Source organism: Thermosyntropha sp. (genome assembly GCF_017656155.1).
GTDB lineage: Bacteria > Bacillota > Syntrophomonadia > Syntrophomonadales > Syntrophomonadaceae > Thermosyntropha.
Genome location: NZ_JACDOH010000004.1, coordinates 173,015 through 215,050, shown reverse-complemented (window position 1 = coordinate 215,050; position 42,036 = coordinate 173,015). Strand labels below are relative to the sequence as shown.

The following is a 42,036-nucleotide window of genomic DNA, read 5'->3' as shown; positions in this document are numbered from 1 at the left end:
AGTATTTAGGCTTTAACTACCGAATGACTGACATACAGGCAGCCCTGGGCATATCCCAGCTTGACAAGCTGGACTGGTTTGTAAAAAGGCGTAGAGAGATAGCTAAAAAATATAACCAGGAATTCAAAGAACTGCCTTTAGATTTGCCCTTTACTCAAGAAGGTTACTACAGTTCATATCACCTGTATACAATCAAAATAAAAAATGAAGCCAAAATTGACCGCCGAGAGCTTTACGAAAAATTGAGACAAAAAAACATATATACCCAGGTGCACTATATACCTGTTCATACATTTCCGTATTACAGAGAAAAATTTGGATACAGCTGGGGAGATTATCCGGCAGCTGAAGACTGGTATAAAAAAATATTATCACTGCCAATCTTTCCGGGAATGAGTGATGAAGAAATTAATAGAGTCATAAAGGCAGTAAGAGAGGTAATCAAATGAGAATAGTAATAATAAGCCAGGCGCGGATGACATCCACCCGCCTGCCGGGCAAAGTTTTAAAAGAAGTAATGGGAAAACCACTGCTTGAATACCAGATAGAAAGATTGAAAAAAGTAAAAAATGCTGATGAAATAATAATTGCTACTACAATAAACAACAGTGACCAACCGATAGTAGAATTATGCAGAAAGCTTGAAATTCCTTACTATCGCGGTTCAGAAGAAGATGTTCTATCAAGGTATTACGAGTCAGCCAAAGAATACCGGGCAGATGCAGTAGTAAGAGTAACATCAGATTGCCCTTTAATCGACCCGGCAGTTGTAGATCTAATAATAGATACTTACATAAAAAATTCCGGAAAATATGACTATATTTCAAATACCATAGAAAGGACTTATCCGCGGGGAATGGATACCGAAATACTTTCCTTTGCAGCTCTTGAAGAAGCTCATAAAAAAGCAGTTTTAAAGCCGGAGAGGGAACATGTAACCCTTTATATCTATTCCCATCCGGAAAAATTTAAAATCTTTTCTGTTAAATACAAAAAAGATGAAAGCAAACATCGCTGGACAGTAGATACAAAGGAAGATTTTAAACTGGTAAAAACGATCCTGGAAAGGCTTTATCCTTACAAGAAAGATTTTACCATGGAAGACTGTTTAGAACTTATCGAACAAAATCCGGAGATTTTCAATATAAATCAGCATATAAAACAGAAGGCGATAGAGTAGATGAAGAAGATAATTTTTAGAACTGATTCCGCTTTCATAATAGGGTCAGGACATCTTATGCGGTGTTTGACCCTTGCCGATGAGCTGCGGAATAAAGGAGCAGAAGTAAAGTTTATATGCCGCAATTTGCCGGGGAATATCATTGAAGTGGCTGAACAAAGAGGATACCAGATATATATGCTTCCTTACGAGAACAAAAGCCAGATTATACCGGATGATTATTCAACCTGGCTGGGAGCAGATTTTAGAAGAGATGCCGAAGAAACTGTCCGGATACTTAAGCAAGAATCGCCCGACTGGATAATAATTGACCATTATGCAATAGACATAAAATGGGAACAAATAGTAAGGCCATATGTAAAAAAAATCATGGTGATAGATGACCTGGCTAACAGGCAGCATGACTGCGATTTATTATTAGACCAAAATCTTGTTGAAAATATGGAAAAACGATATGAGGGTTTAGTTCCTCCCCACTGTGTAAAGCTTTTAGGTCCTTCCTACGCTTTGCTGAGACCTGAGTTCAGAGAAGCCAGGAAAAAGTTGAAAAAAAGAGACGGAACCGTTCGAAGGATATTAATCTTTTTTGGCGGTTCTGATCCTACCAATGAAACCGAAAAAGCGTTAAAAGCCGTGTTAATGCTTAATCGTCCGGATATAACCGTTGATGTAGTGGTAGGGAAGGCAAATCCGCACAAGGAAAAGATAAAAAAACTGTGTGATGTTTACCCTAATGTCAATTATTACTGCCAGGTAAACAACATGGCAGAGCTGATGGCAGAGGCGGATTTGGCTATCGGGGCGGGAGGGGCAACGACATGGGAAAGGTGTTATATGGGGTTGCCTTCTTTAGTCATTACGGTAGCTAAAAATCAGGAAGATACAGCAAGATATCTAGAAAAATTAGGTATAGTTAGATATGCAGGCATAGCAGAAGAGGTTAGTGAAGATTTTTTATATGACGAAATAAGAAAAATGTTAAGCAATCGGATAATATTAAATTTTCTGAAACAGATGAAGATTGGGAATAATAATGTTTATGAGTTTCTGCAATTCTAAAAGAAAGCTCAAGTTAAAAGGAATAAACAAAGGGGAATCTTAAAGTTGGATATACATTTCAGATTGGTTCAAGAAGAAGACTGTGATTTACTATACAAATGGGCGAATGATCCGGTGGTAAGGGAAAATTCTTTTAACAAACATTTTATAAGTTATGATGAGCATAAAAAGTGGTTTTATGAAAAAATCAATTCTCCTAAATGCTTATTCTTTATAGTGATTAGTTTTGATCAACCTGTTGGACAAATTAGATTGGATATAGAAGAGGATACAGCTATTATAAATTATAGTGTAGATAAAAATTACAGAGGAAGAGGATATGGAACTCAGATATTGATTAATATAGTTCAGGTAATAAAAGAGTATAATATACCTGTAAATAGGATAGTAGGAAAAGTTAAGTTGTCTAACATTGCTTCACAAAAGGCTTTTAAAAAAGCAGGATACAGTGAAAAAAGATTTAAAGACTACATTGAGTATAGTAAAGATATTTAGGCTGAGATTAGCTTTTATTATTTAAATAAGGAGATGAAGGGGTTTATGCCCATTGAGATTGCTAATAAGCAGATAGGAGAGAATTGTCCTCCCTTCATAGTTGCCGAAATGTCAGGCAACCATAATCAATCTTTAAAGCGGGCGTTAGAAATAGTTGAGGCGGCTGCTAAAGCGGGTGTAGATGCGATAAAACTTCAGACCTATACTCCAGATACGATGACTTTAGATGTTAACACACCAGATTTTTTTATAGAAGATAAAGAAAGCCTCTGGAAGGACAGAACCCTCTACGATTTATACCAGGAAGCATATACCCCCTGGGAATGGCATAAACCGATATTTGAAAAATGCAGGGAGTTAGGTCTCATTGTTTTCAGCACTCCTTTTGACGAAACGGCGGTTGATTTCTTGGAAGAATTGGATGTTCCGTGTTATAAAATTGCTTCTTTTGAGAATACAGATTTGCCGCTTATTAAGAAAGTTGCTTCAACCGGCAAACCGATGATAATTTCTACCGGAATGGCAACAGTGGCAGAACTAGACGAGACTGTGAGAACGGCCAGAGAAGCTGGGTGTAAGGATATAATACTTTTGAAATGTACAAGCACATATCCGGCAAGTCCTGAAGATACAAACTTGCTGACTATACCTCACATGAGAGAACTGTTTAACTGTGAAGTAGGTTTGTCAGATCATACTTTAGGAATAGGAGCAGCAGTAGCCAGTGTCGCTTTGGGGGCCACCTTTATAGAGAAACATTTTACATTATCCCGGGCGGAAGGCGGAGTAGATGCTGCTTTTTCCATGGAACCGCATGAGATGAGGATGCTGGTTGAAGAGACCAAGCGTGCCTGGCAGGCCTTAGGCAAAATAAACTATGGAACTACCTATAATGAGAAAAAATTGCTTAAATTCAGGCGTTCATTATATGTAGCTAAAGATATGAAAGCAGGAGAGGTTTTCACTGAAGAAAACTTAAGGATTATACGGCCGGGTTATGGTCTAGAACCGAAATATTATGATATAGTTCTAGGAAAAAGAGTAAACAGAGATGTGAAGAAAGGAACTCCGGTTAGTTGGGATATGATTTGATTTTAAGTGTTGTAGTGATTTTATGAAGAAAACAACAAATTCTTACCTTGAGGTGCCTTCCGTGAAAAAAACCATCTTAGCATTAATGATAATAACTTTGCTTTCCAAATTCCTGGGTTTTGCCCGGGAATTAGTTTTGGCATATTTTTATGGGGCGTCGGCAGTGAGCGATGCCTATTTGATTTCTATTACCATTCCTACGGTTATTTTTGCGTTTATCGGAACAGGACTGGCTACCAGCTATATTCCCCTTTATACGGAGATTACAGCGCAAAAGGGAGTCAAAGAAGCAGACCGGTTTTCTAACAATCTTATAAATTTCCTTATTATTTTTTGCACGCTGGTTATTTTTGCAGGTTTAGTTTTCGCTGAGCCAGTTGTGAAACTGTTTGCGTTTGGTTTTAAGGGAGATACTTTAAGGCTTGCAGTTGATTTTACCCGTATAAGTATATTAGGGATATATTTTATGGCATTAGCCTATGTTTTCATAAGCTATCTGCAGATAAAGAACAATTTTATTATTCCTGCTCTAATCGGTTTTCCTTATAATTTTTTTATAATTACTTCATTTTTTTTGAGTGCGGACGGCAGTTATATTTTTTTGCCCTGGGGGCTTGTTTTGGCTATTGCTTCCCAGTTTTTTTTACTGTTGCCTTTTGCCTTTAAAAATGGATACAGGTACAGGCTGCTTATTGACAGAAAAGACCCCTACCTGAGAAGGGTTATATATTTGGCATTACCGGTTATATTAGGTTCTTCGATAAGTCAAATAAATACTTTGGTGGACAGGACTTTAGCCTCCGGAATAGCAGTAGGCGGAATATCGGCCTTGAATTATGCCAACCGGCTAAATGGTTTTGTGCAGGGGATTTTTGTTTTAACTGTTGCTACTGTTATTTATCCGGCAATTTCAAGGATGGCAGCAGATAATAATATTGAAGGATTGAAGAAGTCAATTGCTCAAGCGGTTAATACGGTTAATCTGATGTTGATTCCCGTAACCGTAGGAGCCATGCTGCTTACTGAACCGATAGTGAGGCTGCTTTTTGGCAGGGGTGCGTTTGATGCCAGGGCAGTGGAAATGACCGCTTATGCTTTGTTTTTTTATGCGATAGGCATGACTGGATTTGGACTGCGGGAAATTTTAGCCAGGGCTTTTTATTCTCTGCAGGACACTAAAACACCTATGATAAATGCAGCAGTTGGGTTTACGATGAATATTATTTTAAACCTTATTTTATCAAGGTATTTGGGTATCGGCGGGCTGGCTTTAGCTACGAGCATAGCGGCTGTTTTCACCGCCGGGCTTTTGATGTTTAATCTGCGGAAGAAAATAGGGGCTTTGGGAGGAAAAAATATTTTGTTAACTTTTATAAAAATATCGGCTGCTTCAGCAATTATGGGAGCAGCGGTTTTTGCGCTTTATAATACTCTGCCTTTATATATTAACGCCAATCTGGCTTTGGTGACTTCGATTGCGCTGGGCGCGGTTGTTTATTTTATAATTGTAAGCTTTATGAAGATAGAAGAGGTGGATGTTTTATTGAGAGCGGCAAGGGCAAGGATAGCTCAGATATAAAAGGTTGACGGAGGGATTTGCATGTCTGTTTTGGTGACCGGCGGAGCGGGGTATATAGGCAGCCACACTTGTGTGGAGTTTTTAGAAGCAGGCTATGAAATTGTAATTTTAGATAATTTTTCTAACAGTAAACCGGAGGTTTTGGATCGGATAAAGAAGATTGCCAGAAGGGATTTCAGGTTTTATGAGGCAGATATTTTAGACAGAGAAGGACTTAAAAGAATTTTTAAGGAAAATGAGGTAGAGGCTGTAGTTCATTTTGCCGGGCTTAAGGCGGTAGGTGAGTCGGTAAGTTTTCCCCTCAGGTATTACCATAATAATGTGACAGGAACAATAGTTCTCTGCCAGGTTATGCAGGAATTTGGGGTAAAGAGGATGGTGTTCAGTTCTTCGGCAACGGTTTACGGAAATCCTGATTCTGTCCCTATAAAAGAAGATTTCCCGCTTAAACCGGTAAACCCTTACGGGCGGACTAAGCTTATGATAGAAGAGATTCTGCGGGATATTTATATATCCGATAATGAATGGGGGATAAGCCTGCTTCGCTACTTTAATCCGATAGGTGCTCACGAAAGCGGGCTTATAGGCGAAGATCCGGAAGGTATTCCCAACAATCTCATGCCTTATATTACCCAGGTGGCGGTAGGCAAGAGAGAAAGGCTGAACGTTTTCGGGGGAGATTATGATACCCCTGACGGAACCGGGGTAAGGGATTATATCCACGTAGTTGACCTGGCGAAAGGGCATTTACAAGCATTGAAAAAGCTGGAGTGGGATAGAGGGGTTATGGTATACAATTTGGGGACCGGAAGAGGCTATAGTGTTTTGGAGGTTGTTCGTGCTTTTGAGAAGGTTTCGGGGGTAAAAATTCCATATGTCATAACTGACCGCAGGCCAGGGGATATAGCGAGATGTTACGCCGACCCGACTAAGGCTTTTAAGGAGCTGGGTTGGAAGGCGGAGAGAGATTTAGAGGATATGTGCCGTGATGCGTGGAATTGGCAGAGGAAGAATCCGGAGGGGTATGTTTAGTGCATTATTTATGGAAAATGAGGGGCTGAATATGCAAGAAAAATCTCGTATTTATCTATCTCCTCCCCATCTAAGCGGATATGAAGAAGAATATATAAAGGAAGCCTTTGCTTTGAATTGGATAGGTGCAATGGCCCTAATGTAGATGCCTTTGAGAAGGAACTGGCTGAATATGTGGGAGCAAAAGGAGCGGTAGCTTTAAGATCGGGAACAGCCGGGATTCACCTGGCATTAAGGCTTATAGGGGTAGAGAGGGGAGATATGGTTTTCTGTTCTACCCTTACTTTTATAGCCAGCGTAAATCCGGTTTTGTATCAGGGGGGAATCCCCGTTTTTGTAGATTCGGAACCGGAGAGCTGGAATATGTCTCCTTTAGCACTTCTTAAGGCTTTTAAATGGGCAGAAAGGAAGGGGAAGCTTCCGAAAGCAGTAGTGGTGGTTGACCTCTACGGGCAGAGTGCGGATATGGAGCCTATACTTGAGATATGCCGGGGGTATGGTGTGCCGGTTATTGAAGATGCGGCAGAAGCCCTGGGAGCCACCTATAAAGGGAAGAAGTGCGGGACCTGGGGGGATTTTGGCGTATTTTCCTTTAACGGCAATAAGATAATAACTACTTCCGGCGGGGGAATGCTAGTATCTGATGATGAAAAAGCGCTTTCTAAGGCCAGGTTCTGGGCAACGCAGGCGCGGGATAAGGCGGTATGGTACCAGCACAGCGAAATGGGCTATAACTACCGCATGAGCAATGTTTTAGCCGGCATAGGCCGGGGGCAGCTCAAGGTTATTGAAGAAAGGGTAGAGGCAAGAAGAAGAGTTTTTGCCAGGTATAAGAAGGCATTAGGGGATATAGAAGGCATAGATTTTATGCCGGAAGCTCCTTTCGGCCGTTCTAACCGCTGGCTTACAGTAATGACTCTGGAGCCTGAGAAACTGGGCATAACTCCTTTAGATATTATAAATGCCCTAGCAGAAGAAAATATCGAATCCCGTCCGGTGTGGAAGCCGATGCACCTGCAGCCGCTTTTTGCCGGGTGTGAGTATTTTACCCACGAGGACGGGATAAGCATAGCTGACAAGCTTTTTAAAAAAGGCGTCTGCCTTCCTTCCGGCTCTAATCTTAGCTGTGAAGAGCAGGATAGGGTGGTGAAAGTGGTAAGGAGGGTGTTGGAGAGGGAATAAGGGAGCAGCGGTTGCTGTTCTCGTTTTTTATATCAGATTTTTAATTACTTTGCAGTTATTGTTCTTAGGGAAATATGAAAGAAATGCAGTAAGAAAGTATTCTAATCTTATTGCACGGTGTATTTTTATCCCATATACTGTAAAATAGAAGTATGAGAAAGGAACTAATACAGGTGAAAGAAATAACCAATATCCATGACAAATACTTCAAAGAATTTATGGAAAACCCTGAGATAGCCAGAGAACTTTTGGAGGTTATTTTGCCTTCTGAAATAAAAGAGATTATAGACCTTGAGCGTCTCCTTCCCCAGAAGGCGAGCTTCATAAGCCAGGAATTAGAGGGAGCTTACTCCGACCTTCTTTTCAAATCCCGGCTAAAAGAAGGGGGAGAGATATATGTATATTTTCTCATCGAACATAAAAGCTATTATTATGAATACACTTCCCTGCAGCTTTTAAAATACATGTTGAACATCTGGGAGAGGGAGATAGACAAAGAAAACCGGAGAGAGCTTACCCCTATAATTCCGGTAGTATTTTATCATGGAGAGGAAAAATGGAAAATACCGTTTGCTTTTAAAAAACTCATAAAAGATATAGAAAAATATCCAGCCCTTGAGAGATATATTCCGGTTTTTGAGCATATATTATTTGAACTGAAACCGGAAATAGATTTAGATAATGATAGAAGATCTAGCAGTAAAACTGTTTTTGAGAACATTGCTTTTGAGAAGGAAGATAGAGAAAGAAGGATTTGCAGTATTTTTTGAGCAGGTTTTTTGGGAGATAAAGGGACTGCCGGAAGAAGAGGGGTATTTATTTAGTGCGGTAATGCTTTACATATTGAAGACAGTAGAAGGTATAGACATGAAAAAAGTGATGGATTATGCAGAACGGATTATACCGGAAAGGAGAGGTGATATAATGACGATTGCGGAGAAGCTGATAAAAGAAGGAATGAAAGAAGGAATGAGAGAAGGAATAGCGAAGGCAGCCAAAGCACTTAATGCTTTGAAAAAAGGGCATAGTGTGGAGGAAGTGGCGAAGCTTACCGGACTTGCAGTTGAGCAGGTGGAGGAGATTAAGAAGAGTCTGGAGGAATAAGTGGAAAGTTTTGGATGAAGAGGTGCGTGTACAATTTGCACCTCTTTTAATTTTAATATACCTGTTTTTAGCTACATTTGCGGGTTTTGTTTTGGTGGGATGGTTAAAGGCGCGAAGGCTATGTAATACAGGCAAAACTCAGGAAATTGAAACTGAAGGACCGTGTTATAGCATTTTAAGAAAAAGTCATAATTACGACTTTAATGGCTTTCCTGACCTGGAAGATATAAGAAGGAAGATAATAAAAGGCTCAAATAAAATTTAATTTAGGTTGATTAAGAAGGAAAGAATGTAATGAACGAAATAATCAGCATACTTGGGAGGATTATTCCGGAGAGGAGGGAAGATATTATGACTATTGCAGAGCAGTTGAAAAGAGAAGGGAAAATGGAAGGGATAAAGGAATCATTTTCCTGCTTTTTTATATTTTTAAAGAAATCCCGGAAGCCCTCCCATGATTCCTGGGGAAAAATAAAAACCGCAGAGGGAAAAGGTTAAATCTCTGCGGATTTTTAGTATACTGTTTTAGCAAGGGCTAAACTGCCGGAAAGTTATCTTTCTCCCGGGGGAGAAGGATGATGGCTTCCCTGAGCTGGATTATAGCTTCGGTAAGGGAATTTAACTTGTTTTCAATGCGCACCAGAAGATAAACGGCAACCGCGATGGGAAAGCCGACATTGCCTATTATTCCGAGCATTTCTTCCATGTTGTTTCCCTCCTTATTTACAAGTTTTAAGCTGGCTTGTTTTCCAAGCGATTTTGAAAACCGCATTTGCTGCCGGCAGCTCGCTTTTGAATCGGCAGATAGGTTAAAGCTGTTTCCTTTGGGCAGAATATTTGGATCCTCAAACCGGCGGGCAGAAGCTTTTGCTTGAGCAAGGTTTAACTGTAAAGCAAAATGCAGAAACAGGAACTGGTGTTGCTGAAACTATTTAAAACTTTGACTGCTGATATAGATGAATATGTTACGAATCGAAATAGATTTAAAATTAAGAACCGTCCCCATTTTAAAAAGTATTTCGATGATGAAGTAGTTTTAAAATCGAGAACCGTCCCCAATTTAAAAGAGGAGGAAGGCGGGAAGCCTTCGCTCCTTTTGCTGTGTTCAGACTGAGATCAGCCGAGTTGAATTTCAGTTACTTCGCGGGAGATTATCTGGGCGGAAGACTTGCTGGTTATATCCCCGCTTGCGGTAGCAAATATATTGGAGGATACGATGCTGTCCATGACGCTGTTTACCTCGGCAGGAGTAAGGTCTTCACGGGCTCCGCTTATTCTCATTCGGTGGGTTTTGTCCCCTTCGGTTTTGAATTCCAGGACAAGGGTTCTTTCAACTGCCATATATGTTTCACCTCCTCTCCGGTTATGTTAAAAAACAGGCTATTCGGTTATTTCCACCATGTCTGCCTTGTAAACGGCCAGGTTTTCTTTTTCCTGCAGGCTTATAAGGCCCTGGGCTACATTGTAGATGTCATCGGCGACAGCATTTACCTTCAGGCTTTTGAAGGTGAGCTTTTTGGTTAAAGTCCTGCCGGTGGAAGATGTTCCGTTTTCCATCACTAAGACCAGGCTGCTGGATACGGGGACTGCGTTTGCCATCGGTTTCACCTCCTTTTGATGATTTAAGAGAGCTCTCCTGTGCCTTTTATTTTAAAACCGGGCAGGGAAAAAGGAAAAAGACGGAAAACAGATTTTTCCTTTAATTTTAGAACAAATGTTCTATTTTTATAAAGCTTATGCTAGAATGAAAAGGAATTAAATGTTAATTTGAGGAGGGAAACAAGATATGGCAGCAGTAAGGCTGGAGAAGATAAGGGATTATGTAATTGCCTTAAGACCAGTTTATACGGATAAAGGAGATGCGACTGAAATTTACCTTGCAAATGGGGAGGTTAAGGTTTTTTACAGCGGAATAAAAGCGGTGAGGAGAGCATTTTTAAAGAATTATGCTGTGGACTTTTTTGAACAGCAAAGGCTCTTATCCCAGGAATTTGGGAAATCCAGGCTGCTTCCTTTTTACATAGATGAAAGGGTTTTTATTCCGCTCAAGATGAGAAAAACGGTGAGCAAGAATGACATGGTAAACGGGTATGTGGAGGTGGGAGCCGTCCGGGACTTTAAGAGGGAAGGCAGATTATCCTGTCTGATTTGCCTTGCAACTGGTGCGGAAATCCCCCTTACCTGCGGGGAGGAAACGCTTATAAAGAGTTTTCATATGGGTAAACGCTTGCAGGAAAGGCTTGTAAGGGAGCGGGAAGATAAAGGTTTGGAATATAAGTATAAGGCGGCTGATTCCCTGCTGACTCTGGTGGCAGAACTGGGAGCGGTGATGGGGAAAAAGCAGGGATAGGAGAGATTTTTACCTTCTGTTAAGCAGGAAAATATGGTATGGTTAGGGTGTTTAGCGGCAGGGGAATACCCTGTTTGATCTGCTAGTGGCGATAGAAGCGGGCGGAGGAAGTAGAAGGAGGAAAAAGGTTCACATCCTGTGAAACAGAGAACCGTCCCCTGTTTCAAAAAAAATTAAAAAAATTTTTTAAAAAAGTGGAACCTGAAGTGGGATTATGGCGTCATAATTAACAGCCGGTGAAAAGCATGGTGGAAGTCTTAGATGGCTTAAAAGGCTCCACTGATGACCTTAAAATTTTCAAGGAAAGGGGGAATAGGGGAGCTGTCTAAGGGTTTTTGACCACCTGGATCACCTGAAATTACTTAGAAAATAAAAAAAACAAAAATAAAAGGAGGAGACGGACTTGATAAAAGCAAGAAGCAAAAAATTATCCATACTGCTCGTTCTTGCCATGCTCATGACCATGTTTGTGGGTCTGGGAACTGCAAGTGCAGGAACAACTTATGAAACATTGACAGCACCAACGGTTTCTACTGATACTGTAAATGAACAAACACTTGGAACAGTTAAGGTAAACATTCCTGATAAGAGAGTTTTTGATACTGTATATGCGGAATATTTAACAATAAGCCTTCCTTCCGGCGTGGAATTTACAAGTAATAGCAATGTCGCTGTTACTTCAAGTCAAGAAGGTGGTGTAGACGAACTTACTACAGTATTGAGCGCTAAGAGTAGTGCAACTACTTGGGAATTAGCTTTTGTACGCAATGCTGCCGCAGCGGGAGATAATGAAGCTGACTTGTTGATTAAATTTGAAAATATTTTAGTAAAAAGTGGATCTGGAAATGTTGATGTAACCTTTATGTCTTCAGGAAGTGTTTTCCCGACAGGAACGGCTACCATAGCAAAGATTGGCAGCGGTGCTACCCAGACTATAGCTAAAAGTGTTAAGACGATTGGAGAAGACGGTGGAGAAATTGATACCATAATTATTCGTGAAACCATTCCGGGAGTTTTGAAAGCAGGCGACGAAATTGAATTAAGATTGCCGAGCGGATTGTCTTGGGACTATAGCAATGCAGTTGTTGCAGGTGCATGGGGCTTCTCTGGGCAAAGTAGCTCGACTGGAGAATTTAGTCTTTCAGGAACAGATAATGTTTTAATATTAAAATTAGAAAGCGGTTTTACCAAATCCACTGTTGATACCACTGCTGGTAGGATCAATATAGGTATTTCCGGAAATTATCTGAAAATAAAAGCTGATGATGATATAAACTATGATGAAATCGAAGTAAGCGTTTCCAGCAATACTAATGATGATGTAACCGAAGAGGATGTAGTAGTTGCAAAATATGGTAGTTATGGTGTTGAGGTAGAACAAAGTGAAGTTGAAGAAGTTATAGCTGGGCAAACTGGGCAGGATATTGGAGAGTTTTATATAAAAGAAAATATTGCTGGCAGTTTAATTGCCAACAGAAGTATAGTTTTAGAATTACCTGCTGGGGTTAAATGGTCTAAGTTACCTCAGGTAAGTATTGAAGATGGTAGTGATGTATTTGGAAGCAATGGATTCGATTATGTAGGCAGCAGCGAAAGAAAAATTTCTATTGATGTTGCAAGTCTCAGTACTGAAGCTGCCACAATTAAGGTAGAAAAAGGAGAAGTTTATGTTGAACCTGGTTTTGAAGGGGATATTGAGATCGAAGTAAGCGGCAGTGCAGGTGCTGAGGGAACCGTAAAGGTGGCTGAAGCTGTTAAGGCTGTGGAAATTAGCGTTGATGAAGTTCCTGATATAGTTGTTGGGGAACAGGGAGTAAAGGTAGCCGATATTACAATTAAAGAAAATAAAGCTGGTGCTATATTAGCAGGCACTGATAATAATCAAATTGTTATAGCTTTAGATGGTGGTTACAAGTTTTATAAAGAACCTACAGTAGGAGTTGTTGCAGGCAATCTCGAAATTGACGATGTGGATATAAACTCCAATGATGAACTGGTTATAACCATTGACACAGATAGCACCAAAGCAAGCACCATTAAAATTAGCGATGTATACATTACCGGATACCGTTATGCTCCGACTGGACCTGTAGTAGCTACCTTAGTAGAAGCTGAAGGTACTGTTGGTAATGGTACTGGCAGCACTGCTTTAGATGAAGGCTATATAAAAGATGGCGCAACTGGCACTGCAGAATTCAGCGAAGTATCTGCTGGTGAAGTTGTCATTGCCAACTGCGTAACCCCTGCTGAAGGTGCTGGAACTGGCACATTCAAGATTGGTTCTTCCATCTACTATGTTGGTGGAGTTGCTAAGGTTATGGATGTAGCTCCTTACATTAAGGATGCTAGAACTTATGTTCCGATGCGCTACCTCGGCGAAATGCTGGGTGCAGAAGTTGCTTGGGATGATGCTGCAAGAACCGTAACCTTAACTAAAGGTGACGATGTTGTAGTATTCACCATCGGCAGCACCACCTACACCGTAAACGGTGAAGCTAAGACTGCTGATGTAGCTCCTGAAATCGTAAACAGCAGAACCATGCTGCCGGCTCGCTTCGTAGCTGAAGCATTCGGTGCAGTTGTTGGCTGGGATGCAGGAACTCAGACTGTTCTCATTCAGCAGTAAGCTTATAAAAGTTAAAAAAACCGGGCTTTATGCCCGGTTTTTTTATTGCTTTATTTTAAGGTCTAAATTATAATAAAAATAAACAGTCTGACCAGCGGGTCGGAAAATGTCAGGAGGAGGGGTTATGGAGAATTTAAAGCGGATAGTTGTATTTTTTATGCTGGTTTTTTTTATGGCAGCTTTAGTGCCTTTACCTGCTGAAGCGGAAGAAGTGTTGACTATTGAGGAGGCTTTGGCTAAAGCTCATAAAAGTAATCCTGATTTGCGCCGCGTAGACCTCGAGGTTGAAAAGGCGCAGATTATGCGTGATGATGCGGCAGAAGCCGTGTATTATATTCCAACCGGCGGGCTGGTTTATCCGGAGGTCCAACAGGTAGTTAACATGTACCAGCAGGCTGAGATTCAGCTTAACGCTCTTAAAAAACAGCAAAAGGCTGAAAAAGCCCGAATAACTAAGGAAGTTATAACTGCTTATGCTGATGCGGTAAAAAAGTATAATGAGGCGGAAAATCTTCGCGTCGCCCTTAAAAATGCGGAAGAAAAGCTGCGTATAAGTGCTATCATGCGGGAAGTGGGATATATTTCCTCTTTTGATTATGAACAGACTGAAACAGGTATAAAACAGCTCAAGGAATCATATAAGGCAGCTTTGAGAGCATATGAAGGCTCAGTTGCTAATCTCGCAGCTTTATTAGGCGAAAGTCAGGGCTGGAAGCCTAGGCTCGCAAGCCGGGCAGTGCTTGCAGAGTATCCCCGTCATGAGCTTAGTGTGGAAATAAGCCGGGGATTGGAAGAGTCGGTTATGGTTTGGAGCAAGAAAGCTTTGTATGATATTGAGGAAAGCAAGCAGAACTGGATTTTGCCTAATGAAAAATCGGAAATTACCCGGATTAAGTATGAAGTGGCCGGCATAGACTATGAAAAGGCTAAGCGTGATACCAGGGCTGTGATTGAAAATCTTTATTATACTATTGATACCCTGGAAGGACAGATTAAAGCAGCTGAAACTGCTTATGTCCAGGCAGAAAAAGCTTATAACATGGCTAAAATCAAGTATGAAGCTGGAATTATTCCGCGCATAGGCACAGCAAATGATGACCTTATAACTGCAGAGGCTAATATGACCAAGGCAAAGCTTGATTTAGAGAATCTAAGGTTGGATTTGGCCAAAGTTAAAGCGGAGTATGCCTATTTAACAGGAAAGGAAGTATATAATTCGGGAGATTGGAATTAGCATTTTATTTATGACTGAAAATGCAGGAAGGCATGGCATGAGCTTTTCTGCTTTTCTTTTGTTTGCCTGCAAGAAAGGAAAAAATTTAAACCTGGGAGGGAAAAGAGATAGTGGGAAATAAGAGCTACAGGTCTGTTGTTTGTGTAGTTCTGGCAGTTTTTTTGTTTGCCGGAATGGTTGGCTGTAAAAAGAAGGAGGAGGTTCAAAAGGAAACACCTTTGACGGTTACGGTATCTGAGGCCGCGGTTCGGGATATTGCGGAAACGGCTGTTTATTCTGGATTTGTTAAAGGAAAAAGTGAAGTTTCGGTTTATCCGAAAATCCCCGGAAGGGTAATAGATGTTCTGGTTAAGGAAGGGGATTATGTCCGGGAAAACCAGCCCATTATAATTCTGGACAGCAGCGATTATGAGGTTTCTTTGAAACAGGCGGAAGCAGCCAAAGCTCAGGCTGAAGTGCAGCTTAAGACAGCAGAAAGTAATTTGGAGCGCACAAGAAAGCTTTATGAAGCAGGGGCTGCTTCAGCCCAGCAGCTGGAATCGGCGGAGACGGCAGCGGAATCGGCCCGTATTGCTGTTGAACAGGCACAGGCGGGGATAGAGGCAGCTCTTCTTCAGATAGAAAACTGCACCATAAAGGCTCCTATCAATGGGGTAGTTGGAAGTGTCGGCATAACTGAGGGAACTATGGTTTCTTCCCAGATGCCGGTTGCGGTGATTTTTGATCCTGCTGATCTGGAGGTAGAGGTTATGGCAGGAGAGGCTGACATTAACTATATAAGCTCAGGCGGGGAAGTTGATGTTTATGTGAAAGCGGCAAGGGAAGAAGTGTATAAAGGAGTTGTAACATCGGTTGCCCGGGTGGCAGATGCGACCCGGAAAGGCTACCCGGTTAAGATAAAAATTGTGGATAAAGATGATAAACTTAAATCCGGGATGTTTGCGGAGGTTAAACTGGCAGCCCGCAGCAAGGGAGATGTCCTTTCTGTTCCCCGCAATGCGGTAGTCCCGAAAGGAGCAAAAACGGTAGTTTATGTTATAGACAAGGAAAACCGTGCCCGCATGAGGGAAGTTAAAACCGGTATAGAAGGCGGTAGGTATATTGAAATAAAGGAAGGGCTGAAAGCAGGGGAAAAGGTTATTGTGAAGGGGAATACCCTGGTTGATGACGGGACTCTGGTCAAGGTTGCCGGGGGTGATAAGTAAATGAAGCTGGTTGAATTTTCGGTAAAACGCCCGGTAACTATGACGATTGCCATAGCAGTTCTTCTCATTTTAGGATTTTTCACCTATTCTAAGCTACCGGTTGACCTGTATCCTGATATGCAGTTTCCGGTAGCCGTGATTATGACCTCTTATCCGGGGGCAGGGCCGGAAGAGGTGGAAGAAAGAGTAACCAAGCTGATTGAGGGAAGTATTGCCACTTTGAATAATGTGAAGCAAATCCAGTCTACTTCCAGCTCAGGCAACTCTATGGTAATGGTAAGTTTTGAATGGGGCACCGATATGGATGGTGCCACCCAGGATATAAGGGAAAAGATAGGACTTTCGGAAACCTGGCTTCCTAAGGATGCGGAAAAGCCTTTTGTTTTAAAGATGGATCCCAGCCTTATGCCTATAATTCAGATGGGGGTAAGCGGTGAACGGAGTCCTGAGGAGATGCAAACTTTAGCGGAAGATGTGATTGTTCCCCGACTGGAGAGAATCCCTGAGGTTGCCACGGTTTATACGACCGGGGGGGAAACCCGGGAGATTAAGGTGGAGGTTGACCCGGTAAAGCTTCAGAACTACGGACTTACCCTTTCGCAGGTAGCCCAGGTTTTACAGATGGAAAATTTTAATATGTCAGGAGGGAAGGCAGAAAGCGGAGATAGGGCTTATTTTATCCGCACCCTGCAGGAATTTGAAAAGGTAAGCGAAATAGGGGAAACAGCCATAACAACCCCGACCGGGGCCACGGTATATTTGAAAGATATTGCGGTTATTACAGATGGATACAAGGATAAGGAACAGCTTACCCGCATAAACGGGAAGCCGGCGGTTGGCATCCATGTGATGAAGCAGACCGGAGCCAACACGGTAGCGGCCAGTGAGGCAGTGCATAAAGAAATCGAGAAGATATCAAAAGAGCTGGGAAAAGATATTGAAGTTCAGTTTATCTTTGATCAGGCAGATTTTATAAAAGATTCGATAAACAACACTATCCGCATGATTTTGGAAGGCGCGCTTCTTGCCATGCTGGTTCTGTTCCTTTTCCTGCGCAATATGCGCAGCACTGTGATTATTTTTACTTCCATACCTTTATCTATAATTGCCACCTTTATTCTTATGTATTTCACCGATTATTCGGTAAACCTGCTTACCATGGGAGGATTAGCCCTGGGGGTAGGACGGATTGTTGATGACTCGATAGTTGTTTTTGAAAATATTTATCGCCACAGGTCTTTAGGAACTCCTCCTATGGAAGCAGCAATAAAAGGGGCTACTGAGGTTGGAGGAGCAGTTATTGCCGCTACTATGACTATAATTGCGGTGTTTTTCCCCATCGTTTTTGTGGAAGGGATAGCATCCGTCATCTTTAAGCCTTTGGCAGTTACTATTTCATTTGCTATATTATGTTCTTTCCTGGTAGCTTTAACGGTTATTCCACTTTTGTCGTCCCGAATTCTTACCGATAAATCAATGCAGCGGGCGGCGGAGCCGAAAGGGAAAATTGGGCGAGCTGTTAACAGATTTGGCGTTTTTATGGATAATTTGGGAGAACGCTACCGCAATTTCCTGGCTAAAGCCTTGAAGAGGCGAAAGCTGGTGGCCCTGGTGGTAACTGTTCTTATGGTTTTGTCCGTTGCCGCAATTCCATTAGTAGGAGCGGAATTTATGCCTAAGATGGATTCTGGAGAGATTTCAGTCAGGATAAAGGCTGACCGGGGAAGCACTTTGGCCTCTACCGACCGTATAACGGCGGAAGCCGAAGAAAAAATAAAAGAGGTAAGCGAAGTAGAACTGATTTTTAGCAGTATAGGACAATCCAGCTTTATGTCGATGGGTGGAGGTCAGACCGACAGCTCTCTCCTGTATGTAAAGCTGGTTCCAAAAGATAAGCGTTCGCGCAGTGTAGATCTGGTGGCTGAAGATATAAGAAAAAGGCTTATGGAAGTTCCGGGTGCCAAATTTGAGGTAAGCGTGATGGATCAGACATCGGCTATGGGCTCGGGAACCGGAGGCCCCGTGAATGTTCAGGTTCGTGGGGATGATATGGATACCCTGAAGGAAATTTCGGTTCAGGTTGAAGAGATAGTCAAGAAGGTTCCCGGCACCAGGGAAGTTACCTGTTCTCTTACCGACGGCAGCCCTGAGGTTCAAATCAGGATTGACCGCAAGAGAGCTGCTGCATTTGGGCTTACTCCGATGCAGATATCAAATGAGATAAAAAATGCCATGGAAGGGACAGTTGTTACCCGCTACAAGGCGGAGGGCGAAGAGATAGATGTCCGTCTTAAATATATAAGCAAGGGCTATAAAGATATTGACTATCTTAAAGACCTTACCATTATGTCTCCGAGGGGCCCAGTTAAGCTTTCGTCGTTGGTTGTTTTTGAAATAGGGCAGGGGCCGACTGAGATTGAACGGGTAGATCAGGTAAGACAGGCAGATATAAATGGTTATCTTTTGAACCGGGATTTGAGGAGTGTAATGAATGATATAAAGAAAGAGACGGATAAATTAAATCTCCCAGCCGGCTATACCATCGAATTCGGCGGTGAGAGTGAAGATATGATGGAAAGCTTTTCTAGCCTTGCTGTTGCTCTGCTTTTGGCAATAATCCTGGTCTATGCGGTTATGGCCGTCCAGTATGAATCTTTCTTTAACCCGTTTGTTATCATGTTCTCAGTGCCGACTGCCATAATCGGGGTGGTGTTTGGCCTCCTCATAACAGGCAGAACCTTTAATGTGCCGGCATTTATAGGGCTTATAATGCTGGTCGGGATAGTAGTTTCCAATGCCATAGTATTTGTGGACTATCTGAAACAGCTGAGAGAGAGAGGCATGGAAAGGGATGAAGCCATTTTGGAAGCCGGGAGGGTTCGCTTAAGGCCGATACTTATGACTGCTTTTTCAACGATTTTGGCCATGATTCCCCTTGCCTTAGGCTTGGGAGAAGGCGGCGAATCCCAGGCGCCTTTGGCTACCGTAGTTATCGGAGGGCTTCTGGTTTCAACCCTTATAACCCTGGTTTTAGTCCCTGTAGTCTATTCTGTATTTGATGACTGGGGACAGCGGATAAGCCGCCGCTTCAAACGTGCTTAAAACCGGGAACGGTTCCCGGTTTTAATTTGGGGACGGTTCTCAAGTTAAAAACCATTTCGATTCGGAATGATTTAGGAAAGGGTCTAAAGCGGCAAGGAAGTTTTAAAGTCGGGAGTTTGCCTAAGTGGGCGACTTAAAAGGAGGATGAAGGGTGGCACGGGGTTACGAAGGTGAGGAAAAAAGAGATAAAAGGCAGATGATATTGGACGCGGCGGTGAAGGTTTTTTCCCGCCACGGCTATCATGAAGCCAGGATGGAGGAGATTGCCGCAGAAGCCGGGATAGGTAAAGGAACTATATATGAATATTTCACGAGCAAGCTGGAACTTTTTCAGGAAATGCTTAATAAAAGCCGGGAGGTTTATTATGACAGCCTGGAAATAGATGATAAAAAGAAGCTTTCACTGAGGGAAAAGATATACTTTCTTTTTTTAAGCCATATCCAGTTTTGCCGGGAAAACAAAGAATTGACAAGAATTGTATTTTGGGATACAAAAATTATGGATGAAGAACTGAAAGTATGGTCATATGATAAGCGTAAAGAAAAAGAGAAAATGTTTAGAGAAGAAGTCCGGGAAGCGATAGAACGGAGAGAAATCCGCAAGGTAGATCCGGAGCTGGTAAGCCTTAATGTTTCAGGATTATTGAGTGCTTTATGGGCGCCTATAACTTTGGATGGATGGGATGTAGATCCTGAAGAACTGGCAGAAAAGCTGACGGATTTGATTTTTGCAGGGTTGAAACCTGAGTAGTGAAAGGAGGATAGGGAATCGGAGAATGGTTTTCCGGTTCCCTGTGTGGGGAGAGATGAAGAAAAAGTTGTTCTTTTCATTCATGGTAGTAATCGCGGTCTTGCTGTCCGCTCCTCATGCTGCCTTTGCTTTTTCTGATATTCGGGGACACTGGGCTGCGCCCCGGATTGACCATTTAAAACTCAGGGAATATATAAATGGATATCCGGACGGCACTTTTGCTCCGGATAAGTTTATTACCCGCGCTGAGTTTGTCACTATCCTTATAAATGTTACCGACAAAAGGGATGAAGCAGAAAAGCTGAAAAGGGTAAAGTCTTCCTTCAAGGATGTACCGGATGGCTACTGGGGCAAAGGGTATATAGAACTGGCGCGTGAACTCGGCTATGCCTACGGTGATGGCATTTATTTTTATCCGGAGCGCTTGATAAGCCGGGAGGAAGCAGTAACCATGCTGGTAAATGTTCTTAGGACTGGAAAAGGAGAAGAGGGGGAGATTCCTTTCAGCGATGCAGATGAGATTTCCCCCTGGGCTAGAAAGGCAGCTCTTTATGCCGCAGAATATGAGCTTATCAAGGGGTATCCGGACGGAACTTTTAAGCCGGCAAGAAGCCTTTCCAGGGCGGAGGTTGCAGTTATTATTGAGCAGTTTCTGGACTTGACTGGGCAGAAGTTTCATTTTTACGGTGAATTAGTGGATATAAACCTTCCTTTGCGCCAGATGAAAATCAGGTTTGACGAGATGGAAGAAACCTTTGAATTTGCAGATGAGGTAAAATTTTACCGGGCGGGGAAAACCGAGCCGGAAAGCGAGGTTGTTCTTCCTGTAAAGGGCTATTTTGATCTTAACTCCAAAGGAAAACTTACCTATTTTTATGTAAGTGAAAAGGTATACGGAGGAGAAACCTTTAAGGTAGACATAAAAACCCTTTACGGCCGGGAAAAGAAGGTTGAAGGAAATAATACGGCGGTAAAGCTGGTGAATATGGAAGAAGAGAATATAGAAAAGATGCCGGAAAATAAGGATTATGATCCGAAAAGGAGCTTAGAGCTTACCCGCAGGGCTATGCGGGTTGATGATTTTATTAGGGAAACCGGAGTAAATGGGCGGGGACAGCTTATTGCGGTCATCGACAGCGGGATTGATCCGGGGCATCCTGATTTGCAGAGAACAGCGGATGGAGATATTAAAATACTTGATTTTATTGATTTAACTGATGAAGGGAAAGTGTGGCTTACCCGCAAGGTGCAAGCGGTAGACGGGTTTTTGGATATAGATGGGAAAAAAGTGGATGTAAGGGGGATAGATAGTAAGAGTGAAAAATTTATCTGGGGCTATCTGAATGCCGACATTCTTCCCAAGGCTATGCAGGCAGAATTTTTGGATGACAAATTTTTGGTAGTGGCGGCGGCAGTGCAGTATGCGGAGTATTATGATGTTGTATATATTGATACCGATATGGACGGGCAGATTAAGGATGAGGTTCCTTTAAGGAAGTTTGCCCAAGAGCGCCAGATTGCGACAATCGAGGCAGGAAAAAGGAAATTTAACCTGGTAGTTGCTGAGATTTCGGGGACTGATGGGTATGTTAAATTCGGTTTCGACGCTTTGGGACACGGGACTGCAGTTGCCGGTATAGCGGCAGCGAGTGGTAATGTTGCCGGGGTGGCGCCGGGAGCCCACCTTCTTGCAATAAAAGTCATGGATAAAATGGGAAATGCCTATTTAAGCAACCTGGAGGAAGCCCTTAAACGGGCGGCTGATGCGGGTTCCCGCATTGCGGTTATAAGCATGGGGCAGTATAATCTTACGCGGGAACAAAAAGCTATGGTTGAACAGATAGCTTATCGCATGTATCTCAATTATGGCATGATTATATGTATTGCGGCTGGCAACAACGGGCCCGGGCTGGGAACGGCAGCCGATACGGCATCAGTTCCGAATGTTATAAGTGTAGGGGCTTATGCTACACCTCAGATGTGGATAAATGATTACGGGATAAGCATATCTGAACCTGTTATCTGGTATTTTAGCTCGGCCGGGCCGGGATTGGACGGAATGGCGGCACCTGCGGTAGTGGCACCGGGAAGTGCGGTATCGACTTATCCTATGTGGAATGGAGAGCCCTATAAGCTGTTGGAAGGAACCAGCATGGCAGCCCCTCATGTAGGAGGAGCTTGTGCCCTGCTTACTAGTGCCATGATAAGCAAACTGGCTAAAGATGATACGAGTCTGGTATTTCACAGTATTTTGGCGGGGGCAGTAAGGCTTCCCGGATATACAGCGGCTGAACAGGGATTTGGCGCGGTAAACCTGATGAATTCCTGGCGCGAACTTAAAAATAATCCTGAGAAACCGGGTGATTATGAGATAGTTCAGCATACTCCGGGATATGGCACAGGCAAAGGATTTTACAGCCGGGAGTATATACCAGGCAGGCTTCAGCTCAGCATAAGAAGTCGGTCGGAGGAAGAAAGGGAATTGGTAGTTGGGGGCTTATCGGAATTTATGCGTCCTGAGCAGTATACTTTAAAAATAGCCTCTGATGGGGAAAGAAGCTTTGTCATGAATTATAATATACCGGATAAGCCCGGACTTTACAGCGATTTTGTGGTGGCTGACGACTACAGGACGGTGGGATGGGATGCCTTTGTCCTGCAGACAGTTGCAGTTCCATATGATCTGGCAAATATGGAAGGAAAGAAGATGTCGGAAAAGGCAGTTTTACAGGCTGGCAGATTTAAAAGGTATTTTATAAAGGTGCCGAAAGGGATGGATGAACTTGTTTTAAGGCTTTCAGCAGGAGATAGAGGAAGGGTCAGAATGCATATAATATCTCCGGCCGGAGTGCAGAAAGTAAGCAGTTATGCAGGGGTAGGCGAGATTATGCCGACAGACGAAGTGGTTATAAGCTACCGAGACCCTGCAGCGGGAACCTGGGAAGTGGTAGTATACAGCTCGGTTACTTTAAGTCTTTTCGGACTTAACGAGTCGATTTATACATTTGAAGCAGAGCTTAAAGGAGAGGTAAAACCGGATGAAAATGTGCCTTATCAGTATTTGGTGTCCTTTTGCCGTTCTCCTCTGGCGGAAAAGGCGGGGACCCCTGCAACACTTTTCTTCTGGCATTACAACACCAAAATGCCGGGAGACGGCATGACTCTGATTGAAAACCGCCTTTATGAGCTTATAAACGGAAAAGCTTCCGTTTTGAAACAGGGGTGAAACAGGGGGACGGTTTTCTGTTTCACGCTGGCTGAAGAAAGTGAGGGGGGGGTAAGGGAGGTTTCGGCAGATAAAAGAACTTGCGGAATCTTCCTTAAACCCTGGTTTGATTTTAAATCAGCCTGTGGTAAAATTATGCACAAATATTGATTTTCAGTTTTTTAAAATTTGGGAGGCCTTATGGATACCCAGTTCAAGATAAATGAAAGGATTGAAAAGGAAATTGAAAAGATAAAAAGCCAGATGGTAGATAAATATAATCCTCTGGATATAATTCTTTTTGGTTCCTGTGCCAAGGGGTTGGCCGGGAAGAGTAGTGATATAGATTTATGTGTGATCCTGGAAACTGACAACAAGCGAAGGACTTTGGCGGAAATGCTGGTTGATATTGGTTGCGAAATGGATTTGGATATTGTTATATATACACCTGAGGAATGGAGTACCCACAAAGATGACAGGGCCACTTTGGCAGGAGTTATCAATCGAACGGGGGTAAGCTTGCTTGGTAGATTCCAAAAAATATGAAGAATGGTTTAAAATGGCCCAGAAAGACATGAAAGGAGCCAAAATTTTGTATGAACATAAGGGTGATAATGGGATAATCTGTTTTCACTGCCAGCAGGCTATAGAAAAGCATTTGAAAGGTTTTCTTATAAAGGTTACCGGTGAACTGTTGGAAGGACATAATTTGGTTAAGCTTTGCCGTAAAGCAGCAGTTTATGAAAAAAGTTTGGACAGGTTTTTAAGAGATGTAGCTTTTGTAAATGCATTTTATATCGAAACTAGATATCCGGCTGATGATCCTTTGGAAATAAGCAGACAAGATGCAGAAGATTGCATAAAGATTGCAGAAGAGATTATTAAAAAGATAGAAGGTTTAGTTAAATAAGATAATAGGTGCACCTGAAGTGTAGAAGCTGAGGTGAAGACAGATGCCCAAAGTTATAAGTATCATTAATCTGAAGGGAGGGGTGGGGAAAACCACCCTTGCGGTAGCTTTGGGGGAATTTTTAAGCCTGCTGCATGGCCTTAAGGTTTTGATAATAGACACTGACCCCCAGACTAATGCTACAGTTGCCCTGATGGATGAAAAGGAATGGAAGCGGCGCAATGTTAAAGGGCAGACCCTGCTGGGCATTTTTAAGGATGTGGTGGATAAGTATCAGGTTTTTTCACCGGCAGAAGCAATTGTAAAGGGTGTTTCCAATATTGCTGGCGGGATTGAAAATCTGCATCTGCTTCCTTCCAGCCTGGATCTGATTGAGTTTCAGGAAGAGTTTTTGTATAAGGCACATAATCATGAAGAGATTTTTAAACCTTCCCTCTTGCAGGAGAGACTGCAGGAAGTCCTGCCTTCCTATGATATAGTCCTTATCGACTGTCCTCCGGATTTGGGGTTTATCACCCGCAATGGGCTTTATATGAGCGATTATTACCTGATACCGGTGATTCCAGATATCCTTTCTACCTATGGCATTCCCCAGATTATAAGCCGGGTGGAAAAGCTTAAAAAGAGAACCGGCACAGTAATTGAGCCTTTGGGGATAGTGGTGAGCAAATTTCGGGTCCAGTCCAGTGTTCATAAAAGCCAGCTTAGTTTGCTTAGGGCCAGGGCCAGAGAGGTTGGGTATCAAAGGGTTTTTGAAACAGTGATTTCGGAAAATAACCGTTCAGCAGCGGTGATGGATTTTCACCATTCGTTTAACAGGCTGGAGGAAAAGTATGGATATCCTTATCAGAAGCCTTATGCCGAATATAAGTCGCTTGCTGAGGAGGTTTTAGCTTATGTCTAAGGATCTGGCTTTAGCCATGGCTGAATTTTTGCGGATTTTGGCTAATGAAGTGGAAAATAACAAGAGGCTCGCCAAAAGGATTTCAGTTCCATTCGAGGAGTTATTGAAGGCGGAAAAGGAAGCGGCAGGAGAAAGAAAAAAGAAAAGCCGCACTAAAAAAGAAAAAGCATCGGTGCCAGAGGGCTTTGATCCTTTTAAGGTATATTCTGATAAAGGAAGTGTTGGGCTTTATGAAGAGCTTTCCAAATTTGATGCTCCGGTTCTTAAAGCGATTATAGCCCATTTTGCATTAGATCCTTCCCGTAGCTATGCGCGCCTGCGCAAACCGGAAAAGTTAATGGGGATTATTGTTGAAAAGGTTAAGAATATGAGTGAGCGGGGAGAGGCCTTTCGGCTTTGAATACGGTCAGCTTGAGATAAAATTTATTTCGGATATGAAATACTTTTAAATTTCAGAACCGTCCCGAATTTTAAATCTATTTCGATTCGTAATAGTTTTAAACTTGGGGACGGTTCTCGATTTTAAATCTGCTTCGAAACGAAATGATTTTTAAATCGTAGATTGTTCTAAAGTTAAAAGAGGAAAATATTTGTTTACAAAAAGAGGAATTTATATAAAATTGAAGAATTTTGGATATAATAGGAAAATTAAACTTGATGGGGGTAGAGCAGAAGATGCTAGAGGGGGGAAAAATTTCCTGTTTGCAGGCTTATGGATTTTGAGCCGGTTAGGGTGAAAATGGGAAGGTTTTGGCTGGTATGGTTTTTTTGTCTTACAGTGGTATTTTTTGTTCTTACAGCCGCTGAAAGCATCAGGGCAGAAGAGGGAAGAGTTGAATATGTTAAAGCAGGCAGCGGATATAGGTTTTCAGCTTCAGACGTGTCGGGAGAAGTTCTGGTCTGGAGCGAGAGTGTAAACGGAAAGCAACGGGCCTGCTTTTTTATTTTGGGGAGCAAGAATGAAGCGAAGGTTTTGGATGGGGAAACTGTTTTGCCCAATAAGGAAGCGGTGAAGGTTGATGACGGGATTGTTGTTTATCGGGACAGATCCAGGAATAAGCTTTATTATAAGGATTTGCTCTCAGGGGAAAAGGGAGTAGTTTCTGAAGGATATATAGGGTCTTTTTACCAGATAAGCGGCGGAAAGGCTGTTTATCTGAAGAATGATTCTCTGGTAAAAGATTGTTATGTGCAGGATATCAGGGGTAGAACCGAGGTTTTTTTATTTAGCGGAAATGTGCGAGATTTGAGGTTTTATAATAAGGACGGTTTTAGTTTTTTGGCCTGGCTTAATAATGATGATGGGATTTTGTATTTTATGGATTTGTCTGATAAGGTTGTGCGAAAGGTTCCGGGGGCTTTTCCTGAGATGGCAGGGATAAGTCTTTTTAAGGGGACAGCAGTTTATATTGAAAAGGGGACAAATAAGCTTTTTAGGGTAAAACTGGGAGAAACGCCGGAGGTTAAGGATTTGGGGATAAAAGGGGCAGATCCTTTGTTTCTTTATGAGGATTGGGTTTATTACAGAAACGGTGACGACTTAGACAGGTTTAATGTGCTTAATGGTGAGGCACCTGAGCAGGTGTTGACTGACATCAGTCCGATTTATTTTGCAACTAATGGGGAAGATTTTTTCTGGGTAGATGAAGGTGGTTTAGCCTGGTATGCAGGGATGGAAAGGCTGGAGGTTTTTCCGGAAGAGGTAAGGTTGGAGGTTGATGGGGAATTTGAAATCGGGGCAAATGCAATTTATAAGAATGGCTGGATAGAGGATGTGAAAGGAAAGGCGGTCTGGACAACCAACGGTGCGGAGGTTGTCGAGGTAGAGAATGGTTTTTTAAGGGCTCTGGGAATAGGAGAAGCAGTAGTTGAGGTGGAATATGAGGGGATGAAGGGTTATACTTCGGTTTTGGTTGATGGGATGACCGGACTTAGCATGGAGCCGGGAGGAGAAATTTTGACCAAAAAGGGAGAGTCCTGGCCGGTAAAGGTAAAAGCTTTTTATTATGCGGGGAGAGAGGCTGAGGTGACAGATGATGTGGAATGGAGGAGCATTTTGGGGAATAAGGTGAAAAATAAGATTTACTGTGCCGAATTCAGCGGAAAGGATGTTCTGACTGCAGTTTACGGAGGGTTTTCTGTCTCAACAGTTATCAAGATAGAAGAAGTGGCAGAAGGGACAGATGGAGAAGAAGATGCCGAAGATACGGAAAATGAAGACCCTGGAGATAATGAAAACCCGGGAGATGAGCAAAATGGGGATGTTGGGAAGATAGGAGATGAAGCTGATGGAAATAATAAGGATGAAAATGATGAAGATGTTGTAAGCGATGAGGATTCAGGTAATGAAAATAGTGGGAAAGAAGAGGAAGATGATGAGGGCTTAAATAGCGGAGGAGTTGGAAGTGAGAGCGGAGGATGGGAAATAAACCGGAATAATAGGAGGGAAAATGTTGTCGATGTTTTTAAGGAAGGGGGGGATGGAAGTAAGGGAGAGTATGTTTTGCCATTTGGAGAAAAGGTTTATTTGGTTTGGGGTGAAACCGATTTAAAGAAAATGAAGTGCAGGGCTTTAAAGCTGAAAAGTGATTTGTTTTGTGTGGAAATAGCTGGGGTTGATAAGGTTTCAGAGATTATAAAAAGCCTTAAAATAGCAGCAGAGATGGCTAAGCTGGGTGATGAGTTTTGTTCTCCTTATTATAAATTGCAGCCAGTATCGGATTTTTGGAAGATAGAAATAGCAGGAGAAGGAATAGATGAGGCATTTAAGAAGGGGCTGAAGATTTTGGTTAAAGTCCCAAAAGGAGAAACAGGGGAGAAGAAAGCAGAGGCAGGATTTTATATAAAGAGGGATAAAGTTTGGGAATATGCGGGAAGAGCAGGAAATGAGAAGGATTTTTGGAGTTTTAATTATAAAAGTGTCGGTGTTTACGGGGTTTTTGTGCCAGAGGTTAATTTTGTTGATATTAGGAATCATTGGGCTAGAGATGATATTATTTTCCTGGGGATGCGACATATTATAGTGGGGAAGACTAGAGGGTTTTTTATGCCGGATGAAGAGATAAGCCGGGCTGAGATGGCAGCTTTGCTGGTTAGGCTGGCCGATAATTGTAATAATAAAGTTAAATACGGCAAGAGCCGGGAAAAGGTGTTTCCTGAGAATAAATTTGCTGATGTGGAAAAAGATGCTTGGTATTATCCATATGTTATGGAAGCAAAGGCAAATGGATGGATTAAGGGAAAAGGGGATGGAGGCTTTTATCCTGGAGATAAAATTACCCGGGAAGAGATGGCAGTAATTATAAACAATTTTCTGGGGATGAAGAAAGATAAACAAATGGGGAATGAAATGGCTTTAGGAGAGATTAGGGAAAATATTTCTCCATGGGCTAAGGAGGCTGTATCAAATATGGAACATCTTGGAATAATGCAGGGAAGAAGCGATGGGGAGTTCGCTCCTAAGGATTTTGTTACTAGGGCGGAAGCTGCTTCAGCTTTGAAAAGGCTTTATGATCTTGTAGGTCAGGAGGACTAAAACTTCTTTCGAATCGAAACAGTTTTCAATTTGGGGACGGTTCTAAAATTTAAAAGTATTTCGGATCGAAACAGATTTAAAATCGAGAACCGTCCCCAAATTACACAAATTACAAATTACAGGAGAATTGGAAAAGCAAGGAGATATAAACATAATTCTTGACAATATTTCCTTCGTATAGAAAAATATACACAAAAGCTGGGGAGTTTAAGCTTTTAAGAGTATTGGTTTTTAAATGCAGATGAGATGCAGCATGCGGTAGAGGGGTTTAGGCTGTTGCATTTGGGAGGGGATGAGGTGCCCAGGAGCAGAAGGGTTAAGAGTCGAAGTGGTTGTTATCATGTTATTTTGCGCGGTAATGAGAAGAAGCCGATTTTTTACGATGATGAGGATAGACTGCGCTTTATTTCAACCCTGCAGGCTAAGAAGAAAGCGACCGGATTTTATCTTTATGCATTTTGTTTGATGAGCAATCACATACATATGATGATAGGCGAAAACGGAAGAGATTTATCAGATGTAATGAAGCGGATAGCAGTAAGTTATGTATCTTATTTTAACCATAAACATGAAAGGATAGGACATCTTTTTCAGGATAGATTTAAAAGTGAAAATGTGGAAAGTGACAGGTATTTTTTAGCTTTAGCCCGCTATATTCATCAGAATCCGGTAAAAGCAGGATTAGTCCAACGACCTGCTGACTACATGTGGAGCAGCTACGGCTGTTATCTTGACGAAAAGCATCCTTTTTTCTCCTTGGTTGATACCGATATGCTTTTAAGCTTACTGGGGGCAGGAAAAGAAGAGGCTAGGGAAGAATATATTAGGTTTATGAATCAGTCGGTCGAAGGGGATTTTTTCGATATAAATGAGCCGATGAACAGGGAAGAGGCGGTTCTTTTATGGGAGCAGTTGATAAATGAAAAGGGCTTGGTTGATAATGGCGATATTTTTCTTTACGAGCAAAAGCTTTTAGCATTGAAGGAATTTAAGGAGAAAACGAAGCTTCCCGACAAGGTTATCATGGAAATTACCGGCGTTAGCCGTTATATATTGAAGAAAGCACAGAAGTTTTGATTTTGGACGGGATTTGAGTTAAAATTTTTAAATCTTGAAACCGTTCTGTAAAAAAAAGGAGGAATGTGTGATGGACAGGGGGTTAATAGAAAAAGCAAGAGAGCTTATTAATGCCAATTATATTTCTACTACTTTGAGCACGGTTGACAGGGATTATAATGTTAATATTGCGGTGATTTCAGTTCTAGAAATGATAGATGATGAGACTATTATATGTGCACGCTTTGGAGCAGATAAAACATATGCTAATCTTAAGGAAACCGGCAAAGGGGTTTTTATGGTATTATTAACTGATGGAGAAAAAAGCAAAGATGGGATAAGGGTTTATGTTGAATTGGTTGGCGATTATACGGAAGGGGAATATTATGAGCGTATTAAAGCGCGGCTTTTGCGAACTAAGTATGCTAATTTTCCCCTTAAAAACTGTCTGGTTTTTAAAATTACCAACATACTACCGGTATCAATGTTGAAAAAGCCGAATATTTAATTATGGTTGTTATGGTTTTAAGAATATTGAAGTATATATGTTTTGTGGGGATTATATGCTGCCGGCTGATGGGTGGCGGCGGTGTTGAATTTTAAACTTTGTCAATGTTAAGTAGGTAAGGGTTAGAAAATTATTTCGATACTGAAATAGTTTTAAACTTTAGAACCGTCCCCAAATTACACAAATTACAAATTAAAAAGTGTTTCGATTCGAAGTAGTTTTTTAATTAAAGGGTGCTCCAGATTGAAACAGGAGGAAGGATAGGTTGATTCATTTAGGCAAGGTTATGGTAGTGTTTGGTACCAGGCCAGAGGCTATTAAGATGGCTCCGGTTGTTAAGGAACTTAAGTCGTCAGAGGATTTGGATACGGTTGTGGTAGTTACGGCTCAGCATCGGGAGATGCTGGACCAGGTGCTTAATCTTTTTGGGATTAGGCCAGACTACGACCTTGATCTTATGAGGGAAAAACAGGATCTTTACAGCATAACCAGCGGGGTATTAAACGGAATTAAGGATATTTTGGAGAAGGAAAAGCCAGACCTGGTTTTGGTACATGGTGATACTACTACTACTTTTGCGGCTGCTTTAGCAGCTTTTTATGCTAAGATTCCAGTGGGGCATGTAGAAGCAGGGCTTAGAACCCGCAATAAGTATTCCCCTTTTCCGGAAGAGATGAATCGCACTTTAACAGGTCGTTTGGCTGAACTTCATTTTGCTCCTACCGATACGGCGCGAGAGAATCTTTTATCTGAATCTACGGCTTCTTTTAAAATTTGGGTAACGGGAAATACTGTTATTGACGCCCTTTTAGCAACGGTAAAACCGGATTATAAGTTTGGCTCTGAATTTAAGGATATTAATTTTAATAACCGTCTGCTTCTGGTGACTACCCACCGCCGGGAAAACTGGGGAGATAAGATGCGCGGGATTTATCAGGCTTTAATTGACTTGGTAGAAGAATTCCCAGATGTAGAAGTAGTTTTTCCGGTGCATATGAATCCGATAGTGCGGAACTTAGCCATGGATATGCTGGGCAATAAGAAGAGGATACATCTTTTAGAACCACTTGATTATGAACCTTTTGCCAATCTTATGAATGTTTGTTATATGGTCTTGACTGATTCGGGAGGATTGCAGGAGGAAGCACCTTCTCTCGGCAAACCGGTTCTGGTTCTGAGGGATACTACGGAAAGACCGGAAGCAGTAAAGGCAGGGACGGTTAAACTGGTGGGAACAGTTCGGGATAATATTTATCGGGAAGCTAAACTTTTGCTTACTGATAAGATGGAATATGATAGGATGGCAAAGGCTATAAATCCTTATGGGGACGGAAGAGCTTCAAAGCGAATTGTTAAGATTGTTAGAGAATTTTTGTATGTAAGGATAGGGGCCAGTTGAGGCAGGAGTTTCTTTTTTTTGAGCGAATTTGACAAATGTAAAAATATTTTATTTTATAAAATTAAAGGCGTGAAATAAAATAGCATAATTATTTTTATTAGCATTGAGGAGGAATATGAAATTGGCACATATTAAGTTTGGTACTGACGGCTGGAGGGCAATTATTGCAGAAAATTTTACTTTTGCCAGTTGCCGTATAGTATCGCAGGGGATTGCTGCCTATATAAACAGTCGTAATCTGGCGAAAAAAGGGGTTGTCATAGGTTATGACAACCGTTTTATGTCGGAAAATTTTGCGCGTGAATGTGCCAAGGTTTTAACCGGAAATGGTATAAAAGTGTATTTACCGAAAAAAGCTATGCCTACCCCGGTTACGGCTTTTGCTATCCGGGTTTTAGATGCGGCAGGTGCGGTCATGATTACTGCCAGCCATAATCCCCCAGAATATAATGGAATAAAGTTTATTCCTGAGTATGCGGGACCGGCAATGCCTGAAGTTACTGACGTTATCGAACAGCAGGTGAATAAAACCTTGGAAACTGGAAAAGTTTATGAGCTGGGGATGGATGAGGCAGTAAGGCTTGAGCTTTTGCAGGAGATTGACATAGAAAGCGATTATATAAATCATGTTAAAGGACTTATTAATCAAGATTATTTTAGTGGCCGCGGGCTTAAGGTAGTGGTTGATCCTATGTATGGGGCAGGGATTGGCTATTTAGACAGGATTTTAACCGACTTGGGATGTGAAGTGCGCACGATAAATAATTATCGTGATCCGCTTTTTGGCGGTTCTATGCCAGAACCGGTAGATCGTATTTTGGGAACCCTTAAGCGTACGGTTACTACCTACAATGCTGATATTGGTTTGGCTTTGGATGGAGATGCTGATCGTTTTGGCATTGTTGATGAAAAGGGAAGTTTCATTCCTGCCAATCAGTTTATGTATCTTTTGCTTATGCATCTTTTAAAAACCCGTGCTTATAAAGGGCCAGTAGCAAGAACAGTCGCTACTACCCATATGTTGGATCGAATTGCCCAAAAACATGGATTGGCAGTTATTGAAACTCCGGTAGGATTCAAATATATCGGGGAATGCTTGCGGGAAAAGGGATGTTTAATGGGAGGAGAGGAAAGCGGAGGTTTGAGCATTTCCGGGCATATACCAGAAAAAGATGGAATACTGGCTTGCCTTTTGGCAGTTGAAATGTTGGCTTATTCCGGAAAGACCATAGCTGAACTTAAGGCAGAGGTTGAAAATGAATACGGCAGCATGGTAAGTCAGAGACTTGATATAAAGGTTAGGGAGCAGGAAAAAGCGCGGATTATGCAGGAAATTGATGATTATATACCGAAATCAGTGGCAGGAGTAAAGGTTGAAGATGTAAACACTGTTGATGGCAAAAAGGTTTGTCTGGAAGATGGAAGCTGGTTTTTAATTCGCCCTTCAGGCACCGAACCGCTTTTCCGGGTTTATGTTGAGGCAACAGAGTGGGAAAGGCTTAAGATGATTCAAGACGAAGTTTTGAAGGACTTAGACTTGAAACAATTTTGATTTTGTCTGGATTTTTGAGGAGGCAAAGGAGTTGAAAAAGGTGAGGGTAGTTATAGCGGATGATAATGCAGTGATGCGCGAAAAAATGAAAGATATTGTAGCAATGGATTCTGCGTTGGAACTAATTACCGTGGTGGGAGACGGGCAGGGGGCAATTAATATCGCCCGTCGGGAAAAACCGGATATTTTTCTTATGGATACTAATATGCCGGGGACTGATGGGATCTGGGCAACCCGGGTGATAAGGCGTGAGCTTCCTCAAATAAAAGTCATCGCTTTAGCTGTTCTTGAGGATGAAGCGAATATGGCAGTAGAAGCCGGGGCTTCTGGCTGTTTTTTTAAAAACAGACCGGAAGAGGAGCTTTTGGAGTTGATACATACGGTCTTGGTTGATGAGGAAGAGGTAGAAAGTTCAAACCGGGAATCAAAACAGGCTGTTGGAATTGAATCTGTCAACGAAGTAAAGCTCACCAAGCGGGAAAAAGATATCCTGCGGCTTGTTGCCGAAGGGAAAAATAACAAGCAGATTGCTGAAATACTTATGATAAGCGAGAAAACGGTAAAAAACCATTTAACATCTATTTTCCGCAAATTAAATGTGCGAGATCGAACCCAGGCGGCACTATATGTTTTGAAAAACGGTATTGTATAAGAAAATAATTTACTTATGCAAAATTATCCCAGTAATCGGTATATCTCCTTTTCGCATATTTATTTATATATAAGGAGGCGGAGAGGAGGTATTTTTTTATGCTTACTTTACTGAAACTGCTCTGCCTTGCTATATGGATGTTTATAATGATTGCTGTTATTATAGGAAGCCATATAGTGGAGAAAGAGGAAAAAGTAAGGGTTAAGTCTTTTATAAGAAGAGAAATATAATAACATGGAGTTTTAAGTAGCAGATTTGATGTTTTGCTGTTTGTTTTTATTTATGAATTGTTTCGGAATTATTTCGAATCGAAAAAGATTTAAAATCGAGAACCGTCCCCAAGTTAAAAAGTATTTCGAAAGTGAAATAGTTTTTAATTTCAGAACCGTCCCCAATTTAACGGACGATTTTAGCAGGAGGTTATCTGGATTGAGAAAATTTATGTTATAATAAGATATTAAGTTAAATTTAGAAATGACAGCTGTTATGATTTGTGAATAGTATATACTAAGCGATTTAGGGTGGGGTAAGGAAAGTGTTTGATTTTATTTTAGATATTATTTTCCCTATGCATAAATGCAGTTTGTGCCGCAAACCTGGAAGATATACAACTTCAAGGCCGTGGTGTGACGAATGTGAAAAGGCTATTCGCAGTATGAGACAGGATATGCATATATGCGACAGATGCGGCAAGGTTATTCCCGCTGATAAGTTTTTATGTCAGGATTGTTCTGTTAAGGAGCCGCCGTTTGCTATTGCCAGGGCAGTTGGACCTTATGAAGATTCATGCCGAATAGCTATTAAGGTATTGAAGTTTTTAGGCAAGAGAAATTTGTCGGTAGCTATGGGGAAGATGATGGCAGAGGTGGTAAAAGGGGAGCCGCGCTATTTCCCGATAGATTTAATAGTTCCGGTGCCTGCTTCTAAAGGCCATTTGGAACAGCGGGGTTTTAATCAAACAGCAGAAATGGCAAAATCAATAAGCCGCCAGCTTAAGATAAAGATGGATGACAAGGTTTTGATAAGGGTTAAGGAAACTCCGCCTCAAAGGGAACTGTCTAAAGAAGAAAGGGAAAAAAATCTCTTATGTGCTTTTGAGGTAAAGGATAAGAAAAAGATTTATCGAAAGAATATATTACTGGTAGATGATGTATATACTACCGGTTCAACCAGCCGGGAATGTGCCCGCACCCTTCTTGGTGCCGGTGCAGAAAGAGTGGCGGTTATTACCTGGGCAACCGGACATGGATTTTAAATTTGATTGATGAAGGTATTAGACTGGACAAGCTTTTTAGTTAAAAGGAGGGTTTTTTATGGTTAATGATCTCAGAAACTGCCCCAAGTGTGGACGTCTTTTTGCCTATCAGGGACGGAATCTGTGCAAGAAGTGCCAGGAAGAAGAGGAGAATGAATATCTGCTTGTCAGAAAATATGTGCGGGATAATCCCGGCGCGACTATTTTTGAGGTATCAGAGGCAACCGGAGTTGAAGAAGAAAAGATTCTGCAATTTTTGCGTGAAGGAAGACTGCAGTCTAAAGGGCTGGCTGCTGCACTGGAATGTGAGAGATGCGGCAAAAAGATTTCTGCGGGAAGATTTTGTCCGGAGTGTATTAAAGAAATGGATGCCCAGATAAAAGGAATTATTGGAAGTCAAGGTTCTGAAGGCAAAAAGGATGCCAATATTGGGAGAACCATAAAGGATCGAATGTATACCAGGGAAACAGATAGGAAGTAGTGGCTGGAGACGTTGTATTTTAAGCAAAAATATGTGTTAGAAAGAGTATTAAAGAGAAAAATAAAGATATGTGGATTGTTTTTAAGATTATGGCTTTAATAATCTTTTTTTTTTTTTTCGAAAATATAACCAAGACCTGAAAGAGAGGAAGAAATGTGTATGATTATTTCTAAAAATCAGGTACAAAATATACTGCGTATTTACGGAAGCCACTTGGAGACTAATAAGGTAAATAAGAAGGAATCCACTAATAAGGCGGAAAAAGACAGCATTGTGATATCAGATGAAAGCCGGATAAAGCAGCAGCTTTTAAAAGTGGTTAAACAAGCGCCGGATATGAGGATGGATAAGGTGGAAGAGTTGAAAGAGAAGGTATCCTCCGGAACTTATATGATATCAGATGGCGAAGTGGCAGAAAAGATGATTGAAAGGGCTATTGTAGATAAGCTTGTTTAAGTATGGGGGTTATAGCTTGGAAAAGGTGTTAAGGGAATTAATTGAGGTCCTGAAAAAGGAAAATGAGATTTTAGAAAGCCTTATTGAATGCGGAAACTTAAAGCAGCAGTATATTATCGCAGATAATGTTAAGGAGTTGGATAAACTTTTGCCCAAAGAGCATGTCTTGCTGGCAAATTTAAATACGTGGGAAGATAAACGGTTAATGCTTCAGGAAAAAATGGCAGATTACTGGCAGGTTAAAAGGGAAGAGCTTACAGCCGACAAAATGCTAGAGCAGGTAAAGGCTTCTTTTCCTTTTTTTTATCCGGAATTTGCGGAGATAATGGATGCTTTGACAGCCAACTTGAGTTTTTTACAGAGATTAAACCGGCATAATAATGAGCTTATTGAACAGGCCTTGCAGTATATAGAAACGGTGCAGGTTCTTTTAGAAGGAGATGAAGCCGGGGTTTACGGTCAGAAAAATAATCCGGCCGGGGGAAAGGTTTCTAAGCCGGGAATAAACCTGATAGACAAAAAGGTATAGTTCTTTTTTGGAGGTAGGGAAGAATGTCTTTTTTTGGAATAGAAATAGGCAAAAGATCGATTATGAGTCATCAGACGGCTCTAGAGGTTGCCGGCCATAATATTTCCAATACCAATACGCCGGGATATACCAGGCAGGTGGCAAATCTGCAGACAACGAGGCCTTATCATACCCCTGTTATGGTGAACAGTGGCAAGGCAGGGCAGATGGGAACCGGGGTTACGGTTAAGGATATTCAGCGGATAAGGGATGCTTTTATTGATGAACAGATAAGAAATGAAAATAAAACAGCAGGTTATTGGAATGCACTGCAGGATGCTTTATCCAAGATAGAAGTCATTCTTAATGAGCCTTCTGAGGATGGGTTGCGTTCGGTTATGGATCTTTACTGGAAGTCGTGGCAGGATTTAGTTGCCAATCCGGAAAGTGAAGCGGTAAGAGCAACCGTGGTTCAGCGGGCTATGGCTATGGCAGACACCTTTAACCATACTTACAAACAGCTTAAGGAGCTGCGGGAAGATGTAAATGCCTCCGTTGCTATAAAGGTGGTGGAAATCAACTCGATTATTCAGCAGGTAGCTGATTTAAACCAGCAGATTTTAGCCATAAATATTGCCGGCAAACAGCCCAATGACCTTTTAGATAAAAGAGATTATTTGTTGGATCAGTTAAGCCATTTAACATCGGTTAAGATAGTCCAGGAACAAAACGGCATGGTGGCAGTGCAGATGGGCGGACGCACCCTGGTGCAGGGAGTAGAGTATTATGAGCTGGGGACGGTGCAGGATACTCAGGGTATGCATATGGTAATCTGGAAAGACACCGGGGTAAGAGCTAATGTCGAAGGAGGAGAGCTTAGAGGCCTTTTAGATGTCCGCGGCAAGACAGAAAGAGCAGAAGAACCTTCCCCTTCGCCTTATAAGGAGATTGTTCCGGAAATGATGGAGCAGCTCAATACCTTGGCTAAAACTATTGTGCTCAGGACCAATGAACTGCATAGAGGAGGTTTCAGCCTCAATAACCAGACTACTTTTCCAGATGGCATCAACTTTTTTGATCAGCCTGATACGCTAGCAGATATAAATGCCATTGAAGACTGGGCAGAATATATAAAGGTCGCTCAGAATATTGCAGTTGATCCCAAAAATATTGCAGCAGCTGCTTACCGCACATGGGATGACAGCACCGGCGTTTTGCAAAAATATAATTTCGGGGATGGGGCTAATGCTCTAAAGATTGCCCAGCTCAAGCACAGTTTGAATGACAGGTATGTATGGGCTGAAAGCCCTTCGTTGGGGAGTCTTTCTTTCCCGTATGATAATATATCAGGTGACATAGTGATTACTTATGTTGATGATCCGGCAGCAGGGACTACGGTTACTAAGACCATAAATATCAGCGCTTTAACCCCTCCTGCCAATTACCGGGATTTAGCTGAATTAGCCTACGCCCTGCAGAAATATCTGCAGGAAGATGCGGATTTGAAGGCTAATGATGTTTTGATAGAAGTCAGATTGAGTGGAGATAAGCTGATATTTGTCGGGGGAGAGAGGTTTAAGGAAATTGATGCGACAGGTCTCAATCTTTTAAAGGGGAATCCGCCGATTTCAACCCCGCTTATGACAGCAAGCCTTGTGGCAGACAAATCTTACAGCGGAGTAATAAATTATGTTACATGTGATGATTACTGGCGGGCTATTACTGCCAACAAAGGGGTGCAGGCATCAGAAGCCAAACGCATGGTGGACAGCCAGGAAATCCTTTTAAACCAGTTAGAAAGCAAAAGGCAGTCGGTCTCCGGAGTTTCTTTGGATGAAGAGATGGCGAATATAATAAAATTCCAACACGCCTACAATGCAGCTGCCCGCTATATTACTGTTATGGATGAATCATTGGAAGTCATTGTCAATCGCATTGGCATTGTTGGAAGATAGGAGGGTTAAGCTGTGATTCGCATAACCAACAATATGCTGGTAAATGACCTTATGCGCAACCTAAACAACAATTACCGTATGATGGATAAATATCAGCGTCAGCTTTCTACCGGCAAAAAGATAAATATGCCTTCTGACAGTCCGGCAGGACTGGTAAAATCCCTTCGTTTGAGGACCAATATCGTAGAAGGGGAACAGTATTTAGCCAATATAAATGAGGCTATAAATTTTATGGAGACTACTGATTCCGCACTGGATAATATCACCCAGATACTGCAGCGGGTACGGGAACTTACGGTAAAGGCAGCCAATGGGACTAATGATCCGGGGGCTCACAAGGCAATTGCTGATGAAGTAAAAGAACTTAACGAACAGATAAAGCTCATAGCCAATACTACCTATGGGACAAAACATGTTTTTGGAGGACGCAACGTGAGTGAGCCGCCTTATAGCAAGGGGGCAAACCCGGATAACTGGGTGGGAAATGACGAGCATCTGGAGCTGGAGATAGGAACAGGCATTGTTATTTCGATGAATATAACCAATAGAGATATGAATTATTTTTTTACTGATTTTAATGATGGAACGAATACCAGGGAAGGGATTTTTACCCTGCTTGATAATCTGGCAGGCGACATTGAAAACGGCAACTTAGATAAGATAAGTGCTGCTTTGAGCAAGATTGACGATAAGATGAGCGATATGCTGACAGCCCGTTCGGTTGTTGGGGCTAAAACCAACCGATTGGAACTGCAGAAAAGCAGGCTCGAATCTACCCAGATATCTTTTACCAGCCTTTTGGCCGAAAATGAAGATGCTGATTTGGCTGAAGTTATTATGAACCTCAAGATGCAGGAGAATGTTTACCGGGCATCTCTCTCTGCCGGAGCCCGTATTATTCAGCCCAGCCTGGTCGACTTCCTCCGCTAATTTAAATCTGGAGGAGGCTGGGGGACTAGAAATTTCGGATCGAAATAGATTTTAATTTGGGGACGGTTCTCATTTTTAAAAGTATTTCCATTCGAAATAATTTTACCCCTTTGAAAGGTTATCGAACCCCAATTGTTGCTATTTAAAAGAGGGGGGAGGAATTTGTGCAGCTCAGAATTGAACAGCAGTTTGTCCAAATCGGGCTTAACATAAAGGAGCCTTTTTTACCGCTTAAAACTACTCTTCCCAAGATTAATTTGGAAATAAAAGAGCCGAAGCTTAATATGCATATTTCCCATCCTAAGGTTTATATTGACCAGCGCCGCTGTTTTGCGGATGTGGAGAGAAGAAGTTTGCCTGATTTTATAAGCTATTATGCGCAGCTAGGAAGGGAACAGGTTTTAAGGGCTATAGGAGATATAGCTGAAGAAGGAGACAGCCTGGCTGCAATCGAAAAAGGAGTAACAATAGAAGAGCTGGCGGAAAAGGGATTTGGCGAGCCGGCTGATTTTAATGTTACTGCTGTCCCTAAACAGCCTCCGGAAATAACCTGGGATGTTCGCCCGGTGGAAATAGAATTTATTCCGGGACAGGTTGACCTGGAACTTGTTAGGGGAAAAGTGGAAAATTATTTTGAACCGGGGAAGGTTGAAGTTTATATTGCCCAGCAAAATTATATTAAGATTGATTGGGTAGGAGATAAAATAGACATTAAAGCTTGAGGATAGGTGCAATTTTTGGAGGGATAATTATGAAGATTGCAAGCCTGATTTTGGGCGAGATGGAGATAGAAGAAAACATGATTATTAATTTTCCGGAAGGGTTGCCGGCTTTTGAGGAAGAGAAGAAATTTGTCATTGTTCCGGTAGAAAGCGGAGCCCCTTTTTATTATATGCAATCTCTTAAGACACCTGAGCTTTGTTTTATGCTGGCTGACCCTTTTGTTTTTTTTCCCGACTATGAAATAAAGATGGGAGAAGAAGAAAGTAGAAAGATTAAGGCGGAGGAAAATGCCGGCGATATTCAGGTTTTTGTGATTTTAACAGTTCCTGAAGATTACAGGAAAACTACAGCTAATCTTCTCGCTCCTCTTATTATAAATGTAAAAGATAAAATTGGACTTCAGTTTGTTGCTGCAGATTCCGATTATAATACTAAGCACTTTATTTTTCCTTATGCTTTTGAAGGGGAAAAATCAGGTGTGGCGGGGGAGGCGAAGTAGAGCTTGCTGGTTTTAGGGCGCAAAAAAGGAGAAAGCATAATTATAGGTGAGGATATTGAAATAAGCATTATAGATGTCCAGAAAGATCTGGTAAAGATAGGAATTAAAGCCCCCCGCTCTGTAAGCATTGTCCGCAAGGAAATATATGAAAATATAAAGGAAGCCAATATCGAAGCAAGCAAATATCTGCTAAACGCAGAGAGTTTGAGCAGTTTGAAACAGCTTTTAGACAGCAGGGAAATGAAAAAAGAAGGTTCAGGCGAAGATTAATGCAGGTTTGATTGCCGAAGGGAGGAAAGCCGGATGTCTTATGGAGTGAATAATATCCGTTTTGGTGGTATAGCGAGTGGCCTTGATACTGAAAAGATTGTAAAAGACCTGATGCGCCTGGAGCAGATTAAAGTTGACCGCGTAGTTCAGGAAAAACAGCTTTTAGAATGGAAGCGCAGCGATTATCGTGAGATTAATACTAAGCTTTTAGCTTTGCGAAATTCTGTTTTTGATCTTAAGCTTCAGAGCTCTTTCCTTGCACGCGAGGTGGTTTCCTCTGATGAGTCAGTTGTTCAGGGAGTAAGTGTTAATGCCGGGGCAACACTTGGTAATTATGAAATTGAAGTTGTCCAGCTTGCTAAAGGAGCAAGTTATCAAAGCACTCCAGCTGATGGCTTTTCTGCTGTGGACGGAAGTTTTACAATTGCGGGGAGCAAAGGAAGCGCAGAGATAACTTTAGGTGCAGGAGAAACGGTTCAGAATGTTGTTGACAAGATAAATGATGCTGCCGATACTACTGGGGTTAAGGCAGTTTATGATGAGGACTTGAACCGGCTTTTTCTAATGTCGGCTGATACTGGAGATGCAGCAGCAATCAAGTTTACTGCAAGTGATGCTGGCGGCAAAACTAATCTGGAAAATCTTTTAGGAGGGACTTTTAACGAAGGCAGTGAAGTTACTTTAAGTCAGGGGCAAAATGCTTTAATTCGCATAAACGGTGGGGATGATATAAGTTTTGCCTCCAATCAGGTAAAGGTTATAGGCTTAACCCTTAATCTTAAAAGTAAGGGGACTGCAACGGTAAGCGTAAACCAGGATATAGATGCAGCGGTAGATAAGATTAAGGCATTTGTTGAAAACTACAATGCGGTTATGGAAAAAATTGACACTAAATTGACCGAAAAAAGATACCGCGATTATCCTCCTTTGACTGATGAGCAGAAAAAAGAGATGAAGGAAAATGAAATTGAGCTCTGGGAGGAAAAGGCAAGAAGTGGACTTTTAAATTCCGATCCTATGCTCCGCTCTATATACAGCCAGATCCGCATGACGGCGATGGATGCTGTTTCCGGAATTGAAAGTAATTACAAGACCTTAAATTCTATAGGTATAAATACACTTTCCTGGAATGACCATGGCAAGCTCTATGTTGATGAAGAAAAACTCAGGGAAGCTTTGAGTGAAGATATAGAAGGGGTTATGGCCCTTTTTACAAATGAAGCGGAAAATGGAATAGCCCAGAAGCT

General features: G+C 41.8%; 43 protein-coding genes and 1 pseudogene (1 of these 44 running past the window's edge). 41 read left to right on the top strand and 3 right to left on the bottom strand.

Annotation, left to right across the window (positions count from 1 at the left end):
- The 12 genes and pseudogenes from H0Z36_RS05935 to H0Z36_RS05880 all read left to right on the top strand — a co-directional run.
- Positions 1-449: DegT/DnrJ/EryC1/StrS family aminotransferase (locus H0Z36_RS05935; RefSeq protein WP_296864376.1), on the top strand; the 449-nt coding region annotated here is incomplete at its 5' end.
- Complete coding sequence (locus tag H0Z36_RS05930) at positions 446-1,180, top strand: glycosyltransferase family protein (protein WP_296864375.1); 735 nt, start codon at positions 446-448, stop codon at positions 1,178-1,180. The genes H0Z36_RS05935 and H0Z36_RS05930, both read left to right, overlap by 4 nt.
- Positions 1,181-2,239: a UDP-2,4-diacetamido-2,4,6-trideoxy-beta-L-altropyranose hydrolase gene (gene pseG, locus H0Z36_RS05925; protein ID WP_296864373.1), complete on the top strand. Its 1,059-nt coding sequence runs from the start codon at positions 1,181-1,183 to the stop codon at positions 2,237-2,239. It abuts the gene before it with no gap.
- Positions 2,240-2,284: 45 nt separating this feature from the next.
- Positions 2,285-2,734: a GNAT family N-acetyltransferase gene (locus tag H0Z36_RS05920; protein ID WP_296864371.1), complete on the top strand. Its 450-nt coding sequence runs from the start codon at positions 2,285-2,287 to the stop codon at positions 2,732-2,734.
- Positions 2,735-2,779: 45 nt separating this feature from the next.
- Positions 2,780-3,826 (top strand): pseudaminic acid synthase, encoded by a 1,047-nt coding sequence (gene pseI / locus H0Z36_RS05915; RefSeq protein ID WP_296864369.1) that lies wholly within the window; start codon positions 2,780-2,782, stop codon positions 3,824-3,826.
- A gap of 61 nt (positions 3,827-3,887) precedes the next feature.
- Positions 3,888-5,405 carry a murein biosynthesis integral membrane protein MurJ gene (gene murJ / locus H0Z36_RS05910; RefSeq protein WP_296864367.1) on the top strand — a complete coding sequence of 506 codons (1,518 nt, stop codon included), beginning with the start codon at positions 3,888-3,890 and terminating at the stop codon, positions 5,403-5,405.
- Positions 5,406-5,426: 21 nt separating this feature from the next.
- Positions 5,427-6,437, top strand: coding sequence for a UDP-glucose 4-epimerase GalE (gene galE, locus H0Z36_RS05905; RefSeq protein WP_296864365.1), 1,011 nt, complete (start codon positions 5,427-5,429; stop codon positions 6,435-6,437).
- Between the two features lie 31 nt (positions 6,438-6,468).
- Positions 6,469-7,619 (top strand): annotated as a pseudogene (locus H0Z36_RS05900) (DegT/DnrJ/EryC1/StrS family aminotransferase).
- A 152-nt stretch (positions 7,620-7,771) separates the two neighbouring features.
- Complete coding sequence (locus H0Z36_RS05895; RefSeq protein WP_296864363.1) at positions 7,772-8,389, top strand: Rpn family recombination-promoting nuclease/putative transposase; 618 nt, start codon at positions 7,772-7,774, stop codon at positions 8,387-8,389.
- Positions 8,346-8,723, top strand: coding sequence for a hypothetical protein (locus H0Z36_RS05890; RefSeq protein WP_296864361.1), 378 nt, complete (start codon positions 8,346-8,348; stop codon positions 8,721-8,723). Before H0Z36_RS05895 ends, H0Z36_RS05890 begins: the two co-directional genes overlap by 44 nt.
- 22 nt (positions 8,724-8,745) lie before the next feature.
- A complete protein-coding gene (locus H0Z36_RS05885; protein WP_296864359.1) occupies positions 8,746-8,988 on the top strand; it encodes a hypothetical protein in 243 nt (80 codons plus the stop codon).
- 29 nt (positions 8,989-9,017) lie between these two features.
- Positions 9,018-9,221, top strand: a complete 204-nt coding sequence (locus tag H0Z36_RS05880; protein ID WP_296864357.1) for a hypothetical protein — start codon at positions 9,018-9,020, stop codon at positions 9,219-9,221.
- A 37-nt stretch (positions 9,222-9,258) separates the two neighbouring features.
- Here H0Z36_RS05880 and H0Z36_RS05875 read toward each other — a convergent pair whose 3' ends face one another.
- Entirely contained in the window at positions 9,259-9,429 is a 171-nt protein-coding gene (locus H0Z36_RS05875; protein ID WP_296864355.1) for a YvrJ family protein, read from the bottom strand.
- Between the two features lie 210 nt (positions 9,430-9,639).
- On the opposite strand from H0Z36_RS05875, the gene H0Z36_RS05870 reads away from it, so the two are divergent.
- The gene (locus H0Z36_RS05870; RefSeq protein WP_296864354.1) at positions 9,640-9,837 is read left to right on the top strand and encodes a hypothetical protein; all 198 of its coding nucleotides are present in this window, start codon (positions 9,640-9,642) and stop codon (positions 9,835-9,837) included.
- A gap of 2 nt (positions 9,838-9,839) precedes the next feature.
- Here H0Z36_RS05870 and H0Z36_RS05865 read toward each other — a convergent pair whose 3' ends face one another.
- Positions 9,840-10,064, bottom strand: a complete 225-nt coding sequence (locus H0Z36_RS05865; RefSeq protein WP_296864352.1) for a DUF2922 domain-containing protein — start codon at positions 10,062-10,064, stop codon at positions 9,840-9,842.
- Positions 10,065-10,103: 39 nt separating this feature from the next.
- Entirely contained in the window at positions 10,104-10,322 is a 219-nt protein-coding gene (locus H0Z36_RS05860; RefSeq protein ID WP_296864349.1) for a DUF1659 domain-containing protein, read from the bottom strand.
- Positions 10,323-10,509: 187 nt separating this feature from the next.
- On the opposite strand from H0Z36_RS05860, the gene H0Z36_RS05855 reads away from it, so the two are divergent.
- The 28 genes from H0Z36_RS05855 to fliD form a co-directional block, all read left to right on the top strand.
- Entirely contained in the window at positions 10,510-11,073 is a 564-nt protein-coding gene (locus H0Z36_RS05855) for a hypothetical protein (protein ID WP_296864347.1), read from the top strand.
- Between the two features lie 403 nt (positions 11,074-11,476).
- The gene (locus H0Z36_RS05850; RefSeq protein WP_296864345.1) at positions 11,477-13,699 is read left to right on the top strand and encodes a copper amine oxidase N-terminal domain-containing protein; all 2,223 of its coding nucleotides are present in this window, start codon (positions 11,477-11,479) and stop codon (positions 13,697-13,699) included.
- A 124-nt stretch (positions 13,700-13,823) separates the two neighbouring features.
- On the top strand, positions 13,824-14,933 hold the full coding sequence (locus tag H0Z36_RS05845; RefSeq protein WP_296864343.1) for a TolC family protein: 1,110 nt from the start codon (positions 13,824-13,826) through the stop codon (positions 14,931-14,933).
- A gap of 110 nt (positions 14,934-15,043) precedes the next feature.
- Entirely contained in the window at positions 15,044-16,138 is a 1,095-nt protein-coding gene (locus H0Z36_RS05840; protein ID WP_296864341.1) for an efflux RND transporter periplasmic adaptor subunit, read from the top strand.
- Positions 16,139-19,240 (top strand): efflux RND transporter permease subunit, encoded by a 3,102-nt coding sequence (locus H0Z36_RS05835; RefSeq protein WP_296864339.1) that lies wholly within the window; start codon positions 16,139-16,141, stop codon positions 19,238-19,240.
- Between the two features lie 151 nt (positions 19,241-19,391).
- Complete coding sequence (locus tag H0Z36_RS05830) at positions 19,392-19,991, top strand: TetR/AcrR family transcriptional regulator (protein WP_296864337.1); 600 nt, start codon at positions 19,392-19,394, stop codon at positions 19,989-19,991.
- A gap of 55 nt (positions 19,992-20,046) precedes the next feature.
- Positions 20,047-23,217, top strand: a complete 3,171-nt coding sequence (locus H0Z36_RS05825; protein ID WP_296864335.1) for a S8 family serine peptidase — start codon at positions 20,047-20,049, stop codon at positions 23,215-23,217.
- 180 nt (positions 23,218-23,397) lie between these two features.
- On the top strand, positions 23,398-23,742 hold the full coding sequence (locus H0Z36_RS05820; protein WP_296864333.1) for a nucleotidyltransferase domain-containing protein: 345 nt from the start codon (positions 23,398-23,400) through the stop codon (positions 23,740-23,742).
- The gene (locus H0Z36_RS05815; RefSeq protein ID WP_296864331.1) at positions 23,720-24,106 is read left to right on the top strand and encodes a HEPN domain-containing protein; all 387 of its coding nucleotides are present in this window, start codon (positions 23,720-23,722) and stop codon (positions 24,104-24,106) included. Before H0Z36_RS05820 ends, H0Z36_RS05815 begins: the two co-directional genes overlap by 23 nt.
- Before the next feature lie 43 nt (positions 24,107-24,149).
- Positions 24,150-25,010, top strand: a complete 861-nt coding sequence (locus tag H0Z36_RS05810; RefSeq protein WP_296864329.1) for an AAA family ATPase — start codon at positions 24,150-24,152, stop codon at positions 25,008-25,010.
- Positions 25,003-25,410, top strand: a complete 408-nt coding sequence (locus H0Z36_RS05805; protein ID WP_296864327.1) for a hypothetical protein — start codon at positions 25,003-25,005, stop codon at positions 25,408-25,410. The genes H0Z36_RS05810 and H0Z36_RS05805 overlap by 8 nt, the downstream gene beginning before the upstream one ends.
- A 312-nt stretch (positions 25,411-25,722) precedes the next feature.
- Positions 25,723-28,545 (top strand): S-layer homology domain-containing protein, encoded by a 2,823-nt coding sequence (locus H0Z36_RS05800; RefSeq protein WP_296864325.1) that lies wholly within the window; start codon positions 25,723-25,725, stop codon positions 28,543-28,545.
- A 297-nt stretch (positions 28,546-28,842) separates the two neighbouring features.
- Positions 28,843-29,622: a transposase gene (locus H0Z36_RS05795; RefSeq protein WP_296864323.1), complete on the top strand. Its 780-nt coding sequence runs from the start codon at positions 28,843-28,845 to the stop codon at positions 29,620-29,622.
- A 70-nt stretch (positions 29,623-29,692) separates the two neighbouring features.
- Entirely contained in the window at positions 29,693-30,109 is a 417-nt protein-coding gene (locus H0Z36_RS05790; protein ID WP_296864321.1) for a hypothetical protein, read from the top strand.
- A gap of 286 nt (positions 30,110-30,395) precedes the next feature.
- Positions 30,396-31,508 carry a UDP-N-acetylglucosamine 2-epimerase (non-hydrolyzing) gene (gene wecB, locus H0Z36_RS05785; protein ID WP_296864400.1) on the top strand — a complete coding sequence of 371 codons (1,113 nt, stop codon included), beginning with the start codon at positions 30,396-30,398 and terminating at the stop codon, positions 31,506-31,508.
- Between the two features lie 121 nt (positions 31,509-31,629).
- Positions 31,630-33,060 (top strand): phosphoglucomutase/phosphomannomutase family protein, encoded by a 1,431-nt coding sequence (locus H0Z36_RS05780; RefSeq protein ID WP_296864318.1) that lies wholly within the window; start codon positions 31,630-31,632, stop codon positions 33,058-33,060.
- A gap of 40 nt (positions 33,061-33,100) precedes the next feature.
- Positions 33,101-33,712, top strand: coding sequence for a response regulator transcription factor (locus H0Z36_RS05775; RefSeq protein WP_296864397.1), 612 nt, complete (start codon positions 33,101-33,103; stop codon positions 33,710-33,712).
- 98 nt (positions 33,713-33,810) lie between these two features.
- Positions 33,811-33,942, top strand: coding sequence for a hypothetical protein (locus H0Z36_RS05770; protein ID WP_296864316.1), 132 nt, complete (start codon positions 33,811-33,813; stop codon positions 33,940-33,942).
- Positions 33,943-34,247: 305 nt separating this feature from the next.
- A complete protein-coding gene (locus H0Z36_RS05765; RefSeq protein ID WP_296864314.1) occupies positions 34,248-34,967 on the top strand; it encodes a ComF family protein in 720 nt (239 codons plus the stop codon).
- Positions 34,968-35,025: 58 nt separating this feature from the next.
- The gene (locus H0Z36_RS05760) at positions 35,026-35,448 is read left to right on the top strand and encodes a TIGR03826 family flagellar region protein (RefSeq protein ID WP_296864312.1); all 423 of its coding nucleotides are present in this window, start codon (positions 35,026-35,028) and stop codon (positions 35,446-35,448) included.
- 159 nt (positions 35,449-35,607) lie between these two features.
- Positions 35,608-35,904, top strand: a complete 297-nt coding sequence (flgM, locus tag H0Z36_RS05755) for a flagellar biosynthesis anti-sigma factor FlgM (RefSeq protein WP_296864310.1) — start codon at positions 35,608-35,610, stop codon at positions 35,902-35,904.
- 25 nt (positions 35,905-35,929) lie between these two features.
- The gene (locus H0Z36_RS05750) at positions 35,930-36,433 is read left to right on the top strand and encodes a flagellar protein FlgN (protein ID WP_296864396.1); all 504 of its coding nucleotides are present in this window, start codon (positions 35,930-35,932) and stop codon (positions 36,431-36,433) included.
- Between the two features lie 23 nt (positions 36,434-36,456).
- Positions 36,457-38,367 carry a flagellar hook-associated protein FlgK gene (gene flgK, locus H0Z36_RS05745; RefSeq protein ID WP_296864308.1) on the top strand — a complete coding sequence of 637 codons (1,911 nt, stop codon included), beginning with the start codon at positions 36,457-36,459 and terminating at the stop codon, positions 38,365-38,367.
- Positions 38,368-38,379: 12 nt separating this feature from the next.
- Positions 38,380-39,297 (top strand): flagellar hook-associated protein FlgL, encoded by a 918-nt coding sequence (flgL, locus tag H0Z36_RS05740; protein ID WP_296864306.1) that lies wholly within the window; start codon positions 38,380-38,382, stop codon positions 39,295-39,297.
- A gap of 164 nt (positions 39,298-39,461) precedes the next feature.
- Positions 39,462-40,019 (top strand): DUF6470 family protein, encoded by a 558-nt coding sequence (locus tag H0Z36_RS05735; RefSeq protein ID WP_296864304.1) that lies wholly within the window; start codon positions 39,462-39,464, stop codon positions 40,017-40,019.
- A 29-nt stretch (positions 40,020-40,048) separates the two neighbouring features.
- Positions 40,049-40,519, top strand: a complete 471-nt coding sequence (gene fliW, locus H0Z36_RS05730) for a flagellar assembly protein FliW (protein WP_296864302.1) — start codon at positions 40,049-40,051, stop codon at positions 40,517-40,519.
- 3 nt (positions 40,520-40,522) lie between these two features.
- Positions 40,523-40,789, top strand: coding sequence for a carbon storage regulator CsrA (csrA, locus tag H0Z36_RS05725; protein WP_296864300.1), 267 nt, complete (start codon positions 40,523-40,525; stop codon positions 40,787-40,789).
- 33 nt (positions 40,790-40,822) lie between these two features.
- A protein-coding gene (fliD, locus tag H0Z36_RS05720; RefSeq protein ID WP_296864298.1) for a flagellar filament capping protein FliD crosses the window boundary here: on the top strand, positions 40,823-42,036 show its 5' portion. Its footprint extends 238 nt past the window's final position; 1,214 of the gene's 1,452 nt are visible here — the first part of the coding sequence; it begins with the start codon at positions 40,823-40,825; the stop codon falls past the right edge of the window.

What these genes read in the sequence shown, in the direction of transcription:
- H0Z36_RS05930 (WP_296864375.1), top strand. Translation starts at nt 446, where the DNA reads ATGAGAATAGTAATAATAAGCCAGGCGCGGATGACATCCACCCGCCTG.
- pseG (WP_296864373.1), top strand. Translation starts at nt 1,181, where the DNA reads ATGAAGAAGATAATTTTTAGAACTGATTCCGCTTTCATAATAGGGTCA.
- pseI (WP_296864369.1), top strand. Translation starts at nt 2,780, where the DNA reads ATGCCCATTGAGATTGCTAATAAGCAGATAGGAGAGAATTGTCCTCCC.
- galE (WP_296864365.1), top strand. Translation starts at nt 5,427, where the DNA reads ATGTCTGTTTTGGTGACCGGCGGAGCGGGGTATATAGGCAGCCACACT.
- H0Z36_RS05895 (WP_296864363.1), top strand. Translation starts at nt 7,772, where the DNA reads ATGAGAAAGGAACTAATACAGGTGAAAGAAATAACCAATATCCATGAC.
- H0Z36_RS05880 (WP_296864357.1), top strand. Translation starts at nt 9,018, where the DNA reads ATGAACGAAATAATCAGCATACTTGGGAGGATTATTCCGGAGAGGAGG.
- H0Z36_RS05875 (WP_296864355.1), bottom strand. Translation starts at nt 9,429, where the DNA reads ATGGAAGAAATGCTCGGAATAATAGGCAATGTCGGCTTTCCCATCGCG.
- H0Z36_RS05865 (WP_296864352.1), bottom strand. Translation starts at nt 10,064, where the DNA reads ATGGCAGTTGAAAGAACCCTTGTCCTGGAATTCAAAACCGAAGGGGAC.
- H0Z36_RS05860 (WP_296864349.1), bottom strand. Translation starts at nt 10,322, where the DNA reads ATGGCAAACGCAGTCCCCGTATCCAGCAGCCTGGTCTTAGTGATGGAA.
- H0Z36_RS05855 (WP_296864347.1), top strand. Translation starts at nt 10,510, where the DNA reads ATGGCAGCAGTAAGGCTGGAGAAGATAAGGGATTATGTAATTGCCTTA.
- H0Z36_RS05845 (WP_296864343.1), top strand. Translation starts at nt 13,824, where the DNA reads ATGGAGAATTTAAAGCGGATAGTTGTATTTTTTATGCTGGTTTTTTTT.
- H0Z36_RS05835 (WP_296864339.1), top strand. Translation starts at nt 16,139, where the DNA reads ATGAAGCTGGTTGAATTTTCGGTAAAACGCCCGGTAACTATGACGATT.
- H0Z36_RS05825 (WP_296864335.1), top strand. Translation starts at nt 20,047, where the DNA reads ATGAAGAAAAAGTTGTTCTTTTCATTCATGGTAGTAATCGCGGTCTTG.
- H0Z36_RS05820 (WP_296864333.1), top strand. Translation starts at nt 23,398, where the DNA reads ATGGATACCCAGTTCAAGATAAATGAAAGGATTGAAAAGGAAATTGAA.
- H0Z36_RS05810 (WP_296864329.1), top strand. Translation starts at nt 24,150, where the DNA reads ATGCCCAAAGTTATAAGTATCATTAATCTGAAGGGAGGGGTGGGGAAA.
- H0Z36_RS05805 (WP_296864327.1), top strand. Translation starts at nt 25,003, where the DNA reads ATGTCTAAGGATCTGGCTTTAGCCATGGCTGAATTTTTGCGGATTTTG.
- H0Z36_RS05800 (WP_296864325.1), top strand. Translation starts at nt 25,723, where the DNA reads ATGGATTTTGAGCCGGTTAGGGTGAAAATGGGAAGGTTTTGGCTGGTA.
- H0Z36_RS05790 (WP_296864321.1), top strand. Translation starts at nt 29,693, where the DNA reads ATGGACAGGGGGTTAATAGAAAAAGCAAGAGAGCTTATTAATGCCAAT.
- wecB (WP_296864400.1), top strand. Translation starts at nt 30,396, where the DNA reads ATGGTAGTGTTTGGTACCAGGCCAGAGGCTATTAAGATGGCTCCGGTT.
- H0Z36_RS05770 (WP_296864316.1), top strand. Translation starts at nt 33,811, where the DNA reads ATGCTTACTTTACTGAAACTGCTCTGCCTTGCTATATGGATGTTTATA.
- H0Z36_RS05760 (WP_296864312.1), top strand. Translation starts at nt 35,026, where the DNA reads ATGGTTAATGATCTCAGAAACTGCCCCAAGTGTGGACGTCTTTTTGCC.
- flgM (WP_296864310.1), top strand. Translation starts at nt 35,608, where the DNA reads ATGATTATTTCTAAAAATCAGGTACAAAATATACTGCGTATTTACGGA.
- flgK (WP_296864308.1), top strand. Translation starts at nt 36,457, where the DNA reads ATGTCTTTTTTTGGAATAGAAATAGGCAAAAGATCGATTATGAGTCAT.
- fliW (WP_296864302.1), top strand. Translation starts at nt 40,049, where the DNA reads ATGAAGATTGCAAGCCTGATTTTGGGCGAGATGGAGATAGAAGAAAAC.